The sequence below is a fragment of the Mycobacterium attenuatum genome (assembly GCF_900566085.1).
Classification (GTDB): Bacteria; Actinomycetota; Actinomycetes; order Mycobacteriales; family Mycobacteriaceae; genus Mycobacterium; species Mycobacterium attenuatum.
In genome coordinates this window covers 1-57,671 of sequence record NZ_UPHT01000107.1, presented here as the reverse complement: position 1 = coordinate 57,671, position 57,671 = coordinate 1, and the positions used below count along the sequence as shown (strand labels likewise).

Here is a 57,671-nt window from a genome sequence, read left to right as displayed (position 1 = left end):
TTGTGCTGCAAGGGAAGTGATGATTGACGTCCCCGGTATCGCCGGTGTCTTGCAGACCAGTGGTGGCGGGGAGCGGGCGCGCCGCCTGGACAAGGTCAGCCGCGCGCTTCTCGCTGAAGCCGGGCTCACCAAAGGCGTTGCCAGCGCGGCACATACGGTGTTGTATACCTATCTGCTCGGCTCGATCAGTTTGCACGAGTCCCGCGGTAAGCGTCAGCCCGCATCGCGGTTCCGGGCCGGGCTCGAGGTCATCATCGCCGGTATCAAGGCGCGCGCGGAGCATCGATGAGCACCCCGAAGCTCAGTTCCTTGATTGTCGAAAACCAGGACAGCACGGCCGGGCGGGATGCCGCCGTCGTGCTTAACCCCGACACGTATCTCGCCGGGGCCCCGTTCGACGCGTTGGCCAGGTTACGGGCGCACGCCCCTTTGCATCCGATGCAACTGTCCGGGCTACCCACCACGTGGTTGTTGACCCGGCACTCCGATGTGCGACTGGTCAGCCGCGACAGTGAAACGTTCGCCAGCAGCACGGGAAACACCTTGGTGACTGTTGAGGCGGCGCCCACCTCGGCCATGCTGCCGGGAATCGATCCGCCGCGACATGTTCACTACCGCAAGCTGATCAACCAGGGCTTCACCGCTCGCAATGTGCTGCGCCTGGAACCGCGAATGCGCCAAGTCGCCCGCGACATTGTCGCCAACATCGTAGACAAGGGCGAATTCGACGCCGTCACAGACATTTCCGCGGAGATGTCGCTGCAGGTGATCGCCGACATTCTGGGTGTGCCTGCCGAAGACCGGATGAACGTTTTCCGCTGGAGCAACGCGATCGGGAGTCTGGGAATCGAGGATCCCGACTACGCTCCGACGCCCGAGGCCCTCGGGCAGGCGGCTGCCGAAATGTTTGCCTACTGCGGTGAATTGGTCGCGCACCGGCGAAAGCACGGCCTCACTGACGATATCGTGTCGGCGCTGGTGGCCGCCGAGGTCGACGGTGACCGGCTCAACCGCCACCAGCTCAATGAATTCTTCCTGCTGCTGGCGATCGCCGGCAACGAGACCACCCGCAACACACTCAGCCACGGCATCCTGGCGCTTTCCGAGCATCCCGACCAGCAGGCGATGCTGGCCCGTGATCGTGAGGCGGTCAAGCCCGCCGTGGAGGAGTTGCTGCGCTGGGCCACCCCGGTGATGCACTTCCGCCGCACCGTCACTCGCGACGTCGTGATCCGCGGCCAGCGCATCCCGGCCGGCGACTGGGTGCTCATGCACTACCTTTCGGCCAACCGTGACGAGGACGTGTTCGAGCGAGCCTCCGAATTCGACATCACCCGCACGGATACCGACCATGCCGCGTTCGGCGGCGGGGGAGTGCACTTTTGTCTGGGTGCTCGGCTGGCCCGTCTGGAGCTGCGGGTGATGCTGGAAGAGTTGTACCCGGACGTGCCCGGCCTGAAGGTCACCGGGCCGCCCGACCGGTTGCGATCCTCGTTCTTCCACGGGATCAAACGGCTGCCGTGTGCGGTGGGCTGAATTGCGCCGGGAAAGTGGGCCGCTTCTGGTGAACCGCCGACGCCGGCGGGGGAGTTTCGCGGGCCGCTGTCGGTCGCAGCCATCAAATCACTTGTGTCTGTGTGGTTTCTGCCGTCTCACGGCGGCGGTTCAATGTCGGTGGCGACACCGATAGGATCCCTCCGGCGCACCCGAGCGGGCCAAACCCGCATCAACACCAGCACCCGCGACGGCTCCTCCGCACAGCCAAAGACGACGACGACCGCTAAGAAATAGGTCTGCGTGACGTGGAATTGCGGGGTCCGTGGTGCGAAACTCCCACAAGTCGAGTGAAGTCTCGGTCGCTGGCATGTGCTCGCCGCGGCGTGTACCCGAACCCGTTATGGCTGGCTGCTTCTCGAACGCGTCTTGTCCAAGTTGAGGCGCATGCCTCATGTGGCCCAGACAGCCGCGGGCCGATGATCAGGGGGTCATGTTCAGCCCGGCCGTAACTACCGTAAGGAGTACGCGATGAACACCATCTCGACGATGGGTACCGGACATCAGCGGCTGCCGGACGGGTCGCTGCTCAGGGTCGACATCGAGTTGGGCCGCTGGGTGGGCAGTCTTTACACGCCCGACATGCGAGTAGTAAAGCGAATCCTGGGTAGTGAATTCGAGGTTCACGCATGGGCCGATCGGACGATGGGGTGTACGTGACGCGCAATCGAAGCTGCCATCAACCCGGAATGAGACCGCACGTTGACCCGCACCATCAGGTGCTGTGAGTAGGCCCGCGAGAAGCTCGGCGGCGAGCAGGTGATGCCCTGCGATCGGGTCTGTGACGATGTGCCCGACCGGTTGGGGCTGCGCTTCCGCGAGCCCCAACCGGGACTTTCCCGAGGGTTTTCGGCGGCAACGGCACCGAGGCACTGCGAATTGCCGTGACCGACTTGCGCTTCGATTCAATCGAAGACCACGTCGACGATGACGTCGGTCGGGTTGGTCACCACGTCGTAGACCGCGGAGCGCTTCTGTGACTGGGCGACCAGCGCTCTGATCTCCTCCGCGGTAGCGTCAGCGTCAATCCGATAGGTCACCTTGATGCCGTTGAAACCGTTGCGGACGGTAGGGTCCGCGCCGAGGATGCCGAGAATGTCTTCCCTGGCCTCGACGGCCGCCTGCACCGAACGCAACTGAATCCCACGCCGCTGCGCAATTGACGCGATACCGGCGGTCAGGCAGCCGCCGAGCGCGACCAATACGTATTCGACCGGGGCGGCGCCATTGTCGTCTCCGGCGAATGCCAATGGGTGATCGACGTCGTAGGTGAAGACGCTCTGGTGGCGCTGTTCTGTTCCCAAGCCGTAGAACGTATCGACGGTGGCCCGACTGTGTGTGCCACCGACCCAGTTATGCGTGGTACGCCAAGTGAATTGGGCAAGTTCTGGCTTCTCGGCAAGTGCGGTGCGGGCATCCAGCAGGACGTCGACATTGACTCCATTGTTGACAGGAGCGTTCATCGTGGTCATGGTTTCCTCTCTCGGTGTTTCCCATTGTTTTTTGGGGCCGGTGCGTGCCGGTGGACGAGGGCGTAGCGGTTGCGGCCCAGGACCTCGCCCGCGGACGGAGCCGTTTCCCGTCGGCTACTGCAGCTGGTCATGTGGAACATGGTCGTCGTATCGGCCCCGCGCCGGCATGGGGCTTTTGCCTCAACTTTGTGAATTGCCAAGCGAAGTAGCGCTGCCGGTGAACTGATCGGCGCGGTCGCACCGGCCGAAACGCCGGCCGACTCCGCGGTCACGGCGCCAATCACCACCGCCGGGGCGCGCGAGTTAGTCGGAATCGGCCGGGTCGAGAAGTTGCACTTCCTGCAGATCCATTTCCGCCTGGACTTCGCGCAGCACAATGTCGTCGATCAGGTTCTTGTTGCGCAGCGCGGTGACGGCCTGCCGCTGGTGTTGCAGAACGCCGAGCCGGACGCGCCGAATGAGATCACAGCGCTCCGCCAGGTCGCTGGTCGCGGAATCAACGCCATCGGCCCTGACCAACTCGGCGCGTTCTTCGTACTCGGCGTTGAGGCGTTTGATGATCTCCGGACTGGCGCCGAGCGTGCCGGCGACCTCCGGTAGGGCGTCCAATGCAGCCTCGGCGCTGCGAGTTCGGGCCAGGTGCAGTTCGTCGGCGTGGGTCATATCGTCGGGCAGTCGCGCCCAGCGGACCACCGCGGGCAAGGAGCTGCCCTGGACCAGGACCGTCACCAGAATGACGATCGACACGACAAAGATGATCAGGTTGCGGTCGGGGAACGGTGCGCGGCTTGCAGTGGTCGTCGGGACCGCGAGTGCTGCCGCAAGCGAAACCGCGCCGCGAAATCCCGCCCAGCTGGTGACGCAGCGTTGGGGAAAGGTGACGTTGCGACGAGACTTGTGCATGCAGCGGTCCACCACGCGTCCCAGCAGGGTGGTCAGCTCGACCCACACCACTCGGGTTGCGACGACCACCCCCGCGACCGCCAGTGCCAGGACGGTGGCGCGTCGCAGTCCGCCGCCGACGTCGGAGATGTGGTCGATCGCTCCGGGGATCTGGACGCCGACGAAGACCCACAACGACCCGTTAATGAGGAAAGTCGAGATGTCCCAGAACGCGAAGGACTGCAGGCGGGAACGCGCCCGAATCACCCGCGGACCGGTGTAGGCGAGTACCAGAGCCGAGACCAGGACCGCGACGACGCCACTGCAATGCAACGATTGGGCGAGCAAGAACGCCGCAAACGGCGTCATCATGCTCAGTGCGCCTTCCTCGAGCGGTGCATCAATCCTGCGGCGCAACATGGTCACCAGCCCCCCGACGAGCAGCCCCGCGGCGATCCCGCCCAAATAGGAGGCGACAAAACGGCCGACCAGGGCGGCCGGGCCGATTCCTGGCGCGCCTTCGGCAACCGCCACGGTTACGGCGAAGAGGACCAGCGCGGTTCCGTCGTTGATGAGGCTCTCGCCCTTCAAGACGGTGAGTGTGCGCCGCGGCAACCGTTTGGCCAGACCGGCCACCGCGGCGGCGTCGGTGGGAGAGAGCACGGCACCTAGCACCGCAGCAGCGTGTGACTCCATGCCGAAGGCCCGTGCGGTCCATGACACGGCGACCGCGGTGGCGATGACCAAACCGACGCTGAACATGATGATGACGCGTAGGTTCCAGCGGATTTCACGGAAGCTGGTGTTCAGGCTTTCCCAGTGCAGGATCGCCGGAAGGAATAGCAGCAGCACGATTTCGCCGTCGATCTCGACGCTTCCAAAGCGCGGGATGAGACCCAGCAGCGCGCCCAGCAGAATCAGCAGTACCGGCGGGCCTACCCGGTAGCGCCGCCCCAGAATGGTTCCGGCAACTACCGTGGCTACGAGCGTGACGATGACTACAAGGCCGAACACCAGCCCATCCTCGCTTACGGGCTCATCGGCCCCGCGGCCACGTGGCCCGGACTACGAGCAATCGCAGCAATCCCCACAGTCGCAGCAGTCGCCACAGTCGCAGCAGCAGTCTTCGCCGCAGCAATCACAGCAGCATGCGTCGGTGCAGGTGTTCCAGCATCCCTGCTTGCGGGCGGGCTCCGGATGGGCCACCAGCTCCTCGGGTGCGCCGGGACCCATCGCCTGGTTGCCGGAGTTGATCCCTTCCTGCTCGCCATGCGGTGTCCCGCCGTGCGCGGTGTAACCGGCTCGGTTGAATGTGCGCGATATTGCGCGGCGCACCTCGCGGGTCAGCAACCGTCGGGCCAGACGCCCGTCAGTGAACTCGACGTCGGCCAATGCCAGTTCGATGCCCAGCGCTGCGTCGTCACACACTGCGCGGGCCGCCACAACTGACGTTCCGGTGGCCGCCAACGGATTCCACTTTCGCTGGGCAGCGTCGTCGCGGTAATCCTCGACTGCGTCGAGCACGTGTGCTATGCGCCCGAACAGCCTTCCGGCCTCACGCAGCGGCTCCCGATTGGCCGGCAGGCCAGCCAGCACCGCGGTATGCGCAAACGCCGCGGCGACCGCCGTCTCGGTGGGCTCGGTCACCAGCAGCAGCGAGCTGCCCGGACCCGCCCGACCGACCATTGCCTCGAGTTCGGCTTGCCGGTCGATCGCGGCCACCAGCACGCCGGCGTCGAATCCGAGGGATTGTCCGGCATTGCTACCTTGACGTACCCATCGGTCGGCGACGCGGCGCGCCGCGACGCGCACCGGGGCCGCACCGACCACGCCGTCGCGGTCATCGACGTGATCGCGTACCCGTGCGGCGGCCAGTGCCAAAGACACCACGGCGGCCAGCCGCACGCACTCACCCGTCGCCACATCTGCGCGCCGCATCCCGCGCAATGGGCACGGGCCGGCAGTCCGTCGCGTCGGTTCCACGTCGGACTGCGCCTCGACCAGCACCGAGACCACCAAGCCGTCGTAGTTGGTGGCGATCCGCGCGGCCTGGCCGTAGTCGTCACGCAGCGCCAGGCACAGTCCGCATAACTGGGCTCGCCATGCTGTCGTGAGTTCGCCACCGAGTCGATGACGGCAGGGCCGGATGATGCCAAACACGCGTTGAAGCTACCGGACCAGGGCTGGGCTCGCGTTCGGAAACGCCGGCTCGTTCGGCACCCGAGAACCCGGCCGCGGATCTCGCCATGGCGACTGCAGGCACGGCAAGCAAATGTCCTTGCCGGCCAACGCCATCCCGATCAGGCGACTAGGCTGCAACCCTGATTGTTTGAAGGGCGGTGTCGATGAAGATCAGGCTCATGGTGACCGTCGCCATGGTTGTCTTGTCGGTGGTGTGGGGTTGCCTGGGCTGTGCCAGCAAGGCTCGGCCTCCGGCAACCAAGAGCATCGAAGTGCCGATGGACGACGTGTTGAAGCAAAGCGCTATAGAACGGGACATCACGATGTCGGTCGGTGACACGCTGAAGGTGACGTTGGGGTCGAATTACACGACTCCGTTCCGCTGGGCGGAAGATACGACGATCGGTGACACCACGGTGCTCAAACAGGTCAGCCACCGATATGTGCGGCCCAACACCGACGTGATGGGCGCACCCGGCACCGAGGTGTGGACATTCACCGCACTCAAACCCGGAAACACCACCATTACCACCGGCTACGCCAGCTTCGTGGGTGGCGACAACGCGCCGACCTGTACGTTCACCGCGAAAGTGACTGTGCAATAGCGTATGCCGCACGAGTTGGGCTGACTCGTGCGACGTCGAGTTCGACACCAACGCAGAAAAATTCGGAGTGGACGTCGCGCTGATGTCGGTCTCGGCGAGCGTCGCTCACGCGGGGTGTTCGGTCGTGGTCGGCGGCGTTGACGGCTTGGTGGTCACCGGCGGCGACGAGGGCTTGGTGGTGACCGGCGTTGACGGCTTGGTGGTCACCGGAGGTGACGAGGGCTTGGTGGTGACCGGCGGCGACGAGGGCTTGGTGGTCACCGGCGTGGTTGCGTCCGGGATGCATCGTTCCGGATTATGCCCACAGTGATAGCCAGGTGGGCACTCGACGCAGACATACGTCGGCGAGGGCGGTGTCCCGCCGCCGGGCAGGTCGTCACAGATGCCATCGCCGTTCAGGTCCACGCAGGGGAGTTTCTTTTCTCCCGACGGTACGAGCCAGTCTTTGCCCACGTACTGCACCCAGATCGGCGGGGTAACGCTGCTGCCGAAGATGATGCTGGTCTTGGTGCTTCTCGTAATATGTGGTGTCCCCTGGTACGCCGAGTATCTGATCCACGGCCCGGTATTGCCTGCCACCGCCGGATCGGATTCTTTGTCGAGGTAGTCCGGAGCCGCAATCGCGATGTGCCCATATTCCGTGCGGCCCGGGATGCTATGCGACGACGCCACAACGAACTGACCTGCATTTGCCAGGTCCTTGACCGTAGACCCGGGATCAATACCTACACCGACGAGTTTCCAGCCGCTTCTGGCTGGATTCTTGACCGCTTGCGCGAGAAACTCGTTCATTTTGTCGGCGTTGCGCAGCTTTTCGTCGTAGACCCCGTCATAGTAGCGATCCCTGAAATAGGGAATATCCAAGATTGCTCCGAGGGCGCCCAGATACCAATTGCACGCTTGCAGTGAATAGGGAGCCCACGGCTTCTCGGAAGCGGCGGAAAGGGCATCCGCAAAACCTTGCTTCATCAATTTGTTGGCCAGCTCGATAGCGTCCTGATAGGGAATTTTGCGGCTTTGCTCCCAGGACACCACCACATAACATGCCGCAGGCGGGTGGGCGCTGTGCATGTCGTCCTCGCACTGTCGTGCCGCATCCAGCAACCGACCTGCATGCTTTCGGTCCGCAGCGGGCACCCGTTCTGCATCCGGCGCACCTTTTGTGGGCTCGCAGGCAGCTCCATTTCCGCAATCGTTTGGCTGACGACCGCAGGCAACGGGTATCACCGTGCCGAATACCATCAAAATAACGCCGACCAGCACCACGAACCAGCGCAGCTTCATGCCCCGACTCCGGAAAATCGTGGCATAACTCCTCGACGCCGCATGGGATTGGCGTCCCAGAAAACTGTTCATACAAAACCCCCTGGCGCTTCTGCGCGCCGGTCTACCGCAACACTGCATCAAACACCCGGCACCTGCTAGGGCCTTTGGGCCTCAACGGGTGATTGCAAGCACGGCCTTCCGTGCGGCGTGCCCGCGCTAAGCTACGCAGCAACGCCAGTCGAAAGGTCAAGCGTGATGAGCCCTATCGTAGATTTTCACTTTGACCCTATGTGCCCGTTCGCCCATCAGACCTCGGTGTGGATCCGCGACGTCCGGGCACAGTTGGGCATCATCGTCAACTGGCGGTTCTTCAGCCTCGAGGAGATCAACCGGGTAGCGGGCAAGAAGCACCCGTGGGAGCGCGACTGGTCCTATGGCTGGTCGTTGATGCGTATCGGCGCGCTATTGCGCCGCACCGATATGTCCTTGCTGGACAAGTGGTATGCGGCGATCGGTCATGAATTGCACACGCTTGGCGGCAAACCGCATGACCCCGCCGTTGCGCGGCGCCTGCTGGGCGATATCGGTGCCGACGAGACGATTCTTGATGCGGCCCTTGCCGATCCGACCACCCACGAGGAGATCCGCTCCGAACACCAGCGGGTCGTCGACGCAGGGGGATACGGCGTGCCGACGTTGTTCATCGAGGGCCAATGCCTGTTCGGGCCGGTGCTGGTGGACCCGCCGACCGGACCCGACGCCCTCAAACTGTGGAATGTCGTGATGGGGATGGCCGAACTGCCGCATGTCTACGAGCTGCAGCGGCCGAAGTCTCCGGCCGATGCCGAGCTCATCGCCCAAAGCCTGCGTCCTTACCTCGACGGGCGCGATTGGGTCAGCATCAATCGCGGTGAAGTCGTCGATGTCGATCGCCTTGCCGGACGCACGTCACACCATGGCGATGGGTGAGATTTTGACGCCAATTGCCAAGGCACCGGCCAGTTCTCGGCTGACGTCGTAGTCAAAGACCACATGGCCACTGAGTACGTCGACGTCGCGTTTCGCCCGTTGCAGCGGGTTGCTCAGAAAGTGCGCACTGGCGCCCGACGCCTCGAGCAGGGCGGTGATCACCGCGCGTGATTCCCGCACGATGTGCGCGGCGGCCAGGCGGGCATCGGCGCGGACCGCACGCGGTACCCGCTGTTTTGCAGTCAGGATCTGCTCGATTCCCTCGACGGTGCCCGACAGCAGCCCGTGCAGTGCACGCAGCCGGACACGGGCCTCGGCCAGTCGGGCCTGAGCGGCCGGTCTATCTTTCTGCCGGCCGCCTTCGTAGGCCAGGACGCGTTCGTGGAGTCGCTCGGCGAAGATGGCGGTGACGCGCTCGGCCGCACCCAGCGCTGGCATCGCGGCCACCAGCGCCAGTGCGGGCACCAGCGGCCAGCGGTAGACGGCCGCGTCGTACAGCTGCGCACCCGGAGCGGTGCCGCCGTAGATGTCACTGACCTTGACCAGTCGGTGCTCGGGAACGAAGGCGTCCTCGATGACCAGGTCATTGGAGCCGGTGGCGCGCATCCCGTCGGTTTGCCAGACGTCGACAATCCGGATGTCGCCGGCGGGCACCAAAGCCAGCGCGGGGTAAATCGCGTCCACGTGTTCGGGGGGACCGCAGAGCGCACCGACGATGGTCCAGTTGCCGTCCATCACACCGGTGGCCCACGACCAGCGACCGGACAGCCGAACGCCCCCGTTGACCGCAACCCCCCGCCCGGTGGGTGCCAACGGTGCCGAAGCCAGAAACGGGCGGGAACCAAACCCCTCGCTTTGTGCCCGCTCGTCGAATAGGGCCAGCATCCAGTTGTGCAATGTGTAGAACGCCGCGGTCCAGGCGGTAGCGGCGCAGCCGTGTGCCATCCGGCGCACGGGATCGAAGATCGCTGCGAATTCGGCTTGCTGGCCGCCGTATTGCCTAGGTTTCAGCAGATCGAAGAAACCCGAGTCGACCAACTCAGCGACCGTGGCGGCGGGTAACTGGCGAAGCTCCTCCGCCTCCTGCGCGCGCTGGCTCAGGCGATCCACGAATGCGTCGGTGATACCGGCCGTCATGTGCTGACCATACTGTCTCGGGCGGGCGCGACCGGCTCGGATGACGTCGCTACCCGGTCGGCCGGCTGCCGATTTCCAGTCCCGTCAGCTCGGAGGTGCCGTCGAAAATCACCCGCCCGAACTTGCGCACCACACAATGAAGCCGACCGGCAAGATGCTCGAAGTCGGTGTCGACGTTGCGCCGCTCCGCGGGCAGTGGCACCGGTAAGACGTGCGGGTGGCGGCCGGGGGCGGCACCGTCCAGCCAGATCTGGTACAGCGGCGTGAGCGCTCGGATACGCCATCGGTCTTCGCTGATCTGTGACTGCACCAGCGCCGGCGGTGTCATCCGGATCACCTCATCGCCGAATCGCACCACCACTCCGGTGACGTCCTGGCGGATCGGGCCGAGCTGAAGAAGCCCGCCCGAAAACGCGACGGAAACGTCTGCGCCGTCGAAATCGTGTGCCTGGCCCCACCACCAGCGCTCGGGAAACCCTGCACCCCAGTTGCGTTCGGCGTATAGCCGGGCATCGTCGAATTCCCAGGCGCCGCCGCTGAATTCGACTGTGCCGCTCGCTGTCCCGCCCAGGCGGTAGGGATGCCAGTACTGGTTCAGAAACGGGATCGAGGAGAAGAGCCCGCCGCCCCCAAAAACCTTGGGCCATTGGAACAAGTCGGCGAACCGCAGGTCCAGATGGACGTCGCCAAGGTCGATCCGCAGCTGGTCGGCGCCGGCTGCGAAACTGCCGGCGGGCCCGGTTCCGGCGTGAACCATGAAAGGCGAGGATTCCGCTTCGGCGCCGTCCAAGGCCGCCGATCGCACGATGCCGCCGGGATGCAGCGCTACCGCCACGGTGGCCCAGTCTCCGTCCGGGTGCCGGTTGACGCTGCACAGTCCCACCACGACACGATCCGAGGCGCTGTCGGTGAGGCGCCAGAACCAGCCCTCCATTTCGCAGCCATGGGAGGGCAGCGGATCACCGAAGGGCAGGTCGGCGCCGGTGCTGCGATAGGCGTCGACCAGCCGCTTGGCGATACCCTCGGCTGCCCAGCGTAGGTATGCGGCGGTCATCGGTGCCGCTTCGCGTAGATCTCGGCCAGGAACTGCTCGACGGCGATCGCGGCACGCGCCGCCCGGACCGAGCCGAAGATGTCGAAAGCATGCTGGGTAAGCGGCAGTTCGGCGTACACGACGGGCTGGGTGCTGACGTCGCGAAGGGCCGCGACGAACGCGCGTGCCTGCTCGACGGGCACCAGCGAGTCATTGCGGCCGTGCAGCACGAAGAACGGCGGAGCATCCGCGGAAACATGGTTGACCGGTGAGGCGGTGGTAAACGGCTCCAGGCCGGCCGCGGGGCGTTGTTTGAGAACGGATTTCACGAGTAGCGCCGGCATCATCGGATGCATCGCATCGTCGAAGCGGGTGAAGTCGTAGACACCGTAGAACGGAACCGCCGCCTGGACCCGGGTATCGGCGTCTTCAAATCCCGGCTGAAACTGCGGATCGTTGGGTGTCAGCGCCGCCAGCGACGACAGGTGACCGCCGGCGGAGCCGCCGGTGATGGCGATGAAGTCCGGGTCGCCCCCGTACTCGCTGATGTGTTCTTTGACCCAGGCCAGGGCGCGCTTGACGTCGACGATGTGATCGGGCCACGTGTTGCGCGGGCTGTGCCGGTAGTTGATGGCCACGCTGATCCAGCCCAGTTCGGCCAGGTGGCTCATCAAGGGATGGGCCTGTCCGCGCTTGTTTCCGGTCGTCCAGGCGCCGCCATGGATTTGGAACAGCACCGGCGCCTTGCCGGAACGATCGAGATCCGGGCGTCGCCAGATATCGAGGTGATTGGCCCGACCGTACTCCCCGTAGCTGATGTCGCCGTCGTGGGCGTAGTCGCGGTAGATCCGCAGCATGCGCAGTGGGCCAGGAGTCTTGGCGGTGCCACCGCCGGCCGCGCGGCGCCACAAGCCGTCCGAATCGGTGCGGCGACCGGTCCCCAGACCGCTGTCCAATGCGGCCGCGAGCGGGACGTTGGCTCGATGGCCTGAGCGGCTGAAGTTCAGCAGCCCCGCCGCCGAGATGGCCGCCACCAGCCACGAGATCGCCCGTACCGGTCGGGTCAGGCGGCGGGCTGTCAAGGCCAGCCCCCCGACCTGGCTGGCCAGTGTCGGCAACGGAAACTCCGTGACCACCAGACCGAAAATCCACGACCACAGCGACGGAAACCCGTTGCGTGCCAACGGTCTATATGCATTGAGTGTGGAGGTCGCGGTTACCGCCGCCACCGCCAGGGCGCCGATTTGCCGGATGACGTGGATGACCTGAGCTCTGCCCATGGGGCCACCTTACTTAGCTCGCCTTCTGACCGCTTGTCAGGCAGCCCCTGACGTCCTAAGCTTGTCAGGAGAACCTGACAGATGGGGATGACGATGAGTCCGCAAACTCCGGCAACCGCGCAGATCTGGTGCTCTTTCTGCGGCAAGTCGAACACCGAGGTGGGCAAGCTCGTGGCCGGTCCGGGAGTGCAGATCTGCGACGAGTGCGTCGGGGTAGCCGAGGCGATTATGGCTAAGTACCGCGACCAGCCCGCCGAGCTTCGCTTGCCGGTGTGGGAGTCCATGAGCGACAAGCAGATGCTCGCCCATATTCCGCGCATGGCAGTGGTGGCCCGGCAAGTCGAGACCGATCTGCGTTTTTGGGTGGCCGAGCTTCGTCGCCGTGGCGTGACGTGGTCGAGAATTGGTGCGGCTCTTGGTATCACCCGGCAGTCCGCATGGGAAAGATTCTCCGGAGAACAGTAGGTCCCGCGCCGCCGGGTGGGCGTAGCATCGGTTCTGGCTCAGCACCTATGCGCCAGGGACAGACATGAGCGACATCGACCACTGGGACCGCAGCCTGACCGAGCACGTCATCACGCTGACCCGGCCGATCGTCAGGCGGTATTTCCGTTCCGAGGTGCGTGGTTTGGGCAATATCCCGCCTGGCGCGTCCCTGGTGGTCTCCAACCATTCCGGCGGCCTGGTTTCGGTCGACCTGTCGGTGTTCGCCGTGGGCTATTACGACAAGTACGGCTACGACCGCCCGCTGTACGCGCTGGGCTTCGACACCTTGTTCGCCGGCCCGGCCGGCGAGTTCTTCAAGCGCACCGGGGTGATCCGCGCGACGCGCGACAACGCCGCCAAGGCATTGGCCGCCGGCGCCGTCGTGCTGGTATTTCCCGGCGGCGACTTCGACGTCTATCGGCCCACGCTGCGGGAGAACGTCATCGACTTCGGTGGCCGAACCGGCTATGTGAGCACCGCCGTCGCGGCAAAGGCGCCGATCGTGCCCGCCGTCTCCATCGGCGGCCAGGAAGGCCAGTTCTTCCTGACTCGCGGCAGACGACTGGTCCGCGCGCTGGGACTTACCACGTTGGAGCGCAAGCTGTTCCGTACGAACATCCTGCCGGTGACCTTCGGCTTCCCGTTCGGGCTCAGCATTGTCGCCCCGGTCAACATGCCGCTGCCCACCAAGATCGTCGCCGAGGTGCTGCCGCCGGTCGACGTCGCCGAGCAATTCGGCGACGCTCCTGACGTCAAAGAGGTCGACGCGCACGTGCGGCAGGTGATGCAGCGGGCGCTCGACAAGCTGGCCGCCCAGCGGCACTTCCCGATCCTGGGCTGATACCTGCGGCGCCCAGCCGTCCTAGCGCCTCGGCCGTAACCTCGCCGGGTCCACCATCCCGGACTGTGCCAGCGCGTCGTCAATGAACCGCTGTACCGGCCGGGAGCGGAAGAAACCGGTATGACCGCCTTGGTACCAATGGATCTCCGGTTTGCCCCAGTGCTCCCAGAGGCGGTTGACCTGGTCACGGGGGTGCACCAGCCGATCGGCAACGCCGGCATAGATGAACCGGCCCTCCATCCGGACACGGGGAGTCAAGGCCAGCGGCGAGATCATCCGGCCGATAGGCCGGGCCGACTTCATTGTCTGACGCAGGTGACGCTGGCCGCTGAGGCCGGCGTGGCGGCCGACCAGCTCCACCAGATCGACGGCAGGCACACCTAGGATCGCGCACGTGAGTTCGTTGTCGAGGCTGGCGACCAGCGAACTGATGAGACCTCCCAGGGATATCCCGTTGAGGCCGATCATCGAGTCGGGCTGTTGCGCACGGATCCAGGACAGCAGACGCCGGATGTCCCACACCGCCTGGGCCGCGCCATGAGCCGCATCGAGCACATTCTCGCTGGGAAACGCGGCGCCGTTTGGCCGACCGCGTGCACGCGGCCCGTGCAGGGGCAACACCGGCAGCACGACGTTGAGATCGAGGTTGCGATACAGATACCAGGCGTGAAACAGCATCAGGTCGAGCCCGGCCCGTCCCATCTCCGCACCGTGCACACAGACCAGCCATGGCCGCGGCCGGCGGTGGCGCAACATCAAGGCGTACTCGCGGTTGTTACCCGGGTAGCTCAGCCATCGGTCACGGCCGGGTTCGCCGGGGTGGGGCTCATAGCCGCTGTCGAATGAGAGGCGCTGATAGCTGCGCCCCATGCGATCTACGCGTTTGACGGAGACCTCGGTCAGGGGCGGGGGTGCGGCGAAGAACCCCTCGGGGTTGGCCAGCCAGCCGTTGTCTTCATAGATCTCAAGTGCGGCAAGCACTTCTCGATCGATCCGCTCCAATGATGAGGCGCTGGGCACCGACCTCAGCAGGCCGAAGCCGGTCAGCAGGATTTCGTCGCGGAACGCCTGCGCCGCGAGCGCGATCGTGGGCCGGGCCACCGGCAGTTCGTCGGGCTGGCGGTCCAGATAGGCGCCCCAGGACCGCGCATAGAAGCCGCTGGTGCGCGTGATCGGGCCCAGCACCTGTAGCAGCGGATGTGCGCTGTCGCGGCGCCGGTCTGTCTGGTCGATGTCCGGCATCTCGTCTGTAACCCTGTTTCGTGCGATCTGGCCTTTTCGATCAGCCTAAGACCCAGGGTACGGTAACCCTGCAGCGCAGGGCCTTTCGCAGGGAGTTGCGGGGGTTAGGTCCGGCTCTAGGTCGCCTCGGCCTTGCGAGGCAGCTCCACGACCGCCGCGGGGTCGTTCTCGGTCATTCCGACCTTCGACGCGCCCCCCGGCGAACCGAGCTCGGCAAAGAAGTCGGCGTTGATCTGCTGGTACTCGCTCCACTCGCCGGGTAGGTCTTCCTCGTAGTAGATCGACTCCACCGGACACACCGGTTCGCACGCGCCGCAGTCGACACACTCGTCGGGGTGGATGTAGAGCATCCGAGCGCCCTCATAGATGCAATCGACCGGGCATTCCTCGATGCAGGCCTTGTCCTTGATGTCGACGCAGGGTTCGGCAATCACATATGCCACAATCATTCTCCTTCTTGATAGCCGCCAATGCGAAGCAATTCCGGCACGCTTGCAACCTTGACCCGCGGGCGTTGTTGCGCGGCACCGGCTTCCCGCTCGAAGCGGTCGATCAGCTGCCAGTGTGCGGCGCTGACCAGCTGCGGCTGCCGCGAGGCCAGCCACTGGGCGAGTTGGTCGGCACGATCCTCGGCGGGGTTTGGGGTGCCGGGGCCGGCGGCCAGGTCCGCGAGCAGGGTATCGACGGTCTCCTGGGCGTCCTTTTTGTTGGTGCCGATCACCCCGCTCGGCCCGCGCTTGATCCAGCCGACGACGTATTCGTTTCGGCTGTCCGCGATCCGGCCGTCGGTGTGTGGGATGGTGGCGCTCTTACTGTCGAAGGGCAGCCCTGGCGTGGCGAGACCGCGATAGCCCACCGACCGCACCACCAACTGGGCCGGCAGTTCTTCACGTGTGCCGGTGTCCTTGGCCACTATTCGCCCGCCGGCGTCGCTGACCAGTTCGTTGCTGCCGAGCACGATGCTTTCCACCTTGTCGTTCCCTGTGATTTCGATGGGAGACGTCAAGAACCGCAACACGATCCGGCGGTGTCCGGGCCGGGGCGCACGGGTGGCGTAGTCGCGCAGCACCTTGATGTTCTGCTTGGCAACCTTGCCGGCGGCCGTCGCGTCGTCGTCGCTGATGCCCTCCAGCTGGGCGGGGTCGACGACGACGTCGACTCCCTCGAGCTCGCCCAGCTCGCGCAATTCCAGGGTGGTGAACGCGCTTTGCAGCGGACCGCGCCGGCCGATGATCACCACTTCCTCGATAGTGCCGCCGCGCAACGCCGTCAATGCATGATCGGCGATGTCGGTGACTGCAAGCACGTCGGGCTCGGTTACCAGGATGCGGGCCACGTCGACCGCGACGTTGCCGTTGCCCACCACGACGGCGCGGGGTCCCGACAGGTCGGGGGACATCTGCTCGAAGTGCGGGTGCGCGTTGTACCAGCCGACGAAATCGACCGCGGCGACGCTTCCCGGCAGCTCTTCGCCGGGGATGCCCAGGGGCCGGTCAGATTGGGTGCCGACGGCGTAGATCACGGCGTCGTAGCGCTCAGCGAGTTCTGCGGCCTGGACATGGCGGCCGACCGTGATGTTGCCGAAAAACCGGAATCGGGGATCTTCGGCGGTCTTTTCGAACTGCTGACTGACCGATTTGATCTTGGGGTGATCGGGTGCCACACCGGAACGCACCAAACCCCATGGCGTGGGCAGCATTTCCAGCATGTCGACTGCCACCTCGATCTGCTCGGCGGCGTCGGCGGCTTTCAACAGCGACGCCGCGGCAAAGAATCCCGACGGACCGGAACCCACAATCGCTACGTGATATGGACGGGTCATGATTCTCATGGTTCTCGTCTGCACGGGGCCGGGGTAGAGGTTTCGATGTTGTGTTGTCACAAACAATGGTTGTGTCGTCGTTTTCGTGGTTTCATCAAGCATGCCGCTCAGTTACCGCATGCCCGAACTCGCCTCGTTCGAGATCTTTCTGGCGATCGCTGAGACGGGCAGCCTCGGTGGTGCCGCCCGCGAACTCGGGTTGACGCAACAGGCCGTGTCGAAACGGCTCGCGGCGATGGAAGCCCAGGTCGGTGTGACGCTGGCCGTCCGGACGACTCGTGGTTCACAACTCACTCCGGCCGGCGTGGTGGTCGCCGAATGGGCTGCGCGCCTGCTTGACGTCGCGAACGAGGTCGACGCGGGCCTGGGGGCCCTGCGTAAGGAGGGGCGCGAGCGAATCAAGGTGGTGGCCAGCCAGACGATCGCCGAACAGCTGATGCCGCACTGGTTGCTGTCGTTACAGGACGCGGCCCGGCGGCGCGGTTCCAGCGCCCCGCAAGTGATATTGACGGCTACCAACAGCGAGCACGCGATCGCCGCGGTTCGCGGTGGCACCGCCGATCTCGGGTTCGTCGAAAACCCGGGGCCGCCAAAAGGATTAGGCAGCTGTGTGGTGGGCCATGACGAGCTGGTGATCGTGGTGCCGCCAGGTCACAAGTGGACTCGGCGGGCGCAGCCGGTGAGCGCGCGCGAACTCGCGCAAACACCCTTGGTAACTCGCGAACCGCGTTCAGGCATCCGCGATTCGCTGACGGTGGCGCTACGCCAGGTGTTGGGCGACGACGCGCAGCAAGCGCCGCCCGTGCTCGAATTGTCCTCCGCCGCGGCCATGCGGGCCGCGGTGCTGGCCTGCGCCGGGCCAGCGGCCATGAGCCGGCTGGCAGTTGCCGACGACCTCGCGGTCGGCCGATTGAGCGCAGTTGCGGTGCCGGAATTGGATCTGCGCCGCCAGTTCCGGGCCATCTGGGTGGGCGGGCGCACCCCACCCGCCGGAGCCATCCGGGAGCTGCTCAGCCATATCCGCTCCGGGTAGGAACGAAAGCTAGGCCGCGGCGTGGTGAGCCAGCGCCTGGTCGTAGCGGTCGAGCAGCGTCTCGGCCACCAGCCGGTGCGCGCCCAGCGGTTGCGCCATCGGAATACCGTTGTCGCGCGCGTAGTTTGACACCCGGTCGGTGATGAGCCCGGGTGCCAGGAACCACGGTGCGATGACCAGCCGGCGGGCGCCGCGGCGCCGCAACTGTGCGACCGCGTCGGCCACCGACGGTTGCGGCCGGGTGGCAAAGGCGATAGCGGTCCCGGTCCAGCGGGTGCCGGCGGCCAGCGTGGCGGCCACTTGCGCGGTGCGTGCATTCGCCGCGGTGTTCGATGAGCCGATCGCGACCACCACCACACCCAGGTCCCGGTCCAGCGGCGAAACGTCGAGTGCTGCCAGGCGTTCGCGCAGTACCGATATCAGACGATCGTCTTCACCGAGCACGTCGGCCTGACGGACGCCGTGCGCACCGGCGCGCGTTATCTGGGTGGGGATGTCGCGGCGTGCGTGGTATGCGCTGGCCAGCAGCAGGGGAGTGACGACGGCCGGACGGCCGTTGGGCAATTCACTGAGCACCTCGACGAAGCTGGGCTCGGCCAGTTCCAAGAAGGCCGGCCGCACGTCGAGTCCGGTCCGCATGCGGGTGAGTTCGGCTACGAGGGCCCGGGCGTTGGCCGCCGATCGCGGATCTTTGCTGCCGTGTGCGGTGAGGACCAGTGTGCTCATGACGCGTGCAACCCGCATTCGGTCTTGGCCATCCCCTGCCAGCGGCCACTGCGGGGGTCGGCCCCGGCGACCGGTTTGGTGGTGCACGGGGCGCAGCCGATCGACGGGTAGCCCTCGTCGACGAGCGGGTTGACCAGCACGCCGTTCTGCTGGATGTAGGTCTCCACTTCCTCGTCTGTCCACGCGACCAGCGGGTTGACCTTCACCAGTCCGAACGCCTCGTCGAAGCTGATCAGCGGGGCGTTGGCGCGGGTGGCCGCCTCCACGCGGCGGATGCCGGTGACCCAGGCCGAATAGCCGCGCAACACCTTGGTCAGCGGGACGACCTTGCGCAGCCGGCAGCACTCGTTGGGGTTGCTGACGAACAGATCCTTACCCAGCAGCTCGTCCTGCTCGGTCACCGTGTGTTCGGGGGTGACGTTGAGGACCCGGATGTCGTAGACGGATTCGACCGCGTCGCGGGTCCCGAGGGTTTCGGGGAAGTGATAGCCGGTGTCGAGGAAGATCACCGGCACGCCCGAGCGCACTTTGGAGGCCATGTCGACCAACACGGCGTCTTGCATGTTGGAGGCGACCACGTAGTTGCAGGTGGCCCAGCCCCTGGGGCCGTTGACGCCGCCGAAGTGGGCGTCGGTCCAGCGCAGCACGTCGGTGGCGCTGGCGCCGTCCAGTTCTTCGGCACCGCGGGCAGCCAGTTCACGTAGCTGCGATTCGGTATAACTCATCTCGTCGTCCTCCGCTCGTTTCGGGTGGACTTATCGCAGATCGGCCTCCTCGGCCCGCAATGCCCAGGTTGCGAACCGTTCGCCGTCGTGGCGTTGTTCGACGAAGTTGCGGACCACCCGGTCGATGTAGTCACCCAGTTCGTCGCTGGTGACCTTGTGTTGGCGCAGTTTCCGGCCGAATCCGCTGTCTTCGCCCAAGCCGCCGCCGAGGTGCACCTGGAACCCCTCGACCGGCTTGCCGTCGCCGTCGTCGACCATTTGACCCTTGAAACCGATGTCGGCGACCTGAATTCGGGCGCACGAGTTCGGGCAGCCATTGATGTTGATGGTGATTGGCACGTCGAGCTTGGAGTTGATGTCGTCCAGCCGCTGTTCCAGCTCGGGCACCAAAGACTGCGCCCGGACGCGAGTTTCGGCGAACGACAGTTTGCAGAACTCGATTCCGGTGCAGGCCATCATGTTCTTGCGCCACGACGACGGCCGCGACGGCAGACCGATGGCATCCAGCCCGGCGACCAGTTCGTCGACCTTGTCGTCGGCGACGTCGAGGATGACCAGCTTCTGGTATGGGGTGAACCGGGCGCGATCGGAGCCGGCTCGCTCCATGAGGTCGGCCACCGCCGAGAGAATGGTGCCCGAGACCCGTCCGGCGATGGGGGCCACCCCGACGGCGTTGAGCCCGTTCTTGAGCCGTTGCACTCCGACGTGGTCGATCGGGTGCTTGACCGGCTCGGGGGCCGGACCGTCGATCAGCCGACGGTTGAGGTACTCCTGTTCGAGAATTTCCCTGAATTTTTCGATGCCCCAGTCCTTCACCAGGAACTTCAGCCGGGCCTTGGCGCGCAGGCGGCGGTAACCGTAGTCGCGGAACAGCTTGGTGACCGCTTCCCAGACGTCGGGTACCTCGTCGAGCGGGACCCACACACCGACCCGTTGGGCCAGCATCGGGTTGGTCGACAGGCCGCCGCCCACCCACAGGTCCATGCCGGGGCCGTGCTCAGGATGATTGACGCCGATGAATGCGACGTCGTGGGTTTCGTGGGAGACGTCCTGCAGGCCCGAGATCGCGCTCTTGTACTTGCGGGGCAAGTTTGCGTACTCGGGGTTGTTCATGAAGCGCCGCAGGATTTCGTCGATCGCGGGTGAGGGGTCCAGGATTTCGTCCACCGAGTCGCCGGCCAGCGGTGAGCCGTGGATGGCGCGGGGGCAGTCGCCGCAGGCCTCGGTGGTGGTCAGACCGACCGACGCCAGCCGGTCCCAGATCTCGGGGACGTCTTCGACTCGGATCCAATGGAATTGGACGTTCTCCCGGTCGCCGATGTCGGCGGTGTCTCGGGCGAAATCGGTAGAGACCTGGCCCAGGGTGCGCACCGTGGCGGCCGACATCGGTTTGCCGTCGGAGCGCACCCGCATCATGAAGTACTTGGCTTCGAGCTTTTCGATGTTCTCCTCGCCGGTCCAGGTGCCGTCGTAGCCCTGCTCGCGCTGGGTGTAAAGGCCCATCCAGCGGAAGCGGCCGCGCAGGTCGGACGTCTCGATGCTGTCGAAACCTTGTTTTGAGTAGACGTTCAGGATGCGGTCGCGGACGTTCAGCGGGGCGTCTTCCTGCTTGAACTGCTCCGCGTCGTTGAGCGGCTCACGCTGCCCCAGTGCCCATTGGCCTTCGTTGCGAGTCTTGGCGGGACGGGCTGCTGTGGTCATCTGGCTTACTCCTTCGCGAACATGGCCGACCCGGATTACGGCCTGCGGGCTGCGCAGCGCATTACCGGTTGGGTCCCTTAGGGCGGGAGCCGACGGTGTGCGGCCACCGGTCGGCCTGCGACATCAACGATGATGTTGGTCAGCGGGAAGGTACCCGAAGATACTTCACCGGACCCGCGGGGTCATGGCATCGATGTTGCGCTGCCGGCGCCGGCGCCGCTAGGGACCTTCACGTTGTGAGGTCACATCGTTTGGTTGTGAGCCGCGCGTTCGAGATCCGGATCGGGGGGCTTGACCATGTTGTCCGCCAACGTGGTTCGTATAGCGACCGACGCCCGTGCCGTCACATCGTCGAAAACATCTGTAAGACAAGACGTTGTGATTTCCCGGGTTCGGCGTCGCCATGTAAAGACATTCCCCAGCCCACTGACAGCGATTTGTCAGCGATCTCGGCTATCACTGAACTGCGCCAGGGACATTCGCTGCACCCTCGGCGCTGCCGCGCACTCCACCAAGGTGCAGTTAAAGGGACGGGACGTCGATGGCGTCGAGTGAACCGCCGCTCCGGGTGCCGGGCACGCCGTACGGACCCGACTGGCGTGCTATCACCGCTCGCAACGCCCGATCAGTCCAGACCATCGTGGGCTGGATTTTCTGGGACCCGGGTGCGGTCGCGCGCTATTCAGCGCTGGGCCTACCGGACTACGTGGCGACCGTCCTGGGCTACCAAGCCGCCGGATACCTGGCGGCACGCGCGGCGCCGCTTGCGCCCGCGGGAGCCGAGGCAGTGATCGCTGCCTTCGGATCGATCTCCCCGATGGCGCTGCGTGTCCTATTCCCGGCGGTTGCGCAGTCCGGACGGTCGTTCCTGGACTTCTGGCGAGCTCGTGACGAGGCGGTCGTGGCAGGGCTTCGCACCTACGCCCCGGATATCGTGGCGCCCCTGGAAGCTCTGGGTCCGGTGCTGTGGCCCGTGGTGGAAGCCTTACCCCGGATGGGGCGGGTGTTTTTTGCGGCTCACCTGGACATGCCGCGTCCCGATGATCCGTTGCTGTCGGGCTGGCATGCGGTCAACTGCCTGCGGGAGTGGCGAGGTGACACTCACTGGGCCGTCCTCACTGCGGCCGGCCTGACCCATGCCGAAGCGTCGATTCTGCACAACGCGTGGCTCGGCTACGAAAAAGACTGGCTACCTTTGTCGCGCGGGACTTCGGCCGAAGACCTCTCGGCCGGTTGGGAACGGTTGCGTGCCAACGGATTAGCCCAAGGAGACACGGTACTACAAGCCGGTCTCGATGTGCGCGAAGCTGTGGAACGCACAACCGACGAGCTGACCACCCAACCGTGGCACATGCTCGGCGAAGCCGCCGCTGTCAGCTTCGCCGAGCAGTTCGAGCCTCCTTGTGAACTGTTGCTGCAGCGAGTGGACGAGACCGCGGGCCCGAACTATCAGCCCGCCTCGCGACAGCGTCGATACTGGAACGTGTGAACAGGGGATGAAAGAACGACAGGCACGAAACCACAAGAACTCGACGTAGTCGAGCTGCGGCGGCCCGTATCGGAGTCCAACCTTCCGGCCGGTTCAAGAGGGGCGGTCGTGACGGATTATACGAAGTATTCGGATGGCGGCCAGCCCCCTTCATATGAAGTGGAATTCGCAGATGCTCAAGGCGCCACCCATGCCTTGGTCACAGTCTGCGAAGCGGACCTGGAGGTCGTATGGCGTCCAGACCCAGAACAGTAGCCGTCCGACCCGACTCGACTCAGTTTCCTGTTCTCCTGCCTTAGGCTTTGGTGGCGGCTGAAGATACTCAATTCCGTCGCGCAGCCTCCCGTCATCGGCGGACAGAGCGGACGAGCCGTTTCGCGCGGGTCACGGCCACGTCGTCGTATTATGTTGTGCCACAAACGTGTAGCTGTCATGTTCTACTTCAGTATTTTGCCGCGGTCCCAAAAGCCCTTCGTACATCTGCTGTTCAGCTGCTACCCATTGCCGGTGATGTCGACGAATGCGCGAGGAATGAACGAGGCTCGGTTGGTCGTAGGACAGGAAAACGTGTTGCGAAAGCGGTCGGTGAGTAACCCGGCGCGCTCTAGTGGCGTGAAATTTGGTCAACCTTGGGGTCATGACCCGTCCCGGTGAGTCCGACCGGAACGGGTCAAATCGCCGATCGCCCAGGGCGCTGACTTCGGTGTCTATGTGAGCGCAGATGTATGCGACTTCGCTTGCGGAGCTTCCCAGGCCGGCAGGCAGGACCAGATTGTCGAACTAGCAACTGGAGGTGTCGACCTGTCCGCGGCGGGCCCGAACTATCTGGAACGCGTGACCACTGGGTTGTTCGTCGAATCCCGCTCCTAGACTCCGGCCGCATGGCCGACGTCGCGATCTGCTGGCCGGCGCCTGCATTGTCCTGCCGGGTCCGTTTCAGCGCTTCGCCGAACGGCGCCGGGCCGGATTGGCTGCGTCCAAAAACTTCTCGTGGCTGGTCGCGCGGATCCGGTCCGGCCCGCCGGCCGGATTCTTCCGACTGAATTGGGTGCGTGAGTTGGCCAGTCTCAATGAGTTCTTCGTGCATCACGAGGACGTTCGCAGGGCCAATGGACGCGGGCCCCGAAGCCTCGCGCCCGCAATGGATGCCGCGCTGTGGCGCAACGTTCGCCGCGGGGCACGCTTTTTGAGCCGGCGGCTGCGCGGTTGCGGGCTGGAGGTCGAGTGGGCCGGCGCCGGTGAGGTGGTTCGGGTCCGGCCGGGCGAACCTGCTGTTCGGCTCAGCGGCGCGCCCGGAGAACTCTCTTGTACGTCTTCGGGCGGCAGCCGGCAGCGCGAGTCGACGTCTCGGGGCCGCCGCAAGCCGCTGCGGCGTTGCAGTGCACGCACTTCGGCATATGACGTATCTGAGTGGCACCGGCGACGCGCGTGCGTATTGGCGCTAGTGGCGCCAAAATGGCGCCATGCCCAGTGTGCAGATCAAGGACGTTCCGGAGCACACGCACCAAGTCCTGCGTCAGCGAGCCGCGCGCGCACATCAATCCTTGCAGGAATACCTTCGCAGTCGTCTGATTGCCGACGCGAACCAACCCACGCTGGACGAGGTGTTCGACCGCATCGCCACCCGCCGTGGCGGCCGCGTGTCTTTCAGAGCTGCCGTCGATGACGTCCGGGCGGATCGTGATCGTCGTTGACGCGAGCGTACTGGCCGTAGCGCTGGGCGACGACGGGTCAGATGGTCGGCTGGCGCGGGAACGCTTGGCGGACGAGACTTTGGTTGCTCCCGACCTCATCGACCTTGAGGTGGTCTCCGCGTGGCGCCGGCAGGTCGAGGCCACACGCATACCCGCTCGAAGGGCCGCAAGTGCGGTGGCCGATCTCATGGAGCTGCCCCTGCAGCGGTCCTCCCATCGGCACTTGCTCCACCGGGTGTGGGAACTACGCCATGCCCTGACTCCCTACGATGCCGCGTATGTTGCGCTGGCCGAGGCCCTCCACGTCGCGCTGCTCACCGCCGACGCGCGTCTTTCATGTGCGCCGGGCACCCGTTGCGAGATCGAGGTCGTCGGCGAAATCAGCGACTGACGGCTGTCGAGAAACGTCAATCACCTGAGCTTCAACGGCCAGGAGTCGCGTCCGCCTATGAGTGCCAAATCCGTGGATTGCCTTCGGTGAGGGCGTCAAGTGTGCGGTGAGGGCGTCGAGTGTGCCGTCAGGGCGCGCCCAACGCGAAGTTCCCGCCCTACCCGCACACTCGACACCCGCACCGCACACTCGATACGGCGGCATGAGAGTCGGCCCCGGTGGGCACTCGAGTCTTCTACGTCCTCCTTGAACACCGTCCACGGCAGGTGGTTTGAGCGAAAGTGCCAGCATCGATGACTAGCAGAGGTATCCGATCGCCGAACGCAACATCTACGCGGAGACCGAAGTCGACAATCCGAGAAGCGTCCTGCAAAGCCGCCGTCAGCCGGCCGGATCACGTCGCCCCGCGACCAACAGCCACCGCACTGGCGCCCCCGAAGCACCGCTCGGTCGTCATCGCCGATCCCCAACACCCGCAGTCGGAGCCGGTCACCGAGCCACCCGACCCGAAATTAACGCCGGCCGGTTGCGGACGGGCGCCAGCACGCCGTGGTGCTCGAACTCCGATGCTCACCACGCGCCTGGCACCAGCAGGCAAGTCCATTCACTACACGTCGACATCCTTGGTTACGCACGTGATTCCGGGCCTGGTGAGAGACATACCGGCCAGGGTGACCGGTGTGATGATCCGCTAGCCCGGACTTTGCGGTAAGCGCGGAACGGCATCGCCCACGCAGGAGATGTCCATCGTGTAGCAGACCGCCGTGCCGTCGAGCACGACCGTGCCGTCGTCGCGGATAACGGTGGTCTTGAGTTCGGTGATTGGCTTGTCGCTGCGCACCGAGGTGACCTCGACGCGGCCGGTGATGACGTCACTCGGCCGCACCGGCGCCTTGAAAGACCAGTCGACGTGGAGGAACACCGTTCCGGGGCCGGGAAGTTTTTCGGCCACGACGGCGTTGAGGATCGCGCTGGTAACTCCGCCCTGGACGACGATTTCGCCGAACCGGGACGCCGTTGCGGCGGCTTGGTTGTAATGCAGGGGATTGTGGTCCCCGCTGATGCGCGTAAACAGGGCGATGTCGTCGTCACTGATGGTTCGCGAGAGCTCCGCAGTCTGACCGACAACCAGAGCGCGTCGAATCATGTTGGTAATCATAGGGTTTCTCCTTCAGGGGGTTATGAGCACGTAGCGCGGCCATGGCCACCGCGCCGATTACCGGCCCGGGGGCGAGCGCCAGGAAGGCGTACCGCCAACCGAACAGGCCCGCGGCGAGCGGAACGAGGTGGATCGCCACCACCGTCAACACAAAGCCGATGGCGGTTTGGGCGCTCAATGCGGTACCGACGAGGTGCTTGGGCGCGATCTCGCTCAGCGAGGTGGAGAAGACTCCGGAGTCGGCGATCGAGGAGGCACCCCACACCACGAGGAACGCGACCAGCGCCGGGGTCGGCGCGGCGAAGAACAGCGGTGAGGCCAGGCAGCAGGATGCGCTGAGGGCGAGTGCGCCAAGCGCGGCGGGCCGGCGGCCGAAGCGGTCGGCCGCCCATCCCCCAACGAGCGACCCCGCGGCGCCGGCAACACCAATCGCGACGAACGCGATGCCGCCGGTGACCGTCGCATCCAGGCGGTTGCCGGCCATGAGGAACATCGCCAGCCAGGTCCACAGCGCATACAGCTCCCACATGTGGCCGAAATAGCCGACATTGGTGAGCCGCACGCCACGATCGGCGAACATGGCCACCGCATAGCGCGGCCTCGGGCGGATCAGCCGGCCGTCGAGACGCGGTCCTGGGACGAGGGCGGCCAGCGCGATGACGGCAGCCACCGCGCATAATGCCGCGGCGATGCCCAGCACCGCCCGCCAGGGCAGTGGCCCAACGCCGTTGATGAGGTGCGGAAGCGCCGAGCCGAGGGTGAGCGCGCCGATCAGCACGCCGAACGAGCGACCACGATCGGCGGATCCCGACCATGAGGCCATCAGCTTCATCCCCACCGGATAGACACCGGCCAACGCGAACCCGGTGAGGAATCTCAGCGGAACTGCCACACCGAAACCGTTTGCGCCGCAAGCGAGTACGGCGGTACACGCGGCGGCGCAGCCGGCGCCGGCGGCGACCAACCGTTGTGGTCTGATCCGGTCCGCGAGGTTCAGCAGTGCCGCCGCGACCGCCCCGGCCGCGAAACCGATTTGGACCGAGGCGGTCAGCCAGCCGGCCGCGACGGGCCCCAGAGCCCACTCCGAACGCAGGCTGGGCACGGCCGCAGTAGTCGAAAACCACACGGACAACCCCAAGATCTGAACCACGGCGATAAGGCCGCGCTGCCGCTTGACCATCCGGCTATCCGGTCAGCAGGGATTCGCGATTGGGGTCATCCAGCCCGAGCAGCTCGTCGACCTCCGGCCGCATCGCTCGGCTCAGTACGCGAAGGTGCTCACGCAGCTCGCACAGGTCCCACCGGTAGCCGGCAATGCGCTCGGTGACGTCGAATAACTGCTCCGACAACCGGTCTCGGGCGTTCTGGTAGTCGCGCACGGCGTCGAGCTGGGCCTGCCCGCCGCGTGGCGCGGCCAGTATCGCCCTGGCGAGCAGCTCCGCGTCACGCAAAGCATCGGTGATGCCGTGCGCCGTGATGGGGTCCTTGTAGTAGGCGGCGTCGCCGACCAATGCCCAGCCGGGGCCGCCGCTGGCCCGCAGGTAGCCGGGCGCGCCGGGGTAGCCGCGCAGTCGTCCAACCGGCGCCGCGGCGATCGACTCGGCGACCTCCGGGGCCGCCTGGGCCAGCAGCCCCCGGAAGTCTTCGGGGCGCGAGGCTTCGAACCGCGCCGCCGGGATTCCGACCCAGACGCACGCCAAGCCGTCGTTGGTCGGCACGATCCCCGCAGTGATCCCGGGACGATAGACCCAGTGGTAGCGGTCCCGCGCCAGACCGGGAAAGTAGCCGTAGATGATCGCGCCAGCCGCCGAGCCGCGGCGCCGAAATTCCGCATCGACGGTCCGCGCGACCAGCGAATCGCGCCCGTCGGCACCGACGACAAGCGTGGCGGTGGCCCGAAACGCCTTGCGGTTCCCGCGGGTAACGCCTTCCACGCCGCAGACCCTGCCGTCGCGGCTCAACAGCCGGGTCACCCGTGCCGGGCGCAGTATCTCAGCACCCGCCGCCGCCGCGGCGTCGAGCAGCAGCGCGTCCAGAACGGTCCGGCGCGGGGCCCGCAGCGCGGATATCCCGTCACCGGGGCGAACGTCGACCGTCTCGATCTCGTCGCCGTAGCTGAAATGGGTAGCGCGGATAGCCGGGGCACCCGAGGCGACCACGTCGTCGAGCAGGCCCCAGCGGTGCAGTTGCAGTACGCCGCCACGCATCAGCGCATGGGTGGACAACGTATCGGTGCCGCGCCGCGCGGCCTCGATGACAAGCACCCGCAACCCGGCGCGGGCAAGCAGCATCGCGGTGCTCGCGCCCGCGCAGCGTCCGCCGATGACGATGACGTCGTAGTGGTTGTCCATCGGATTCTCCTCAAAGGTTGGCGAGGTAACGGCCAAGGTGCTCGGCCAAGTCTGCGGCGTCGGCGGCGGCGCCGTCGATGAAGGAAGATTTCCGGCGTCGCAAGAACGGCATGCCGATGAGGTAGAGCCCGGGACTGCCGGTGACGCCGCCGTCGTGACGCGGCCGGCCCTTGCGGTCGAAGACCGGGACGTCGATCCACGACAGGTCCGGCCGAAACCCGGTGGCCCAGAGGATTGTTCGGATCTCGCCGGAGCCGAGGTCCAGGCTCAGCTGCCTCGGCGCCGAAACCGCTGTGGGGGCATAGCGTTGCGGCGGTTCGATGCCGTCGAGTCCGGTCTCGGCCGCCCAGCTGTCGAACGTGTCGAGCAGCCGGTCGAGCTTGAGGTCGGCCAGCGTTGTCACATTGGCCAGCGAACCGGAGAACTGCGCAACACCATCGCGGATACCGGCCAGGCGTCCCACGATCCGCACGCCGAGGCGGCGTAATACGTTGAGGTCGACGGTCTTCCGCTCGAGTGAGCCGACCAGCTGCATCGACGGCAAGTTTCGGGCCCGGATCAGATCGGGGATCTCGTCGTAGCGTTCATCCAGCAGCCCGGCTGAGTCCATCCACCACAGAACGTCCTTGCCGCGATAGGTGCGGGGCATGCGGGTGTGCTCACCGACGGCGATCGTCACCGGACGTCCGGAGCGGTGCAACTCCTCGGCGATCTGGACGCCGCTCGCCGAAGCGCCGACGACCAGGACGCCGCCCTCGGGCAGCTGGCCCGGGTTGCGATAGCTTTTCGGGGTGAGCATCGTGATGCCTCCGGGCACAGCACTTTTCAGTGCGGGCACCTGAGGCACGGCGGTGGCGCCCGAGGCGGACACCACCGCACGTGCATACCAGGTGTCCTGATCGGTTTGCACTAGGTAGCCGCGCTCCGCCGGCCGGACCCTCAGCACGGTGGTGTTGGCCCGCACCGGCGCGGCGGTCTCCTTGGCGTAGTCCGTGATCAGTTCCGCGGTGCCCGATGCGGTCAGGTAGCCGTCGGGGTCGTCACCACGGTAGGCATACCCGGGCAGCCGGGTCATCCAGTTCGGTGTGAGCAGCCGCAGCGAGTCCCACCGCTGGGTGCGCCAGGAGTTGGCCACCTCGCCGCGTTCGAGCACGACATGGTCGACGGAACGGTCGGCGAGGCAGCGGCTCATCGCCAGCCCGCAGTGGCCGGCACCCACCACGACGGTGTCTGTCTTCAGCATTGCGGGCCTCCGTGATTCAGCAGACGTCGACGGTGACGTCGGTTGGGTTGGCGAGCATGTCGAAGACTGCCGAGCGCTTCTGTGACTGTGCCACCAGCGCTTTGATCTCCTCGGGCGTGGCGTCGGCGTTGATCTGATAGCTCACCCGCACGCCGCTGAAGCCGTTGCGGACGTCGGGGTCGGCGCCCAGGATTCCGTGCAGATCGTGCGCGGCCTCGATGGTCGCCTGCACCGAATGCAGCCGGATGTTGCGCTGCTGGGCGATCGAGGCGATGCCGGCGGTCAGGCAGCCGCCGAGAGCAACCAGCACGTACTCCACCGGAGTGGCGCCGTTGTCCTGTGCGGCGAACGCCAACGGGTGATCGGAGTCGTAGGTGAAGCTGGTCTTGTGTTGCTGATGCTTGCCGAAGCCGTAGAACGTGTCGACGCTGGATCGGCTGTGAGTGCCGTTGACCCAGTAAACCTTTGTCCGCCACTGGAACTGGGCGATCTCCGGTGTGTCGGGCAGTATGGCCCGGACACCCAGCAGAGCGTCGACGTTGACGCCGTTGTCGACGGGGTCGGCTGTCTTGGTGGCTAGTGCGGTCATGAACAGTTCCCTTCTGGTGGTTGCGGTGCAACGTATTTGAATTCAGCGCTGCTTGCCATGGACTACTCGGAGGGGCATGTGGAAATGATCGACCGAACCGAGCCGGTAGCGCTTGAGGCATCCGCCTCAAAGTTGGGGTCGTGATCGGTGGCTAGACGCGCATTCTGCGGGCTGATCACCGAGCGCTGAATGTCCATGTCTCGAAGGTTAGGAATATGACGCCCATGGCCGCATCGGGGCTACTACCCAAATTGCGGCAACATCATGTCGGCGCACACGTAGCATGTTGACGTGCGTCAGGAACTGCGGTTCTGCACTTCGGCCGACGGTGTGCGGATCGCGTACGCCACCAGCGGACACGGCCCCGCAGTGGTCAAGGCGGGACATTGGATGACCCACCTCGAACATGACTGGACGTCGAAGGTTTGGCGCCACTGGGTGCAATTCCTCAGCGATGAGCACACCCTGGTCCGCTACGACGAACGCGGCTGCGGACTATCCGACCGGGACTACCCGAGCTTGACGCTCGAGAACTGGGTCGAGGACCTCGAGGCAGTCGTCGATGCCGCCGGAGTGGACCGGATACGCAGATGGCCTGGTTCGACGAGTTGCAGCGATCATCGTGTTCGGGTGAGCATGCGGCGCGCTCCCGCGCGGTCCGGTACGGGGTGGACGTCAGCGAATTGGCGCGGACTATCACGGTCCCGACCCTGGCGCTGCACGGCCGCGACGACGCGGTGGTCGCATTCGACGAGGGGCGCAAACTGGCGTCCTTAATACCGGGCGCCACGTTCGTGCCACTCGGCAGCGCCAATCACATCCTGCTCCAGGACGAGCCGGCCTGGAACGAGTTCCGCGCGCAGTTGCGAGGCTTCCTTCCTGCAGGCCGCTGCGCGCCACCGCTCGACGGCGACCTGTTCACCGACCGCGAGATGGAGGCCCTACGCTTCATCGCCCAGGGATGGGACAACGATTCCATAGCTGCCGCAATGCATTTGAGCGTGCGCACCGTCGAACGGCACCTGTCGAACTGCTATGCCAAGCTCGGCGTTGCGGGGAAGTCGGCGCGCGCGGCCGCCGCCGCCCGGTTGGCGACTCTGGACCCTTAGTTGCTGGAGGCCGCCGCTATCGGTCGCTCGGATCACCCAGTTTGAGGTGGGCGTCGACAATTGGCGTGACCCGCGTAATCAGTTCGTCCAACGGCGTTGACGCGATCGGCTCCACCTGTAGAACATGGCGCAGGTAGGCGATTCCCAGGAGCTGGGCCATCGCCAAGTCGATCCGCAGCTCGGTGTCCGGTCCCCGTAACGGCTTGGCCAATTGCGGATACAGCTGGTCTTGAATGAACTCACGGACCAGGGTGGTGGACTCCTCGTGGGTGGCCGCACCGCGAAGGATCGCCAGCAGCGGGGCGCGCGAATCCGGGTTCTCCCACGCTTCGAAGAACACCCGAGTCAGGCGCGCGCCGATCTCGTCACGTTCACCGCTGACGATGCGCCCTCCGATCTCGACCGGCTCGAACGGCCAGCCAACGGTGGACCGGAACAATTCGGCCTTGCTACCGAAGTAGTGCCGGATCAGTGCCGGGTCGACGTTGGCCGCGGAGGCGATATCGCGCACCGAGGTCTGGTCGTATCCGGCGGCGGCGAACAACCGGCGGGCCGTCGCCACGATCACGTTGCGAGTGTCGGGGTTACCCGGGCGTCGTCCAATCGGGCGCATAGCTCCAAAATTCTACAGTCGTTGACTTCCGCATCGGCGAGCGTTAGCCTTATGGTATAAATTCCACGAGTGAGGAGTTTACGATGCCGGCACCACGATGGGTGGCCAGGGCCAACAAAATCGGTCTCAATCGCGTTACCCGCTACATCGCCCCGTGGGCACCGGGATGGGGAGTCGTGATTCATCGCGGACGCAAATCGGGCCGCGTCTTTCGGACGCCGTTGTGGGTCTTTCGGCGCGACAACGGATTTGTGATCGCGTTGACGTACGGTCCGGGTACCGATTGGGTGCGCAATGTGCTCGCCGCCGGCGGTTGCGAACTGCGGACCAGGCGGCGGCACTACCAACTCGGTGCCCCGACCCTGTTCCGAGACGAGAACGCGGCCGGCATGCCGAAGTTCATCCGGTTCATGCTCCGCTGGGTGATCAAGGCGCCGGAGTTCCTCCAGCTCGAGGTGGTGCGCGAGCTCGCGCCGGCAGGCTGATTCGCGTGGATCCTGTTGCCGTAGTTGAAGGAAAGGCAGCACAGTGACGGTGGAACTACCGAGCAGTCCCCTCGGTGAGGTCGATCCGCAATTCGAGCGGCTCGCGCTGGACGTGGGCGCCGCTACGTTCGGATTAGGCGGGACGAGCGTCCGGGAGAAGTTGCTGCAGAACCTGACCATGGATATCTGTCGGCCATGCCTGGGACTGGCGTTCCGGATGCACGTCACCGCGGCCACCATGCACGGTCTGGGCTACGCCGACCTGTTGGCCGCGATCCGGTTTGTCGCCCCGTATTCGGGCTATCCGGCGGCAGCCGACGCGCTTGCGCGGCTTCGCGATGTCGCAGTCGAGATCGGAATGGACACAAGCGATCTCGATGACGCTTCGGCGCCCGGTGCCGTGGCTGACGTGGTGTCACACGTGGGCACCACCGACGAATGGACCACCGAATTCGTTGCTTGGCAGCTGTCGCGGGCGTGGTCGGAACACCGGCTCAGCGTCCGCGAGCGCGCCATCATGGCACTGACGTCCGATGTGGCCCAGCAGGCTCTCGGCGAGTCCTTCCGCCGGCACGTCGCACTCGCGCTCGACGCGGGTCTCGGTACCGACGGCGTGCGTGACGTGGTGCGCTTCTGCGCCGAGCACGGCATCGCGCGCGCCGCTGCAGCGCTGCGCGAACTCGACAACGTCGTGTCATAGTTCGTTCGGCCCTGCGGCGGCGAGGCTGATGGCTGCCGATAGTGGACTTTTGGCTCTAGCCACCCGGCGGCATCAGGGCTTGGCTCACCTCAGAACGCAATGATGCTTTGCCGATAGGGGTTTTCATGAGGGCAGCGCCTGCGAGATCTGCCCCTGGCCACCGAGCCTGGAGCCCGATTCGCTTGCGCAACCGCGCCTGCTGGCCGTCGCGGGGTTCGACCACACTCGATCGATCATCGGGTAGCTGACAATGGAGCAATTGAGCGGTCTGGATGCCGCGTTCGTCTACTTCGAAGCTGCCGGCGGGGCGCACGTCAGCTCTTTTGCGATCTACGACCCGGCGACGGCTCCGGGCGGCACCGTCAACTTCGGCGATGTCGCCGCGCATATCGGCGCCCGGCTTGGCGCGGACCGTGCATTGCGCTCGGCGCTTGCCCGGGTCCCGTTAGATCTGGATCACCCATACTGGTTGCGCGACAAGAACTTCGAGCTGAGCCGGCACCTGCACCACCTGACCTTGCCCCGCCGCGGTGACTGGCGGCAGCTCTGTGAGCTGGTGTCAGAACTGCATGCTCAGCGCATGGATTTGCACCGCCCTCCCTGGGACTGCTACTTCATCGACGGACTCGGCAAGATCGACGGATTTCCGGACGGCGCTTTTGTGGTGCTCTTCACGATGCATCATTCCGCGGTCGACGGCATTACGGGCATGGGCATCGTCGGCGCGCTGCATGACCCCACCCCGGAAATCCGGCCGGCCCCGCCGGACAACTGGAACCCGGAGCCGCGTCCGTCGCCGCTGAACCTGCTCGTCCGCGCCGCGGTCAGCTACGCCCGACGACCGCCCCAACTGCTGTCTGCGGCCAGGCACAGCGTTCCCGTCGTGGCCCGGATGCCCGTGGCGGTTACCCGGCTGATGTCGACCGACCGCGTGGAACACGGACTTTTCGGCGGCGTGCCCCACACCCGGTTCAACGACCGCACCGACAGCCGTCGCAATTTCGACGGACGAGCCTACGACCTGGCCGCAATCCGGGCCGCACGCACGCGGGTGCGGGGAGCCACGGTCAACGACGTCGTGCTTGCGGGCATCGGGGGCGCGCTGCGCCGCTATCTGCTGGACAAGGGGGAGCTGCCCGAATCTTCGCTTGTCACGGTCATCGCGATGCAGGAACACATCAAGGGCCGGCGCGGAGCGAATCAGCTTGCCGTGGCCCGTGCATCGCTCGGCACGAACATCGCCGACCCGCTATCCCGGCTGCGGGCCGCGCACGAGTCCAGCGCCCGCTCGAAGGCCTTCATCGAGGCGGTGGGTCCGCGCTCGTTCGTCGAGTACGCCGAGTTCTTGCCCGGTGCGCTGCTGGTGCCGGCGATCCGTCTCGCGAGAGCGGCGCACCTCGGGCAGTACTGGGACACCTCGTGGGTTGCCAACACGTACGTGACCACCATGCGCGGCTCGCAGTCCCCGCTCTACCTCGTCGGTGCTCGGATGATCGCCAGCTACGGTTTCACCCCGTTCTCGCAACGAAATGGGTTGATGCACAGCGCAGTCAGTTATTGCGGACGCATGCTCGTCAGCATCAACGGCTGCCCGGCCGTGCTGCCGGATATCGAGCACTACGGCGATTGCATGGACGCGTCGTTCGCTGAACTACTGCCGCGTGCGGATCTCGACATCGCGTCCAGAGTGCGGCCGATCCCCGCGCGATAACCTACCGGCCACCCGTGGAGAGCTTTGATGCACAGTCGAATATTGGTGGAGGTGCAAGATGGCTGACCGACGCAGGCTCGGCATCCAGGACGCCCTGTGGCTGGAAATGGATCGACCCAACAACCTGATGGTCGTCGACACGGTGGTCTGGACTGCCGATCCGCTGGATTGGGGACGGGTGCGCGAGGTCCTCGAGGATCGGCTCATCAACCGTTACCCGGTGTTTCGCAGTCTGGCGGTCCAGGATCACGACGGCTCGTGGTGGTGGGAGCTGGCCGACGATTTCGACTTCGGGAAGCACGTGACCGTCGTGGACCTCAAGGATCCCGCCGACCGCCGCGAGCTGCAGGCCTTGGTGGCCAGCCATCGCACCGAAATGCTCGACCGCACTCGGCCACTCTGGCAAGGCATTTGGGTAGACCGCTACCGGGATGGCAGCGCCATGATCATGCGGACACATCACGCCGTCGCCGACGGGATGCGCATGGTCGAGCTTTCGATGAGCCTATTCGACGCGTCGCCCGCAGGAGGTCCCATCCGCGGTCCCGGTATCGTGCAGCACGCCGCGCGCCCCCACCCCCCGGGGCAGCCGATGCGGCAACGGCTGCGCGCGGCAGCGGGCCGGGCGTCCGGTACCGCGCAGCGTGCGAGGTCACTGCTCGAAGAGACGGTGAGCGACCCAGGCGGACGGGCGACGGACGTGGCAGCCGGCATGATCGGGGTCGCTGCCGCAGTGCCTCGCATCCTTGGTCGTGCCAATGAGTTTGGGCGTCTGGCGTTGCAGAACCCGTTGGGCGCCGGCCACACGATCACCACGTCGGCACGCTCTGCCATGTCGGACGCGGCCGAGTCCGTCGGCGCCACCATGCGGGCAGCCGTGCCGGGTAGCGGCACGCTGGTGGACGTGTTCTCCGCTGCACCCGGTGACGTGGACACCCTGCGCAAGCTGCTGCTCGGCACTCGCAACGACTCGACCATCTGGACCGGTACCGCGGGCCAAGACAAAGCGGTGGCGTGGTCAGAGTCCATCCCGCTAGCCAAAGTCAAGGCGGTGGCCACGGCGAACAACTGCACGGTCAATGACGTGCTGGTGACCAGCGCAGCCGGAGCATTGCACGACTACCTGCAGGCCCACCATGCCCACTGCTCCGCAGTGACCTTCATGATTCCGGTCAACCTCAAACCCGTCGACGTGACGCTGCCCGACAACCTTGGTAACGAGTTCGCCCTGGTGCAGCTCGAACTGCCCACCGATGAGGCCGATGCGCTCCGAGTCCTGGCCGTGGCCAAGAAGCGGATGAACCGGATCAAGCACGGCCACGAGGCGGCGGTCGCGTTTCGCCTGCAGGAGACCATCGCCGGGTTCAACCGGCAGCTGTATGAAGCGTCGGTGGACCTGTTCACCAACCGTACGATCGGTACGCTCACGAATGTGCCCGGCCCGCCGATGCCGGTGTACCTGGCCGGTAGCAAGGTGGCGGGCATCGTCGGGTGGGCGCCGGTATCGGGTAACCAGCCTATGAGCTTCACGATCTCCACCTACAACGGCAACGTGGTGGTGGGCATCGCCTGTGACCAAACCCTGGTGCCCGACCATGAAACGATCGTCGACGGGTTTGCCGTTGCTTTCGAGCGGTTGCTGGCCGCGACGTCCGCAGTCAGCTCCTGAAGACAGGTCTTGCCGAAAGCGAACTACGTTTCGTCGCCGTCGCGATGCGCAAAGGTCGCGATGATCGCCTCCCGTGGCGAGCGCCAGGTCATCCCGAACTCGGCCAGGGTGCGCGAGTCGTCGGTGGGGGTCGCCGAGGTAAGCAGCTGTGCCGCTTCGAAACTGAATCCGGCGCCCAGCGGCAGCACCGCGCCGATCACGTCGGCCATCTTCCCGATAGCCCGAAATGTACTGCTAGAGACAGGTATTCGCTTGATGTGACGCCCGCAGCCGGCCTCGAGCGCATTGATCATTTCGTCGAAGCTCAGCATCGCACCGCCGCACAGGTAGCGTTTCGGCCCGCGGCCCGGACTCATCGACGCCACGTGTACGTCGGCGATGTCTCGCACGTCGACCATCATCATCCCGGCGTTGCGCAATCGCGGTGCCACGCCCGTGCGGACGATCGTGGCCCAGCCCTGCTCGGTGATCCCCGGGTTCGTCATGTAGGCCGGGCCGACCACGCTGGACGGATAGGTCAGCACGATGGGCGCACCCTCGTCTTGCAGCCGGCGGGCAACCCGGTCGGCGTAGCCTTTCGTCTTGGCATAAGCCGACCTGCCCGCGGAGGTCGGGGTGTCCGGTCCGATCACCGGACCCGGCGGCGGGAAGAGGGCGCTGTAGCTGTTGATCGACACGATCGGGTCCAGCCCACGCTGATGCGCCTGACGCAGTACCGCCTCGGTGGCATACGCGTTGACCTCCCACATCAACTTCTCGCGCCGGTTGTCGGTGCCGACGACGCCGGCCCCGTGCAACACGGTTTCGACGTCGTCCAATAGCCGCGAGACGGTATCGGGATCCCGCACGTCGCCCCGCATCACGGTGATCGCCCCGAATCCCGAAAGCTTATGTAGCAGTGGGGGATTGTTCCACCCGGGCTCGGCGAGGAGCCGCACCCGGTGGCCGGCCGTCAACAGGCCACGAACGATGTGTGCGCCGAGATATCCGGTGCCGCCGGTGACTGCGATCTGCACGAATTGGTGACTCTACCGGTCGGCGGCAGACAGCCGGGTGCCTGGCCGTGCGTGCGCTTAGTGGCTGACGCGGAAACGCTTGTGACTCGACGTCGCTCCGGACACCATCTGGACTCGGCTTCTGGGCAACCCGAGGTGGACTGCCAGTAACCGGGTGACCGCGTCGTTGGCCTTGCCGTCGACAGCCGGTTCGCGCACATAAATTGTCAACCCACCGTCAGGACCGATTTCGACCAGCGGACCCTTGCGGCTGCCCGGCTTGGCCTTGACCATGACGATGTCGGTCATGCGTGGTGAGGTTACTGCACCATCGCAAGGTTTCCCATCGAGCGTTCGGGGCGATGCACGGGGCGTGGATGCTCGCCTCCGGTTGTATTCCCGAAAGTCGTCGGGCACGGCGGTCCGTGGCTGGCGGCACGCAGGCCGCACGCCCACACCGGCGATGCCGTGGCCTTAGCCGGGAAGCCTGAGCGGAGAATGTCACATAGTCACACGAGTCTCTGTAGGTTAAGCGCTCTTTGTGTCCGCCTATGAGCAACAATTCCTTTGCGCGCCTCGGGTTGTGGGCTTGTCGCTGGGAGGTGGGCAAATTGCGTTTCGCCTCGACGAGAGACTTATGAGGCAGATGTGACAGCCGGGACTAACGGGTCTCGTATGTCGAATCAGTGGTTTCCCAGCGTATCTGGGCTAGCTTGTGCCCCCCATCAGCCGCCTACGACACCCATTAGTTGTTGTATGCCGTACGCCCCGCAAACGGATGCGTCGTGCTCACGATCTTGGCGATGCAATGGTCGCGATCAAATCCTTGGCTCCTGCACCATGCCAGCGCGCCCGCGGAGTCGGGAAAAGTAATGCCCGCGACGGTAACCCAGAAATTCGGTGCGGACAACGTAGACCAGTCGCCCGACCAGAGAAGTCTCGCACCAGGGTAGCGCTGCCTTAGCTGGAGGTGTTCTTGCAGCGTCATGGCGTTATCCCATATGACGCCGTTGTCGACGACGCCGGGCCGCTTGGAACTGAGTTGCGGTATCCAGCGGTCAGCGAGGTGGGTGCTGGCGAACGAGCGATCGCCGGCGACGATTTGACGCAGCTGCTGGTCGGGATCTTGCGGCGCAGAGGTACCGACGGTGCTCGTCGTGCGGGGCAGTCGTGTCGCCGAGGAAGACTCTGTCGGATACGAGGTCTGCCCAGGGGTGGAGTAGGGGATCGTCGGCAATGCGGTATCAGATAGTTCCTTGAGCGTTCTCCTTGATATTGCGGACCGGGACCCGTAGGGGGATAACTGAATTGCGCGTTGAATGCCGGGGGGCCACCAGGTGCCATGCTAGGCGGGGGAGCAAGCCACGTATTCGTCGCCGACGGCGGAGGCGGTTCGGCCGAAAGGGCACGCTTGGCGGCGCGTCCCAGCGCTCCAGCACTGCCGTAACGGTCGTCAGGATCCTTTGCCATGCCGCGCGCGATGACGTCGTCGAAACCCGCTGGAACGCAAGCGTTGAGGGCACTCGGACGGGGAGGTGGCAACGACAAGTGACCCGCGATGACTTGCTCCGTATTTCCCGGGAACGGTGTTCGGCCCGTCAACGCTTCGTACAGAACGCAGGTGAGCGAGTAGATATCGGCGGCCGGTGTTACTTGCTGGTCACCGAATCGCTCCGGCGCCATATAGTGCCAACTACCGACTTGGTAACCCACCATCGTCAAATGGGTTTCGCCTTTGGCTTGGGCGATGCCAAAGTCCACCAGGTATGCGAAATCGTCTGGCGTGACGATGATGTTGTGCGGTTTGATATCGCGATGGATCAACCCGTTGGCAGGCGCGGCGTCCAACGCCGCCGCAATCTGCCGGACGATGTCGGTAGCCCTCCCCGGCTCCAGCGCGCCCGCTTGGAGCATCTCGTGCAACGTGTGACCGTGCACCAGTCGCATGTCGATGTATAGCGTGTGGTCAATTTCTCCCCAGTCGTGGATCGGGATGACATGCGGCTCTTCGAGAATTGCCGCGGCGCGCGATTCCCGGAGAAACCGCGTCCGGAATTGTTCGTCGTCGGCGAACTGATCGGTGAGCACCTTCAACGCAACGCGTCTGCCTTCGTCGGTGTCAAATGCTTCCTACACCTCACCCATGCCGCCCTTGCCGATCGGCCCACGAATCTCGTACTTGCCGGACATTCGGCCGACAAGAGACCTCACGGCAATCCCTCCTTCGCCCTGGTGAGTCCTTCTCGGGCAGATCGGACTGCACGGATGTTTGGCGAGTCAGCTTTGCTTGTGGTGCCGACAAGGCTCATCGGCGTTCGGCTCCGATTGCCTCTTGCGCGAGGACTGACTCAGGTCGACCGTTGACAGTCGGCAACACCGCTCGGGCGACCGAATGCAGGAAACGGAGAACGGTTAGCACTCGCAGGCGAGGCCATCGTTGTCACGGTCCTGCCTCGGGCAGTAGGCCGGATCGTCGCTGGGGATGTTGCATCTGCCGTGCGCGTGCGCGTCGGTGCAGTTCTTGTAGACGCAGCTGCCGGTTGAGCTCAGCTCGGTGCAATTCGCCTCGGCAGGCTCGGTCCGTGCTACCGGGGCGGCGCCGAGGGCGATGCCCCAAGGCACGGCGGTGATTGCTACACATACCAGCAATTTACGAATCATCGTCGATCCGCTCCTTGTGAGGATGCCCGACCCTGTGGGACGGAGCCTACGCCGCGTTTGCTGATCGCACAATCACCGGCACTCCAAAATGATTGCCGGCAAACGCATTCGAATCGGATACTGGCGACTCAAGTCGCAGCAATTCACATAGCCAGCAGGCTGCACTGAGTTGAGGCTCTTTCAGTTGCGTCCGCCCTGCGCCAACAGTATTTGCCCCACCGCCCCCGAAACGCGACTTGGGCACGATGTCCGGCGAGGAAGTCGAAGTCGCGTCGACTTCGACTTCCTACAGCGGTAACTACCATCGGCCCGCGGCAAGCGCCCCGAGCCTCCGACGAGCCCATCACCCTCGCAAAGCCGACGCAAAGATCCCCGGCAGCGCGGTGGGCTTGCCATCCACCAGGAACTTGACCAGCCGGCGGATCGTCGTCTCCGCGGTCTTGTTCGTGACGAAAAAGACCGGCTTGGGCGATATCGTCAACTCGCCTCCGATGATGGCGCGCGGTGACGGCCGGAACGGGATCTCGGCGATGGCCTTTTGCACGTGCTGCAACAGGAAGGCGTTGTGCACCACCCCGGTGCCGCTGCCGATGTCCTGCGGGGTGTGCCCGGGGAAGGCACCCCAGGGCGTGTATCCCAACAAGAAATTCATCGCCGACCACACGTTGACCCCGATGTCGCCGTAGCGCAGCCCGGAAATCGCGTCGTCGAAGGCCGCCGCGTTCGCCTGGCTCGTCTTCGGGTCGATGATGATCGTCGCGCCTAGCGTGCCCGGCAGCACGTCGTTGGCGAAATCGACTGCATTGCGCATGAATTCGCGCGCTGTCTCTCCGGGAAGCCGCACAATTCCGAGGGCGCCGGCGAATACCTCGTCGCGCAGGATGCTGGCGCCGCTGTGCGGGTCGACATCGGAGATGAGCACGCGGCTCTTGTCGCCACTGAGGAACTCCGCGCCGCACATCCCCTCGCAAGCCTGCTCGGTCTTCTCTTGCGAGCGGGGGTAGTAGGTGCGGCGGGGCTCGACTTCGCGCATGACGGAACGAATTTCGGCGATGAGCTGGTCGGCCAGCGGCCAATCCTCCGACACAAGCATGACCTGGGTCGCGATGCAGTTGTGGCCGGCGTTGTTGAGCTTGCTGGATGCGATGTGCTCGGCCTGGAACCTGATGTCGGCGTCGCTCCAGTCGCCCGGCACGACGATCACGGGGCTGAGGCCGCCAAGCTCGGCCGAGATCGGCTTGTCCAGTAACGGGGTGTTATTGGCCTTACGAGTCGCCGCCTCGGCATCGCTGCCCCACACGATCGCGTCGTAGGTTGCCGCCGAACCCGTCATGTGAATGGAGTCGACCTTCGGATGATGGGCCAGGTAGCCACCGACGTCGGCGCCGCCGTAGACAAAGCGCAACCAGCCACGCGAGACGAAGTCATTGAAGATCTTCTCGTAGAACGGGCCGAGGTAGTCGTTGACCGGATTCATCTTCACGACGCACACGTTCCCCTGTGCGAACAACTGGTCGAGGATGTCGAGGGTCGTAATGGTTCCCACATTGCCGGCGCCGAGGACCAACGCCACCCCCGGGCGGTCGTAGCCGGCGCCGCGGTACATGCGGGCCGCGTCCTGGCGCGTCTGCTCGGCGCTGACGCCCGGCTCGATCCAGACCTGCGCCTTGTAGCCATTGAGCAGCAACCGGTCGTAGACGGTGACCGGGAAGACGTCGACGACGACCTGGCCGTTCGGCCTGGTATGTACCGCGCCGGCCTTGATGGGCGCTTGCCCGGCACGCAATCGGCTCAGCACCAGGGCGTGCGACTTGACGCCTTGGACGAAAGCCCACACGCCGGTCAGCCAGTCTTCGGCGACCCAGCTGGAGGTCGAGGCGACACCCTTCGCCCTGTCGGCCGCGGCCACCATCTCCGGGGCGAAATTGAGGACCTTGCGCGGTAACGCCTCCAGCAGCGTCGCCTTGGCTTCAAGCGAAAGGGCGACCCAGCTGGCCGCATTAGCGTGCACAGCGTCGAGCGCCTTATCGAGTGCCGCTGTGTCGAGCGATGCCTGTGTGGTCATGGGTCGTCCTATCTTGCAGTGGCGACGATGGCGGAGGCGACGCCGCCGGGCCGATCGCTGATGAGGACGCCGCCCCGGCTGCTTTCCACCTCGATGCCTGTAGCGTGCGCCGTTCGCCGCGTGGTCGAAAGGGGCCAAAGGTCCTGACATCGACTCTCGGAACGCATTCGAACCCGACGACAGCGCCGTTCGGATTCATGCCATCAGATCGCCCATCTTCTGCAGCATGGCGACGACGTCGTCGGGCAGCGTCGTCGGTTCTTTCCCCACGGCATAGCACCCGAGGATGATTTCGGCTGAGCGGTCGATGATTTCGACCATATCGGCGGCTCGGCGCAGACTGCGGCCGGCAACCAGGATCCCGTGGTTTTGCATGAGCACCGCCCAGCTATCCCGGGTGGCCTCGGCCACGGCGTGGGCCAACTCGTCGGTTCCCGGCATGATGAACGGCACCCGCGGGATGTCACCGAAGAACGCGGCCTCGGTGGACACTGGCAGGAAAGGCAGTCCGGTGTTAACGAGCATGGTGGCGTGCGGCGCATGGGCATGCACCACGGCCTGAGCGTCGGAACGGGCGCGATACACCAGGCAGTGCATCATGCGTTCGCTCGACGGCGACGGCGCGCCGGGATCCAGACCGTGTCCATCCAGGTCGAGGCGGACCAGGATCTCGGGCCGCAGATCCCCCTTGAACATCTGGCTCGGGGTGATCCAGATTTCGTCGGTTCCCGGGATGCGCACGCTGCCGTTGCCGCCGGTGGCGGTGATGAGTTCGGCGGTGTAGAGCTCGTGCATGGTCTGCAGCAATTCGTCGCGGATGTCTCCGGCCGACCCGAGTGGCGCGGCAGTCGGCGCCGCGGTGGTGGGCCTACCGGCCGGCCTTGCGGTGGCGTCGGGAATGGCCGCCAGATCACCGGGATCACCGGCTTGGGCGCGGGCTTCTTGGTAGAGCCGGGCCAGGTCGGCCTGCATGTCCTGCAACGCCATGGCTTTGGTGGTGTCGCCGCTGAATGAGAGTCGCCCGCCCATGGCGGCCTGCATGGGATTGAGGGCCCCGGTGAACATCCCGTCGAGAATCTCGGCGCGCATGCGCAATTCGACGTCAACGGGCGCCGGAGGCTCGCCCAGGCCAGCGGTGATCGTCCCGTCGCGCAGCTCCAGGAAGAACACCACATCCACGTCAGTGAGCGCGAATTGCAGGGTGACGGATCTGCCTGCGGCAAAAGCATTTAACGCGGCATCACGCATGATCCGTTCGACAAAGCCGGCCAGGATGCGCCGCATGCCCTCCCGCGCCTGGGGCGGTACCTGCGCAGTGTTTGCCAAAGGCGATGCGGGCGAAGAGGATTCGGTCGCCTGGGCGACACCCCGGTCAATCTGCAGATCCGACACCGCGGGCCCTGGCCGCCTGGCCAGCCCCTCCACGACGTCGGGTGCCGGCGCCGGACGCGACGCGTTCCAGTCGAAGCCGGACAAGGTGTCGGGGTTCAGGACATGGTGCGGCGTCTCGCCGACGAGTAACCGACGCAGGTCCGCGGCGATGATGCGGCCCTGGTGTGCGGCGACATCGGTGGTGTTGCCGCCGACGTGCGGCGTGGCGATCACGGTGTCGAGAGCCAGCAGCGGGTGATCCGATCCGGGCGGCTCGACGCTGAAGACATCGAGCGCGGCCCCGCCCAGATGCCCGCTGCGCAACGCGTCGGCCAGGGCCGACTCATCGACCAGCGCCGCACGCGCGGTATTGACCAGGTAACTGCCCGGCCGCATGCGGGCCAGTGTGGCCGCGTCGATCATCCCCCGAGACTGGTCGCTCACCGCTGCATGCAGGCTGACGAATTCGCTGGCTTCCAGCAGCTCGGCCAACGACACGGGCTCGGCGTCGGCCAGCACGATCTGCTCGGCACCGACATACGGGTCGTAGACGAGAACGCGGGCGCCGAAAGCGCGTAATCGCCGGGTCACCGCGCGTCCCACCGCACCGAAGCCGACCAAACCAATTGCCTTGAAACATAATTCACTGCCCTGCAGGCTGGCAAACGCCTGACCCATCCGGCCCATGTCCCCGGCCGCGATGCCGGGCTGATGCAGGAACGCCGACGCCGCAGGTAACCGGCGGGCCAGCATCAGCAGGAACGCTAGGGTCAGGTCGGCGACGGCGTCGGCATTGCGCCCGGGTGCGTACAGGACCGGGATGCCGAAGACGGTGCATGCTGCGAGATCGACGTTGACCGCGTTGCCCCGGCACGCGGCGACGACCCGTAGCTCGGGCAGCCGCCGGATCGCGTCGGCGTCCACCACGTCCACTTCGGTAATGAGCACCTGCACCCCGGTCAGCGCCTCGACCAAGCTCGGCCCGGTGAGCAGCCGCATCGCCGTGCGGAAGCTGGCATATTCGACGTCGCCGAGGGCGCGCAAAGCCGCCAGCCCTGCGTCGTCGATGTCGGCCGTGACCAGGATGCGCGGACGCAGCCGCGGCCGGCGCGCAGTGGCCGCGGCAACGCTCATCGCCTTGAGCGCGGCAGGCAGGATCAGTTGTGACGCAAGTGCTTCGGAGTCGGCGCCGGCGGCACGCAACTTCTGCCAGCCGTCGTAGAGGCCGCCGTAGGCGCGCACCCGCTCGCCGTCGGGAAGCGCCGTGCGCGACTGCCCGCGGAATCGCTGGGCGCCTTCGGAGAGGTCGGCGAACGCGCCGGCGGCAACATCGGCACACACCGCCGCACCCAGCGCGGTGGACTCCGGTGTGGCGCCGACTTCGACCGGTAGCCCGACGACCTCACTGACCAGCTGCGCGAACACCTCGCTGCGCGACATCCCGCCGGCGAGGCTGAACGCCACCAGCTGTGTCACAGCGACGTTCCGCAACTGCTCGAGGTTGGCGCGCACGGCATAGGCCATGCCCTCGACCACGGCGCGCTCCAGGTGGCGTCGGCGCTCCAGGTCGTGGGCCGTGCTCAGGTGTGACAAAGTCAAAGTCCCTGTCGGAAGCCGCATCTCACGCGCATTCATGACACCGGCGCCCAGGGTGGACAAGATGCCGGCAGCGCCGGGCTCCGACAGGCCCGCTTCGGCCAGGAAGCGGGCCACCGGATGGGCGGCCTCGGGATACAGGATGCGCGCCAACCAGTCGAGCGCCTCACCCATGGCTCCGGCATTGCTCTCCAATACCCAACGGTCGGTCAGCACATGGCAGCCGGTCCACAGCCGCTCGTGGGGATCGATCACCGGCCGATCGAGGACCAACTGGACCGGAACCGAGCTGCCCGCGACGGCCGCGACCTGTCCCGGCGCCACAGCGCCGACGCCTAGCATGGCGCACTGGGTGTCGGCGCCGCCGACCCCGACGGGAGTCCCGGCGCGCAGGCCGAAGATCTCCGCCGCCTCGGCCGTGACCGCGCCCAGCTGCGCGCCCGCGGGGCGCACCGGCGGCAGCACGCGAGGCGGAATGCCCACTTGTTCGGCCAGGTCGGTAGCCCAACCACGCTGTGCCACATCGAATAACAGCGTAGAGCTGGCTTGCGACGGCTCGCTGCCGGATTCGCCACACAGGCGGTAGGCGATCCAATCGCTGAGCGTGATCACCGTGGCCGCGCGCGCCCACGCATCAGGGTTCGCCGAAGCCAGCCAACGCAGTCGCGCCGCACTGGCCAGCGGACAGGGCCATTGCCCGGTGCGGGCGTACAGGGCGCTGCCCTGCTCGCCTGCCAGCTGCATGGCCTCGACGGCGGCGCGGGCATCACGGTTGGGGGTGGCCAACAGGGCGTTGCCGTGGGCGTCGAGCACGACCGTGGTGTGCCGCATGCTCGTCGCCGCCACGGCCAGCACGTGATCCGGCGTGGCGCCGGCAGTCGCCAGTGCCTCGCGGGCGGCTGAGGCCAGGCTTAGCCAGATCAGCTCCAAGTCGAGATCGGCTCCCAATCCACCGGTTCCGGGCGCGGCCGGGTGGGTCCATGGCCGGAAGATGCGGGTAAACCCGCCCCCCGCAACGTCGACGAGCAGGCAATGCCCCCCGCTGCCCCCGGCGTCGAGGGCCATCAGATAGCTCGCATTCACCATGACCTCCCGGCGTTATGACCTGATTCGACCACCGCTCACCGATCCCGAGTAGGGTCTGAAGTCCTTCGGCGCCGTCTGGTGGGTCGCCGGCGACGCGATGGCGCACCGCCCGTCATCGGCCCCGGCGAAGCCTCCTGGACGGCTGGCACTGCGCGCCGGCGCCGGGAAATGCCGAAACCGTGTCCTCGCCGGAGAATTCGCGCGTCCGGCTCATTGCCGGGGCGCACCGCCGAACGACGGTGGCGCGGCGGATTCGGCGGTGCCCCAGACCATATCCGGGTAGGGGGAGAGTGAGAAAGTCAGGTCGGCACCGGTGCGAATGATCGATTCCGGCAGAAACGTGCGGTCGGTGGGCCGGCCGTCAACGCTCAGGCCGGAGATGTACTTCAGGCCGTTGGGTCCGGATGCGCCCGGGGCGAAGATCCGGATGGATTTGCCCTGCGGGATCGAGATTTGGGCGCGATCGAAAAGCGGTGTGTTGACGGTGAGTATCGCTGTTCCCGGGGTGCTCGGGTACAGGCCGAGTGCGGCCCAGACGTACCAGCTGGACTGGGCGCCGAGGTCGTCGTTGCCCGGCTCGCCGTCAGGCCTGGGACCGAACAGTTCGCTGCGGATCCGATTGACGGTCTCCTGGGCCTTCCACGGTTGACTGAGGTAGTTGTACAGCCACGGCACGCCGAAGTCCGGCTCATTGCCGGCCCACATGAAGGGTTTGTTGGGGCCCACGTTGAGTTCGGTCACGAAACGGTCGAGCCGGTCGGCCGCGGCTTCGCGGCCACCGAGCGTGGCCGCCAGGGCGGCGACGTTGTGCGGCACCAGCCACAGGTATTGCTCGGCGTTGCCTTCGTCGTATCCGTCCTGTCCGAAACGCCAGAACGGCTCCACAAAACCCGGACCCGGCGGGAACGCGCCCTCGGCGTTGCGCGGCGAGAGGTAACCGGTGGCGGGATTGAACAGGTGCTGCCAGTACTGTGCCCGGTTCAGGAATTCGGCGGCCGTGGCGGTGTCACCCAGCGACTCGGCGAGCCGGGAAATCGTGAAGTCATCGATGGACCACTCCAGGGTGATCGACGCACCGGTGATCGCATGATCGGTGCCGAACTCCGGGGTCTGGGGTGCGTAGCCGTGCTCGAGATAGCTGGCAATGCCGGGCCGTTCCACGTAACCACCCCGCCCGACACCGCCGTTGGTAGCCGCATCCACCATGTAGCGCAATGCCGTTCGGGCGTCGAAATCCCTGGCGCCGTAGACATAGAGGTTCACGATCAGCGGTACCGCGTTGTCCCCGCTCATCTCCCCGGTCGCTGCGTTCGCCAACGCCCAGCGCGGCAGCGCTCCGCTTTGCTCAGCGTCGTTGACCAGCGACTGGGCCATGTCGCTGGCTCGGTCGGGAAACAGCAGCGCCTGTAAGGCCGCCAGGCACCGGTAGGTGTCCCAGTCGGAGAAGTTGGCGTACTGGGCATGCCCCCGTGCCACCGTGTGGATGGTTTCGTCGAATCCGATGTAGCGGCCGTCGGCGTCGTTGAATGTGTTGGGGTGCAACAGTGACCGGTACAAGGAGGTGTAAAAGGTTTGAAGATCGCCACGATCGCCGCCGGCCACGGTGATGCGCGACAGTGCGGCGTGCCACGCGGCCAAGGCGCCGGCTCGTACCTCCTCGAAGGTCTGTGCGCCCTCGGCCGCCAGGTTTGCCCGGGCGCCGTCGACGCTGACGTAGGAGAGTGCCGTGCGTACCTCGAGCATCGTGCCGGCCGGGAACTCCACGTACCCGCCGCTGAGCGGCGAATCCGCTGACCGGGCGCCGGGGGAGATCGCGTGGCCGTCCCAGGTGCCGTAGCCGGTGAACGGCCGGCTGAACTTCATGGCGAAATATACGGTGTAGGTGTTGTTCTTGCCGCAGAATCCGCCCGTGGTTGCCGATCCAGTGATCGTGGCGCCGTCGTCGCCCAGCCGCAGGGTTGCGGCGTCGTTGCCCTTGAGCAAGGCGCCGGAGCGCACGTGAAACCGCGCGGGCCGACCGTTGTTCGGGTAGCTGAAGCGGCCGACGCCGGTGCGGGTGGTGGCCGTGAGTTCCGCGCTCACGCCGGTGTCGGGGAACCGCACCGTATAGTAGCCGGGCGCGCCGATTTCGGTGTCGTCGTGGGCGATCCGCTCCCAGTAGTCCCAGGGCGCGGGGCCAATCTCGCTGGTGGTCGGCAACATTGAGATGTCGCCGAAGGCGCGACAGCCCACCGAGGCGTGGGTCATGCTGAATCCGGTGGACTGGTCGTTGTCGTGGTCGTAGCCGGCGTACGTGTCGGTGGTGTCCGGCGAGTACTGCACCATGCCGAATGGCACCGAGGCGCCGGGAAAGTTGTTGATCTCACCCACCGATTCGCCACCCGTGCCGGTGCCGATCAGCGTGTCGACGTGAGTGATGGGGCTTATCACGAACGCCGGGGGATCGGCGTAAGCCGCAGGCGGCGAATGGGTTAGCGCCAGGCCGACAAGCGCCGTCATCAGCGGCAGCAGCAGGAGGAGGAGCCTGAGGAGCCTGAGTGAAGCCATGGCTATCGGTTCCTGTCGGCATCTCTGGGTCGCTGCGCCGGGACAATCCGGCGGCGCGGCCGACGTCCTTTGCTGGGCCGTCGCGATGTAGTGTGCACCGCCCGTCGCGCGAGCGCTCGGTTATCGCGGATTGCGCAGCACCGAGTCGATGCGGTCAACGAGGTGGGCGCCGAGTGCCAATGCGCGCGGGCTACCGCGGCATTGGATAAAGATGCCTTACCCCGTGGCCCCGGATGTGGCGCCCGGGGCCAGCACTGAAGGGCCTATGACGACGAAGGCCAGTCGGCGACGAATTCGCAGGCGATGCCGTTGTGGTTGAGGTCCAGATCGGCCCTGTAGTGGGGATCGATGCTCGGGACGTTGACCATACCCTGGCTGGCTATGCACTGCGATGAGTCGGACCCTGCGCTTGCCGCCGGAGCCGCACCGATGGCGGCCGCCGCGATAGCCGCGCCGACCAGAAGCGTACGAAACATAGGTCGTCCTAACATTTCAGCCCTAACATTTAAACGAGTGGAACTTCGACTCCGAACAACGCGAACGCAAGCGATTTTGTTCCGCTGAAGGTGGCCGACGGTACCGCGAATATGGGCTAACCGTTTCGGCTTTGAATTTTCCGGGTTCACTTTCGTTTTCGCAGTGTCGGAAACTTTCCATCGAGCAGCCTCAGAAAATTGTTGGCCAGGGCGTATGCGAGCTCGATGTGAACCACCAACTTTCAACGGATTTCGGCCGGGGTGCGATCGCACGATGCGTTGCGCGTCGCGTCGGTATTCGGCCTAGCCTGTTGCCGGTTTGGCGTGTTTGGCAAATAGACACACTGCTGATGGTCCGTCTTGGCGCTGTTGTCTGCGGTCTGATCATGTCGTCAGTGCTGTTTGTTCGCGAAACAGTCACGGAAAAGACGGACGGGTCCACTTCGTCGGCGTCTGGGAATGGCCGTAGCGGGGCAGTCACTCTCAATGATCTTCTTACCGCCCCGGTGTCCTCGCCGTGCGAACACGATCCCGGCACTCGAGCTGGAGAATCGGACCGCGTGACCCGCCATGCCGGTCACAATGGCCACACCAGCATCGCCGAGGTGGCCGGCATATGCGTCGCAACGGGCCCACGCCGCCGCCGCCGGCGTGGCGGTGGGCGGCACGCGTCAACCGATGATGGGTAAGCGGCGCTTGGCGGCCAGCTCGTCGAGTCCCTTTTGCATCACCTCGCGTACGTGCGCGTCGACCTCATCGACATCGGGATGCGCACCGAACTGCGCGGCGATATCGATGGGTGCGAGCACCTGGATGATCATCTTGCTGGGCAGCGGCATGTTGAGGGGCAGCACGATGCTCAATCCGAACGGGAAGCCGAACGTGATGGGCAAGATCTTGGAATGCAGCAGCTTGTCCAGGCGCAGCGCGTGCGCGAGCCAGGTGCCGCGAGACAGGAACAACTGGTTTTCTTGTGCGCCAATGGTGACCATCGGAACGATCGGGACTCCGGCGTCGACGGCCGTGCGGACGTAACCGGTGCGCCCGCAGAAGTCGATGGTGTTGCGCGACCAGGTCGGCCGGTAGGCGTCGTAGTCGCCGCCCGGAAAGTCGACGACCACGGCGCCGGCCCGCAATGCCGCGGCGGCGTTTTCTGGAGTGGCCCGGATGTAACCCATGCGCCGCAACCACTCGGCGGTGGGGCCGACCAACATGATGTCGTGGGTGAGGGTGTAAATCGGCCGGTCGTAGCCAAATCTGTCGTAATAGTCGACGGCGAACAACGCCTCGTCCATCGGCAGAAACCCACCGGAATGATTCGCCACCACCAGCACCCCGCCGGGCGGCAACAATTCCAGGCCGTGCACCTCCGAGCGGTAATACCGCTTGACGATCAACCGGGCCAACCTCATCTCGCGCTTGGTCAGGCCTGGGTCCCACTCGGCTATTTCGTTGTCTTGCATGGCTATTCCTTGCCCCGGTTGCTTCAGTATCGCTGCCGTCACCGCAAGCGGCGGCGAATCCGGGTCCGGCATCGCCGGAACTTGCGGCGGGTACGCGTCGGCACGATCCGCATCGCGGTTCAGTCGGACAGGTTGATGACGTCGGGCCCCGGTGTTGTGGCGTAGAGCTTGTCGATCTGCGCGGCATACTTTTCTGCGATCGGCTTGCGTTTGAGTTTCATCGTCGGGGTGAGCTCGTCTCCGCCGGGTTCCCAGGGGGTATCGACGATGAGGAAGCGCTTGATCTGCTCGACGCGGGACAGCTTGGAGTTTCCCTCCCGCACAGCGGCGGTAAGCATTTCCCTGGCCTCGCGATGTTGCGCGAAAGCGGCCACCGAGGGGTCAGCAATACCGAGCGCGGCGGCTTTTGCGGCCGTGGCTTCACGGTCAAGGACGACCAGTGCCGTCACATAAGGCTTGGCATCCCCCAAGGCCACCACCTGGTCGATCACGTCGGACGTGGCCTGGACGGCCATTTCGATGTTGCTGGGGGACAGGTTCTTTCCCGATTCGTTGACGAGCAACTCCTTCTTGCGGTCCACGATCGTGACGAAGCCTTCGGCGTCGATGGTGCCGATGTCGCCGGTATGCAGCCAGCCGTCGGCGTCGATCGCCTCGGCGGTCTTCTCGGGCTGGTGCCGGTAGTCGCGCATCACGATCGGCCCGCGGATCAGCAGTTCGCCGTCGTCGGCCATCGTCACCTCGACACCTTGCAGCGGCTTGCCGACCGACCCGACCTTATTGGCGCCCGGGCGGTTGGAGGTTGCGCCGCCCACGCATTCGGATTCTCCCCACACTTCATAGACAGGAATCCCCAGGCCCCAAAAGAATTCGATCGTTTCCACCGGTATGGGCGCAGCACCGGTCACACCCCAGCGCAGCTGGTCCAGGCCCAGGGCGGCGCGCACCTTGGAAAGCACGAGACGGTCGGCGATCTTGTGTCGCAGGGCCAGTGTCGGCGACAGCGGGTTGCCGGCCAGCGTCTGGCGGGCGGCGCGGACACCGGTGTCGATGGCCCACAGCGCCAACCGCCGCTTGATACCGGTCGCCTCGGTGTCGAGCTTGGTCTCGATCCCGGCCTTGATCTTGTGCCATACCCGGGGCACCCCGAGCCACACCGTGGGCCGAGCATCCGGAAGTGCCTGCGCTATGGTCCGCGGGTCGGCGACATCGGTCACCTGCACGCCGTCGACCATGTTGGCGTAGTGCGCGGTGACCCGGTCGGCGATGTGCGCATGTGGCAGATATGAGGTGATCCGATCGACGGGCCGCATGCCGACGAGGTCGGCGATCGCGGCGAATTCGGCGATCACATTCGCATGGGTGAGTTCGACGCCCTTAGGCGGCCCGGTGGTCCCCGAGGTGTAGATGAGCGTCGCGACGTCATCGGGCCGGACCCCGCGCCATGCGGCGTCAAAGTCAAAATCGGCTTTGGCTCCTAATGATTCGATGTCATTGAGGGTCAGGAATCCGTCGACGTCGACAGTGGCGTCGACGACGATCACGTAAGAGATGTCGGTGCCGGCCGCCTTGACTGCGGGCAGAAAGTCGTTCTCGGTGAACACGATCGTGTTCTGGGCGTTGCTGAACAGGTAACGGATCTGGTCGGGGGCCGAGGTGTTGTAGATCGAGAACGGGATCGCGCCCAGATGCATGACGGCGGTGTCGGCCAGGTGGAACTCGGGGCGGTTGCGCAGCATCAGACCAACGGTGTGGCCGCGTTCGACGCCCAGCGCCGCCAGCCCGGCGGCAATCTTGTGCACCCGATCGGCGTATTCGCGCCAGGTGATAGCCGTCTCGTTACCGGTGGTGCGCAGGGCCACCGAATCCGGCTGCAAGGCCGCGGTCGCCTGAAAGGCCTGCGGCAGAGTGGAAACCAGCGCTCCGCTTCGGTGCTGAACCACCGTGGGATCGTCTTCGGTCATTTCCGTGCTCCTTCGACGACGAAATCCCACGCTGTTGCGGGCGCAGTCCGCCCGCGTCCAGGTGATACCCCACCCGCTGCGGCTAGGCCAGATCTTTGCTCGTTTTTCGTGTCGGCAGTAGGGCCGATTGTCCTCAGCGCCGATGGTCTTAGACCTCGAGCGCAGCTGCCCGTGCGATCGGGCGCAGGTCAACCGTCGTCGATGGAGACGACGAATCCGGCTCCGATGAGGGCGGTCAATACCTCCTCACGGTGTGTCGGACCACGCGTCTCGAGGGTGAGGCGCACCTCGACTTCGTCCAACGCCAATTTGCGTGCGGTACGAAAGTGCACGACGTCGAGCACGCTGGCGCCGCTCGCGCCGACCACCGCCAGTAGCCTGCTGAGCCCGCCGGGACGATCGGGGATGGTCACCTTCACCGCGAGATAGCGGCCGGCCGCGCGCAGCCCGTGGGTGACCACGTGGGTCAGCACCAGCGGGTCGATGTTGCCGCCCGACAAGACCGCGCACACGGGGCCGTCAAGCTCCAGTTCGGGCGCCGATGTCATCAGCGCTGCCACGGCCGCTGCCCCGGCCGGTTCGACGATGAGCTTCGCGCGTTCCATGCACAGCAACAGCGCACGCGACAGCGCCTCTTCGCTGACCGTACGAATAGAGTCGCCGAATGCCCGCACGTGAGCAAAGGGGATGGTCCCGGGCAGTGCCACCGCGATACCGTCGGCCATCGTCGACATCGACCCCAGGCGCACCGGATGTCCGGTGGCCAGCGAAGCCGGCCAGGCCGCAGCGTTGGCGGCCTGCACTCCGATGACCCGGACCTTTGGTTCCAGAAAGTGTGCCGCCGTGGCTATTCCGGCCACCAGCCCGCCGCCGCCGGTCGGGACAACGATGGTGGCGACATCCGGAACCTGCTCGAGGATCTCCAGCCCGACGGTGGCCTGGCCGGCGACGATGTCGGGGTGGTCGAACGGGTGGATCAACACCGCGTCATGTTGCTCGGCATAGTCCCGTGCCGCGACCAGCGCATCGTCGACGGTATCGCCAATCAGATGCACGTGCGCGCCATACGCCTTGGTAGCCGCCAGCTTTGGGAGGGCGACCGTGACCGGCATGAAAACCGTCGAGCTGATTCCGAGTTCGGTCGCGGCCCATGCGACGCCCTGCGCGTGGTTGCCGGCGCTGGCCGCCACTACGCCGCGCGCCCGATCCTCGGCATTGAGGTTGGCGATCCGGTTGTAGGCGCCGCGGGGTTTGAAAGATCCAGTGCGTTGCAGATTTTCGCATTTGAGCCACACCTGTTGGCCTACGCAATCCGAGAGCAGGCGCGAGGCGATGATTGGGGTTGGCCGTATCACCGGCTTCAGCCGATCCGCCGCCGCGTTGATCTGATCGAGCGTCAGCAGGTTCACAGCCGGACTCGCAGCGCCGGCACCGGCGGGCACATCAGAATTTGCGCCCCGTGCCCGGCGGGCCGAGCGGCCCGGATGGCACCGGTGGGTCGCCGATGAATTGCCGCACCGGCCGGCGGCCTAAGAACCAGGCGCGTCCGGCGACGGCACCACTGGTTGTCGATGGCGTGCATCTGACCTCCGGAATAAGCCTGTGGCTCAATCATTTTCTGGGACGAAGAGGACACCGGGGTTGAGGATGCCCATCGGGTCGAAACTCTGTTTGATTCGACGCATGAGCGCTATCTTCGCGGGGTCTTCGAGTTCGAGAAAGTATGAGGTCTTGGCACGGCCCAGACCATGCTCGCCGGAGATTGCACCACCCAATTCCATTGCCAGCGCAAAGATGTCGACCATAAGCTGCTTCCTTTTCACCGGATCCTTGCACATGATCGCCATATGCACGTTGCCGTCGCCGGCATGCCCGCAGCCGATCGCGGCGGCGCCCGCCTGCGCTGCCATAGCACGCGCAGCGCTGAGGAATTTCGGCATCGACGCCCGCGGAACGACGGTGTCGATGATGTCGTCCGCGCCCGCGGCCTTGGCCGCCCAGAAGGCTTTCTCCCGCGCCTCGATCAGCTTGCGCGCCGAGGCTCCCTCCAGCACGTAGGCGTCGATCGCGCCCAACTCGGCCAGCATCTCACCGGCGGTCTCGATATCCTCGCGCAACCGATCGGCGGTGCGGTTCTCCACTGCCACAAGAAGATACGCCTGGCAGCTGTCGCGAACATGGTTCGGGATATTCAGCTCGAGGTTTTGGGTGTGCACGAGTGCGGCCATCGTCAGGTTGTCGACGTACTCCAAGATGTAGGGTGCGAGCCCGCTGGCGACGATTTTCGGTACCGCCGCCATGACCTGGTCGAAGTCGGCGAACGGGGCCAGCACACTGGCGCAGTGGTCGAGCCGCGGATGCAGCTTGACGATCACCTCGGTGGCCAGGGCCAGGGTTCCTTCGGAGCCGACGATGAGCTGGGTCAGGTCGTATCCGGTGGACACCTTGGCGATCTTGCCGCCGGTCCGGATGATCTCGCCCGTCGGCAGCACCGCCTGCAGGCCGAGCACGTTATGGCGAGCGATCCCATATTTGACCGCGCGCATGCCGCCCGCGTTCGTTCCGACGTTGCCGCCCACGCTCGACGACAGCTCACCGGGGTGGACCATGTACGCCAGCCCCGAATCGGCGGTCGCGGTGTCCAACTCAGTGAGCGTCACCCCGGGCTGGACAACGGCGACCTGGTTGGCCGTATCGACCTCCAGAACCCGGTTCATCCGCTCGAAAGAGATCAGCATGCCGCCCTCGCGTGGGCGCGCCGCGCCCGACAAGCCGCACCCCGACCCGCGGGCCGTCACCGGCACGCCATGTTCGGAGGCGGTCCTCAGCAGCTTTGAAACTTCTTCTGCGGTAGCCGGTTTCACAACGTAGGCAGGCTTTTGCGGCGGCTGCGTCAACTCCTCGTCGTGTGAATAGTCGTCGGGAATCGCGTCGCCGGTGAGCACATTGGTGCTGCCGACGATGCTCAGCAAGCCTGCTGTCATGTCGCTCATAAAAGCCTCGTGTTTCTGAAGTGCGGGACAGCGCTTCACTCTATGCGGGTCCCACGCGGGCGCGAGCACTAGTCTCTGGTGGTTCTCGGGATGCTATGCGACTTGCACTTCATCCGCGGGGCTGCACAGTTCGAGCGGCGCGTTCACAGTGCGACGGACACACGCCGCGGCGGGATCTGCTGTGGCGGGTTGTACGGTATCGGACTCGTCGTGCTGTTGAAGGTTGCCGGGAACGCTGTACCCGCCGGCCAACCGCTGGCCCAGGCAATACGGCGTCGACGAGCCGGTGGGTCATCTGCGTCAGCTCGCCTGGCCGCTGCGCAGTCGGTGCTCGACGAAATCTGAGGCAGACCCGTTTGGTGTTCCAGACGCTGTGCCGCTTGGGGTTGGTGGGTCGTGGTCCACCGTAGAGCGACTCGGTTGAGGTGAATTCGCCGTGGGCTCAATGAGGTGGGTTGGCCTTGCAGCGCCAGTCTTCGATGCTCGTACAAACTTCCCGTAGCGAGTCGAAGCGCCACGAGTTGAGCAGCCCATCGCGGAGTCGGCTGTTGAACGACTCGACCCAAGTGCTCTGCCACGGCGCGCCGGGATCGATGAAAAGTGAACTGGCACTGTTGCATCAGCACCAATCATGCAGGGGGTGCGCCACGAACCGCGGGCCGTTGTCGCATCGCACGTGGTGTGGCGCTCGTCGCTGTATGGCCAGGCGAGCCAAGGCTGCGACGACGCCGTCGGCGTTGATGGCGCGTTCAAGCGCGATCGCCGGTGCTTCGCGGGTGACCTCGTTCGATGACGTTGAGCATCTTGATGCAACCCCGAAATTGCTGGCTGAGTCGCGCCTTTCGGTTATCTGGACGACCGGCGTTATTCTTCCCGCACTCGGCGGGCCTACGGCTAACCCTGTCGTCGTTGTGCCGTTGGCTCGACAGCGTCGACCTCGACGTGACCTCGGTAAGCACCGAGATCGTGCTCGACTTCATGCGGTACTGCTGGCAGACGCCGATCGCGGGCAGACCGATCGAGCCGAGAAACGATGTTATTCATCGCGAGCCTTTAAGTTGGCGAAGTGGGTGTAACTCAAGCCATCCGATCCTGAGTTGCCGTACAGTCGCCCGCCGGCCCCACCGAGCCCTGCCGTACCACCCTTCATGCCAGCTCCGCTTGATCCGCCGGCCCCGCCGGTACCGCCATCGCCGAACCATTTTGCGGCACCACCAGCTCCACCGCTACCGCCTGCACCACCATTACTGCTGGCGCCCGCCCCACCATCGCCCCCGTTGCCGAACGTTCCGGCTTGGCCACCGTTACCGCCGTTGCCACCGACGCCTCCGGCCCCGCCTGCTCCGGCGTTGCCGCCGTCGCCTCCGTCGCCGTACAAGAGTCCGCCGTTACCACCGTTACCGCCGTTGCCTCCGATGCCACCGTTACCGGACCCATTGTTCGCGGTTCCGCCTGCTCCGCCGTTGCCGCCGTGGCCGAAGAGTTCGGCTGCTCCGCCGTTACCACCGTTGCCGGCTCTGGAGGCGGTGCCGACCGCGGTTCCGCCTGCCGCGCCGTTCCCGCCGCTGCCGAAAAGTCCGGCCTCTCCGCCGTTGCCGCCGTTGCCGCCGGTTCCGTTATTGCCGGCGTCGCCGCCGGCTCCGCCGCTGCCGCCGTTGCCAAACAGCCCTCGACTGTTACCGCCGTTGCCGCCGTTGCCGCCCCAGCCGGATAAGCCACCGCTGCCGGCTAGGGCGTTTCCACCTGCTCCGCCGTTGCCGCCGTTGCCGATGAGTCCGGCTGCTCCGCCGTTGCCGCCCTCGCCGCCACCGCCTGATCTGCCCACACCGCCGGTTCCGCCGTTGCCACCATTGCCAATGAGTACACCGCCTACCCCGCCATTGCCGCCGGAGCCGCCTGGTGCGCCGCTTCCGGCTAGGGAGTTTCCGCCTACACCGCCGTTGCCGCCGTCGCCGATGAGTCCGGCTGCTCCGCCGTTGCCGCCATTGCCGCCGCCACCGCCGACTCCACCGGCCCCGCCGGCCCCGCCGTTGCCGATGAGTCCAGCTGCTCCGCCGTTGCCGCCATTGCCGCCGGTGCCCTCGGCTATGGTCGCGGTTCCACCGGTTCCGCCGTTTCCGCCGTTGCCGATGAGCAGTCCGCCGTTTCCGCCGTTGCCGCCGTTTCCGCCGGTTCCGCCGGTGCCGCCGTTGCCTCCGTTGCCGATGAGTCCGGCTGTTCCGCCGTTGCCGCCGTGGCCGCCGGTGCCGCCGGTTATGGTTGCGCCGCCGCCGTTACCGCCGGCGCCGCCGTTGCC

The 57,671-nt window shown here is 65.7% G+C and carries 46 protein-coding genes and 6 pseudogenes (1 of these 52 running past the window's edge); 19 read left to right on the top strand and 33 right to left on the bottom strand.

Going from position 1 to position 57,671, the window contains the following annotated elements; translation table 11 throughout:
* The 3 genes from EET13_RS17835 to EET13_RS17825 all read left to right on the top strand — a co-directional run.
* On the top strand, positions 1-289 hold the 3' portion of the coding sequence (locus EET13_RS17835; protein ID WP_122443524.1) for a TetR/AcrR family transcriptional regulator. It extends 260 nt beyond the left edge of the window; only the last 289 of its 549 coding nucleotides appear in the window; the start codon falls outside the window, past its left edge; its stop codon occupies positions 287-289.
* Positions 286-1,536 carry a cytochrome P450 gene (locus tag EET13_RS17830; protein WP_122443523.1) on the top strand — a complete coding sequence of 417 codons (1,251 nt, stop codon included), beginning with the start codon at positions 286-288 and terminating at the stop codon, positions 1,534-1,536. The genes EET13_RS17835 and EET13_RS17830 overlap by 4 nt, the downstream gene beginning before the upstream one ends.
* 489 nt (positions 1,537-2,025) lie before the next feature.
* Positions 2,026-2,214, top strand: coding sequence for a hypothetical protein (locus tag EET13_RS17825; protein ID WP_122443522.1), 189 nt, complete (start codon positions 2,026-2,028; stop codon positions 2,212-2,214).
* A gap of 245 nt (positions 2,215-2,459) precedes the next feature.
* Here the strand turns inward: EET13_RS17825 and EET13_RS17820 are convergent, their stop codons facing one another.
* The 3 genes from EET13_RS17820 to EET13_RS17810 form a co-directional block, all read right to left on the bottom strand.
* The gene (locus EET13_RS17820) at positions 2,460-3,017 is read right to left on the bottom strand and encodes an OsmC family protein (RefSeq protein WP_244603974.1); all 558 of its coding nucleotides are present in this window, start codon (positions 3,015-3,017) and stop codon (positions 2,460-2,462) included.
* Between the two features lie 312 nt (positions 3,018-3,329).
* Positions 3,330-4,922, bottom strand: coding sequence for a Na+/H+ antiporter (locus EET13_RS17815; protein WP_122443520.1), 1,593 nt, complete (start codon positions 4,920-4,922; stop codon positions 3,330-3,332).
* A gap of 51 nt (positions 4,923-4,973) precedes the next feature.
* Entirely contained in the window at positions 4,974-6,068 is a 1,095-nt protein-coding gene (locus EET13_RS17810) for a DUF5685 family protein (RefSeq protein WP_122443519.1), read from the bottom strand.
* 185 nt (positions 6,069-6,253) lie between these two features.
* Between EET13_RS17810 and EET13_RS17805 the strand changes: the two genes are divergently transcribed.
* Positions 6,254-6,694 carry a protease inhibitor I42 family protein gene (locus EET13_RS17805; RefSeq protein WP_122443518.1) on the top strand — a complete coding sequence of 147 codons (441 nt, stop codon included), beginning with the start codon at positions 6,254-6,256 and terminating at the stop codon, positions 6,692-6,694.
* A gap of 105 nt (positions 6,695-6,799) precedes the next feature.
* On the opposite strand, the gene EET13_RS17800 is transcribed toward EET13_RS17805, so the two are convergent.
* Complete coding sequence (locus EET13_RS17800) at positions 6,800-7,978, bottom strand: hypothetical protein (RefSeq protein ID WP_122443517.1); 1,179 nt, start codon at positions 7,976-7,978, stop codon at positions 6,800-6,802.
* A gap of 237 nt (positions 7,979-8,215) precedes the next feature.
* On the opposite strand from EET13_RS17800, the gene EET13_RS17795 reads away from it, so the two are divergent.
* A complete protein-coding gene (locus EET13_RS17795; protein WP_122443516.1) occupies positions 8,216-8,929 on the top strand; it encodes a mycothiol-dependent nitroreductase Rv2466c family protein in 714 nt (237 codons plus the stop codon).
* Here EET13_RS17795 and EET13_RS17790 read toward each other — a convergent pair.
* Genes EET13_RS17790 through EET13_RS17780 form a run of 3 tightly spaced genes read right to left on the bottom strand, consistent with a single transcriptional unit; the run spans position 8,909 to position 12,379 of the window.
* Positions 8,909-10,066: an acyl-CoA dehydrogenase family protein gene (locus EET13_RS17790; RefSeq protein WP_122443515.1), complete on the bottom strand. Its 1,158-nt coding sequence runs from the start codon at positions 10,064-10,066 to the stop codon at positions 8,909-8,911. The two genes, EET13_RS17795 and EET13_RS17790, sit on opposite strands and share 21 nt — an antisense overlap.
* 49 nt (positions 10,067-10,115) lie before the next feature.
* Positions 10,116-11,120 carry a tocopherol cyclase family protein gene (locus tag EET13_RS17785; protein WP_122443514.1) on the bottom strand — a complete coding sequence of 335 codons (1,005 nt, stop codon included), beginning with the start codon at positions 11,118-11,120 and terminating at the stop codon, positions 10,116-10,118.
* Complete coding sequence (locus EET13_RS17780; RefSeq protein WP_122443513.1) at positions 11,117-12,379, bottom strand: alpha/beta hydrolase; 1,263 nt, start codon at positions 12,377-12,379, stop codon at positions 11,117-11,119. Before EET13_RS17780 ends, EET13_RS17785 begins: the two co-directional genes overlap by 4 nt.
* 93 nt (positions 12,380-12,472) lie before the next feature.
* Between EET13_RS17780 and EET13_RS32855 the strand changes: the two are divergent.
* Both EET13_RS32855 and EET13_RS17770 read left to right on the top strand, forming a co-directional pair.
* Positions 12,473-12,590 (top strand): annotated as a pseudogene (locus EET13_RS32855) (ClpX C4-type zinc finger protein); the annotation flags it as partial.
* Positions 12,591-12,908: 318 nt separating this feature from the next.
* Positions 12,909-13,706 (top strand): 1-acyl-sn-glycerol-3-phosphate acyltransferase, encoded by a 798-nt coding sequence (locus EET13_RS17770; RefSeq protein WP_122443512.1) that lies wholly within the window; start codon positions 12,909-12,911, stop codon positions 13,704-13,706.
* A gap of 21 nt (positions 13,707-13,727) precedes the next feature.
* On the opposite strand, the gene EET13_RS17765 is transcribed toward EET13_RS17770, so the two are convergent.
* The 3 genes from EET13_RS17765 to EET13_RS17755 all read right to left on the bottom strand — a co-directional run bounded on the left by EET13_RS17765 (position 13,728) and on the right by EET13_RS17755 (position 16,770).
* The gene (locus EET13_RS17765) at positions 13,728-14,948 is read right to left on the bottom strand and encodes an alpha/beta hydrolase family protein (RefSeq protein WP_122443511.1); all 1,221 of its coding nucleotides are present in this window, start codon (positions 14,946-14,948) and stop codon (positions 13,728-13,730) included.
* Positions 14,949-15,064: 116 nt separating this feature from the next.
* Positions 15,065-15,391, bottom strand: coding sequence for a ferredoxin (gene fdxA, locus EET13_RS17760; RefSeq protein ID WP_122443537.1), 327 nt, complete (start codon positions 15,389-15,391; stop codon positions 15,065-15,067).
* 2 nt (positions 15,392-15,393) lie between these two features.
* A complete protein-coding gene (locus EET13_RS17755; RefSeq protein ID WP_244603973.1) occupies positions 15,394-16,770 on the bottom strand; it encodes an FAD-dependent oxidoreductase in 1,377 nt (458 codons plus the stop codon).
* Positions 16,771-16,870: 100 nt separating this feature from the next.
* On the opposite strand from EET13_RS17755, the gene EET13_RS17750 reads away from it, so the two are divergent.
* On the top strand, positions 16,871-17,803 hold the full coding sequence (locus tag EET13_RS17750; RefSeq protein ID WP_122443509.1) for a LysR family transcriptional regulator: 933 nt from the start codon (positions 16,871-16,873) through the stop codon (positions 17,801-17,803).
* Between the two features lie 9 nt (positions 17,804-17,812).
* Here the strand turns inward: EET13_RS17750 and EET13_RS17745 are convergent, their stop codons facing one another.
* From EET13_RS17745 to EET13_RS17735, 3 genes are read right to left on the bottom strand one after another with little or no spacing between them, the layout of a single operon-like run.
* Positions 17,813-18,529 carry a sirohydrochlorin chelatase gene (locus EET13_RS17745; protein ID WP_122443508.1) on the bottom strand — a complete coding sequence of 239 codons (717 nt, stop codon included), beginning with the start codon at positions 18,527-18,529 and terminating at the stop codon, positions 17,813-17,815.
* A complete protein-coding gene (locus EET13_RS17740) occupies positions 18,526-19,254 on the bottom strand; it encodes a phosphoadenylyl-sulfate reductase (protein WP_122443507.1) in 729 nt (242 codons plus the stop codon). The genes EET13_RS17745 and EET13_RS17740 overlap by 4 nt, the downstream gene beginning before the upstream one ends.
* Positions 19,255-19,284: 30 nt before the next feature.
* Complete coding sequence (locus tag EET13_RS17735) at positions 19,285-20,955, bottom strand: nitrite/sulfite reductase (protein ID WP_122443506.1); 1,671 nt, start codon at positions 20,953-20,955, stop codon at positions 19,285-19,287.
* A 541-nt stretch (positions 20,956-21,496) separates the two neighbouring features.
* On the opposite strand from EET13_RS17735, the gene EET13_RS17730 reads away from it, so the two are divergent.
* The 6 genes and pseudogenes from EET13_RS17730 to EET13_RS17710 all read left to right on the top strand — a co-directional run bounded on the left by EET13_RS17730 (position 21,497) and on the right by EET13_RS17710 (position 24,529).
* Positions 21,497-22,444: an SCO6745 family protein gene (locus EET13_RS17730; RefSeq protein ID WP_136623186.1), complete on the top strand. Its 948-nt coding sequence runs from the start codon at positions 21,497-21,499 to the stop codon at positions 22,442-22,444.
* A gap of 48 nt (positions 22,445-22,492) precedes the next feature.
* Positions 22,493-22,699, top strand: a pseudogene (locus EET13_RS17725) (DUF4926 domain-containing protein); the annotation flags it as partial.
* 456 nt (positions 22,700-23,155) lie between these two features.
* On the top strand, positions 23,156-23,314 hold the full coding sequence (locus tag EET13_RS30470; protein WP_168991300.1) for a hypothetical protein: 159 nt from the start codon (positions 23,156-23,158) through the stop codon (positions 23,312-23,314).
* A 16-nt stretch (positions 23,315-23,330) separates the two neighbouring features.
* Positions 23,331-23,845, top strand: a pseudogene (locus EET13_RS17720) (TIGR03085 family metal-binding protein); the annotation flags it as partial.
* A gap of 62 nt (positions 23,846-23,907) precedes the next feature.
* The gene (locus EET13_RS17715; RefSeq protein ID WP_122443503.1) at positions 23,908-24,138 is read left to right on the top strand and encodes a FitA-like ribbon-helix-helix domain-containing protein; all 231 of its coding nucleotides are present in this window, start codon (positions 23,908-23,910) and stop codon (positions 24,136-24,138) included.
* Positions 24,107-24,529 (top strand): type II toxin-antitoxin system VapC family toxin, encoded by a 423-nt coding sequence (locus EET13_RS17710; protein ID WP_244603972.1) that lies wholly within the window; start codon positions 24,107-24,109, stop codon positions 24,527-24,529. The genes EET13_RS17715 and EET13_RS17710 overlap by 32 nt, the downstream gene beginning before the upstream one ends.
* Positions 24,530-25,220: 691 nt before the next feature.
* On the opposite strand, the gene EET13_RS17705 is transcribed toward EET13_RS17710, so the two are convergent.
* The 5 genes from EET13_RS17705 to EET13_RS17685 are packed head-to-tail and all read right to left on the bottom strand — an operon-like array spanning position 25,221 to position 29,871.
* On the bottom strand, positions 25,221-25,676 hold the full coding sequence (locus EET13_RS17705; RefSeq protein WP_244603971.1) for a MaoC family dehydratase: 456 nt from the start codon (positions 25,674-25,676) through the stop codon (positions 25,221-25,223).
* Complete coding sequence (locus EET13_RS17700) at positions 25,618-26,868, bottom strand: MFS transporter (RefSeq protein WP_122443500.1); 1,251 nt, start codon at positions 26,866-26,868, stop codon at positions 25,618-25,620. Before EET13_RS17700 ends, EET13_RS17705 begins: the two co-directional genes overlap by 59 nt.
* Before the next feature lie 4 nt (positions 26,869-26,872).
* A complete protein-coding gene (locus EET13_RS17695; RefSeq protein WP_122443499.1) occupies positions 26,873-28,039 on the bottom strand; it encodes an NAD(P)/FAD-dependent oxidoreductase in 1,167 nt (388 codons plus the stop codon).
* A gap of 10 nt (positions 28,040-28,049) precedes the next feature.
* On the bottom strand, positions 28,050-29,282 hold the full coding sequence (locus EET13_RS17690; RefSeq protein ID WP_122443498.1) for an NAD(P)-binding domain-containing protein: 1,233 nt from the start codon (positions 29,280-29,282) through the stop codon (positions 28,050-28,052).
* A 16-nt stretch (positions 29,283-29,298) separates the two neighbouring features.
* Positions 29,299-29,871, bottom strand: coding sequence for an OsmC family protein (locus EET13_RS17685; protein ID WP_122443497.1), 573 nt, complete (start codon positions 29,869-29,871; stop codon positions 29,299-29,301).
* 590 nt (positions 29,872-30,461) lie between these two features.
* On the opposite strand from EET13_RS17685, the gene EET13_RS30950 reads away from it, so the two are divergent.
* Complete coding sequence (locus EET13_RS30950) at positions 30,462-30,980, top strand: helix-turn-helix transcriptional regulator (protein WP_211189089.1); 519 nt, start codon at positions 30,462-30,464, stop codon at positions 30,978-30,980.
* 16 nt (positions 30,981-30,996) lie between these two features.
* Here the strand turns inward: EET13_RS30950 and EET13_RS17675 are convergent, their stop codons facing one another.
* Positions 30,997-31,593, bottom strand: a complete 597-nt coding sequence (locus tag EET13_RS17675; RefSeq protein WP_122443496.1) for a TetR/AcrR family transcriptional regulator — start codon at positions 31,591-31,593, stop codon at positions 30,997-30,999.
* Positions 31,594-31,676: 83 nt separating this feature from the next.
* Here EET13_RS17675 and EET13_RS17670 point away from each other — a divergent pair, with 83 nt between their 5' ends.
* The 4 genes from EET13_RS17670 (at position 31,677) to EET13_RS17655 (ending at position 36,158) form a co-directional block, all read left to right on the top strand.
* Complete coding sequence (locus EET13_RS17670; protein WP_122443495.1) at positions 31,677-32,078, top strand: nitroreductase family deazaflavin-dependent oxidoreductase; 402 nt, start codon at positions 31,677-31,679, stop codon at positions 32,076-32,078.
* A 43-nt stretch (positions 32,079-32,121) separates the two neighbouring features.
* On the top strand, positions 32,122-32,778 hold the full coding sequence (locus EET13_RS17665; protein WP_244603970.1) for a carboxymuconolactone decarboxylase family protein: 657 nt from the start codon (positions 32,122-32,124) through the stop codon (positions 32,776-32,778).
* Between the two features lie 250 nt (positions 32,779-33,028).
* Positions 33,029-34,489: a wax ester/triacylglycerol synthase family O-acyltransferase gene (locus tag EET13_RS17660; RefSeq protein WP_122443494.1), complete on the top strand. Its 1,461-nt coding sequence runs from the start codon at positions 33,029-33,031 to the stop codon at positions 34,487-34,489.
* Positions 34,490-34,547: 58 nt separating this feature from the next.
* A complete protein-coding gene (locus EET13_RS17655; protein ID WP_122443493.1) occupies positions 34,548-36,158 on the top strand; it encodes a WS/DGAT domain-containing protein in 1,611 nt (536 codons plus the stop codon).
* A 23-nt stretch (positions 36,159-36,181) separates the two neighbouring features.
* Here the strand turns inward: EET13_RS17655 and EET13_RS17650 are convergent, their stop codons facing one another.
* The 14 genes and pseudogenes from EET13_RS17650 to EET13_RS30465 all read right to left on the bottom strand — a co-directional run.
* The gene (locus EET13_RS17650) at positions 36,182-37,174 is read right to left on the bottom strand and encodes an NAD-dependent epimerase/dehydratase family protein (RefSeq protein ID WP_122443492.1); all 993 of its coding nucleotides are present in this window, start codon (positions 37,172-37,174) and stop codon (positions 36,182-36,184) included.
* Positions 37,175-37,231: 57 nt separating this feature from the next.
* Entirely contained in the window at positions 37,232-37,462 is a 231-nt protein-coding gene (locus EET13_RS17645) for a DUF167 domain-containing protein (protein ID WP_122443491.1), read from the bottom strand.
* A 436-nt stretch (positions 37,463-37,898) separates the two neighbouring features.
* A pseudogene (locus EET13_RS17640) lies at positions 37,899-39,364 on the bottom strand (serine/threonine-protein kinase).
* Between the two features lie 201 nt (positions 39,365-39,565).
* Positions 39,566-39,814 carry an excalibur calcium-binding domain-containing protein gene (locus EET13_RS32600; RefSeq protein ID WP_122443490.1) on the bottom strand — a complete coding sequence of 83 codons (249 nt, stop codon included), beginning with the start codon at positions 39,812-39,814 and terminating at the stop codon, positions 39,566-39,568.
* 343 nt (positions 39,815-40,157) lie between these two features.
* Positions 40,158-41,879, bottom strand: coding sequence for an aldehyde dehydrogenase family protein (locus EET13_RS17630; protein ID WP_122443489.1), 1,722 nt, complete (start codon positions 41,877-41,879; stop codon positions 40,158-40,160).
* Positions 41,880-42,074: 195 nt separating this feature from the next.
* On the bottom strand, positions 42,075-45,932 hold the full coding sequence (locus EET13_RS17625) for an NAD(P)-dependent oxidoreductase (protein WP_122443488.1): 3,858 nt from the start codon (positions 45,930-45,932) through the stop codon (positions 42,075-42,077).
* A gap of 228 nt (positions 45,933-46,160) precedes the next feature.
* Positions 46,161-48,479 (bottom strand): annotated as a pseudogene (locus EET13_RS17620) (GH92 family glycosyl hydrolase); the annotation flags it as partial.
* A 263-nt stretch (positions 48,480-48,742) separates the two neighbouring features.
* Positions 48,743-48,955 carry an excalibur calcium-binding domain-containing protein gene (locus EET13_RS17615; RefSeq protein WP_122443486.1) on the bottom strand — a complete coding sequence of 71 codons (213 nt, stop codon included), beginning with the start codon at positions 48,953-48,955 and terminating at the stop codon, positions 48,743-48,745.
* 671 nt (positions 48,956-49,626) lie between these two features.
* Complete coding sequence (locus tag EET13_RS17610; protein ID WP_122443535.1) at positions 49,627-50,418, bottom strand: 1-acyl-sn-glycerol-3-phosphate acyltransferase; 792 nt, start codon at positions 50,416-50,418, stop codon at positions 49,627-49,629.
* Positions 50,419-50,537: 119 nt separating this feature from the next.
* The gene (locus EET13_RS17605; RefSeq protein WP_122443485.1) at positions 50,538-52,382 is read right to left on the bottom strand and encodes an AMP-dependent synthetase/ligase; all 1,845 of its coding nucleotides are present in this window, start codon (positions 52,380-52,382) and stop codon (positions 50,538-50,540) included.
* A gap of 188 nt (positions 52,383-52,570) precedes the next feature.
* Complete coding sequence (gene ilvA, locus EET13_RS17600; RefSeq protein ID WP_122443484.1) at positions 52,571-53,791, bottom strand: threonine ammonia-lyase; 1,221 nt, start codon at positions 53,789-53,791, stop codon at positions 52,571-52,573.
* Between the two features lie 198 nt (positions 53,792-53,989).
* Positions 53,990-55,375, bottom strand: a complete 1,386-nt coding sequence (locus EET13_RS17595; protein WP_122443483.1) for an FAD-binding oxidoreductase — start codon at positions 55,373-55,375, stop codon at positions 53,990-53,992.
* 442 nt (positions 55,376-55,817) lie between these two features.
* Positions 55,818-55,970, bottom strand: coding sequence for an integrase core domain-containing protein (locus tag EET13_RS32850; protein ID WP_122443534.1), 153 nt, complete (start codon positions 55,968-55,970; stop codon positions 55,818-55,820).
* Positions 55,971-56,411: 441 nt separating this feature from the next.
* Positions 56,412-57,671, bottom strand: a pseudogene (locus EET13_RS30465) (PE family protein); the annotation flags it as partial.

What these genes read in the sequence shown, in the direction of transcription:
- EET13_RS17795 (WP_122443516.1), top strand. Translation starts at nt 8,216, where the DNA reads ATGAGCCCTATCGTAGATTTTCACTTTGACCCTATGTGCCCGTTCGCC.
- EET13_RS17780 (WP_122443513.1), bottom strand. Translation starts at nt 12,379, where the DNA reads ATGGGCAGAGCTCAGGTCATCCACGTCATCCGGCAAATCGGCGCCCTG.
- EET13_RS17745 (WP_122443508.1), bottom strand. Translation starts at nt 18,529, where the DNA reads ATGAGCACACTGGTCCTCACCGCACACGGCAGCAAAGATCCGCGATCG.
- EET13_RS17615 (WP_122443486.1), bottom strand. Translation starts at nt 48,955, where the DNA reads ATGTTTCGTACGCTTCTGGTCGGCGCGGCTATCGCGGCGGCCGCCATC.
- EET13_RS17800 (WP_122443517.1), bottom strand. Translation starts at nt 7,978, where the DNA reads ATGAAGCTGCGCTGGTTCGTGGTGCTGGTCGGCGTTATTTTGATGGTA.
- EET13_RS17730 (WP_136623186.1), top strand. Translation starts at nt 21,497, where the DNA reads ATGGCGTCGAGTGAACCGCCGCTCCGGGTGCCGGGCACGCCGTACGGA.
- EET13_RS17755 (WP_244603973.1), bottom strand. Translation starts at nt 16,770, where the DNA reads ATGACCCGTCCATATCACGTAGCGATTGTGGGTTCCGGTCCGTCGGGA.
- EET13_RS17655 (WP_122443493.1), top strand. Translation starts at nt 34,548, where the DNA reads ATGGCTGACCGACGCAGGCTCGGCATCCAGGACGCCCTGTGGCTGGAA.
- EET13_RS17765 (WP_122443511.1), bottom strand. Translation starts at nt 14,948, where the DNA reads ATGCCGGACATCGACCAGACAGACCGGCGCCGCGACAGCGCACATCCG.
- EET13_RS17625 (WP_122443488.1), bottom strand. Translation starts at nt 45,932, where the DNA reads ATGGTGAATGCGAGCTATCTGATGGCCCTCGACGCCGGGGGCAGCGGG.
- EET13_RS30950 (WP_211189089.1), top strand. Translation starts at nt 30,462, where the DNA reads ATGGCCTGGTTCGACGAGTTGCAGCGATCATCGTGTTCGGGTGAGCAT.
- EET13_RS17595 (WP_122443483.1), bottom strand. Translation starts at nt 55,375, where the DNA reads ATGAGCGACATGACAGCAGGCTTGCTGAGCATCGTCGGCAGCACCAAT.
- EET13_RS17770 (WP_122443512.1), top strand. Translation starts at nt 12,909, where the DNA reads ATGAGCGACATCGACCACTGGGACCGCAGCCTGACCGAGCACGTCATC.
- EET13_RS17805 (WP_122443518.1), top strand. Translation starts at nt 6,254, where the DNA reads ATGAAGATCAGGCTCATGGTGACCGTCGCCATGGTTGTCTTGTCGGTG.
- EET13_RS17705 (WP_244603971.1), bottom strand. Translation starts at nt 25,676, where the DNA reads ATGATTCGACGCGCTCTGGTTGTCGGTCAGACTGCGGAGCTCTCGCGA.
- EET13_RS17685 (WP_122443497.1), bottom strand. Translation starts at nt 29,871, where the DNA reads ATGACCGCACTAGCCACCAAGACAGCCGACCCCGTCGACAACGGCGTC.
- EET13_RS17660 (WP_122443494.1), top strand. Translation starts at nt 33,029, where the DNA reads ATGGAGCAATTGAGCGGTCTGGATGCCGCGTTCGTCTACTTCGAAGCT.
- EET13_RS17750 (WP_122443509.1), top strand. Translation starts at nt 16,871, where the DNA reads ATGCCGCTCAGTTACCGCATGCCCGAACTCGCCTCGTTCGAGATCTTT.
- EET13_RS17700 (WP_122443500.1), bottom strand. Translation starts at nt 26,868, where the DNA reads ATGGTCAAGCGGCAGCGCGGCCTTATCGCCGTGGTTCAGATCTTGGGG.
- EET13_RS17740 (WP_122443507.1), bottom strand. Translation starts at nt 19,254, where the DNA reads ATGAGTTATACCGAATCGCAGCTACGTGAACTGGCTGCCCGCGGTGCC.
- EET13_RS17735 (WP_122443506.1), bottom strand. Translation starts at nt 20,955, where the DNA reads ATGACCACAGCAGCCCGTCCCGCCAAGACTCGCAACGAAGGCCAATGG.
- EET13_RS32600 (WP_122443490.1), bottom strand. Translation starts at nt 39,814, where the DNA reads ATGATTCGTAAATTGCTGGTATGTGTAGCAATCACCGCCGTGCCTTGG.
- EET13_RS17630 (WP_122443489.1), bottom strand. Translation starts at nt 41,879, where the DNA reads ATGACCACACAGGCATCGCTCGACACAGCGGCACTCGATAAGGCGCTC.
- EET13_RS17645 (WP_122443491.1), bottom strand. Translation starts at nt 37,462, where the DNA reads ATGACCGACATCGTCATGGTCAAGGCCAAGCCGGGCAGCCGCAAGGGT.
- EET13_RS17825 (WP_122443522.1), top strand. Translation starts at nt 2,026, where the DNA reads ATGAACACCATCTCGACGATGGGTACCGGACATCAGCGGCTGCCGGAC.
- EET13_RS17675 (WP_122443496.1), bottom strand. Translation starts at nt 31,593, where the DNA reads ATGCGCCCGATTGGACGACGCCCGGGTAACCCCGACACTCGCAACGTG.
- EET13_RS17610 (WP_122443535.1), bottom strand. Translation starts at nt 50,418, where the DNA reads ATGCAAGACAACGAAATAGCCGAGTGGGACCCAGGCCTGACCAAGCGC.
- EET13_RS17670 (WP_122443495.1), top strand. Translation starts at nt 31,677, where the DNA reads ATGCCGGCACCACGATGGGTGGCCAGGGCCAACAAAATCGGTCTCAAT.
- EET13_RS17790 (WP_122443515.1), bottom strand. Translation starts at nt 10,066, where the DNA reads ATGACGGCCGGTATCACCGACGCATTCGTGGATCGCCTGAGCCAGCGC.
- EET13_RS17710 (WP_244603972.1), top strand. Translation starts at nt 24,107, where the DNA reads ATGACGTCCGGGCGGATCGTGATCGTCGTTGACGCGAGCGTACTGGCC.
- EET13_RS17690 (WP_122443498.1), bottom strand. Translation starts at nt 29,282, where the DNA reads ATGCTGAAGACAGACACCGTCGTGGTGGGTGCCGGCCACTGCGGGCTG.
- EET13_RS17695 (WP_122443499.1), bottom strand. Translation starts at nt 28,039, where the DNA reads ATGGACAACCACTACGACGTCATCGTCATCGGCGGACGCTGCGCGGGC.
- EET13_RS17820 (WP_244603974.1), bottom strand. Translation starts at nt 3,017, where the DNA reads ATGAACGCTCCTGTCAACAATGGAGTCAATGTCGACGTCCTGCTGGAT.
- EET13_RS17830 (WP_122443523.1), top strand. Translation starts at nt 286, where the DNA reads ATGAGCACCCCGAAGCTCAGTTCCTTGATTGTCGAAAACCAGGACAGC.
- EET13_RS17715 (WP_122443503.1), top strand. Translation starts at nt 23,908, where the DNA reads ATGCCCAGTGTGCAGATCAAGGACGTTCCGGAGCACACGCACCAAGTC.
- EET13_RS17605 (WP_122443485.1), bottom strand. Translation starts at nt 52,382, where the DNA reads ATGACCGAAGACGATCCCACGGTGGTTCAGCACCGAAGCGGAGCGCTG.
- EET13_RS17785 (WP_122443514.1), bottom strand. Translation starts at nt 11,120, where the DNA reads ATGACCGCCGCATACCTACGCTGGGCAGCCGAGGGTATCGCCAAGCGG.